The following is a 54,824-nucleotide window of genomic DNA, read 5'->3' as shown; positions in this document are numbered from 1 at the left end:
CGCGGCGGCGCTGCTGGAGGCGTACGGCGTGGAGGACGTGCCCATGGACGAGCTCGACCTGACGCCGGGGCTCATCGAGCGGGCGCGCGCGGAAAGGGGCGATGCCCCGCTGTCCTAGCCTAAGGGAAAACGGGATAGACTGACCGACCGTCCGGCTGAGTCTGGGAAGAGGCGCCGGGCGGCGGGCGGAGCATGGCCACCGGACCCATCGAAATTGCTCGGCGACGACGCGGCGGCGCTGCTGGAGGCGTACGGCGTGGAGGACGTGCCCATGGACGAGCTCGACCTGACGCCGGGGCTCATCGAGCGGGCGCGCGCGGAAAGGGGCGATGCCCCGCTGTCCTAGCCTAAGGGAAAACGGGATAGACTGACCGACCGTCCGGCTGAGTCTGGGAAGAGGCGCCGGGCGGTGGGCGGAGCATGGCCACCGGACCCATCGAAACACATCTCCACCGTTCCTTCAACTGGGAAAACGGCGCCCCCGGGCCCCGGGAGGGGCAGCGGTGGCGTTCGGCTAGGTGCGGGAACGGCCTATTTGCTCAATGTGTTCGGCTGAGATCGGAAATCAACCCGCGTGTCACAGCGGAGCTGATTCAGTTGAGATTGCCTGAACATTCCGCCCCTCTTTACGCCCTCGGGTATACTCAAAAGCTACTGATTCGATTTGATACCCAGCAACAGCAGAGGGGATAGTATATGTGCGGTTTTGTCGGTTTTGTCGGTGGGACGGATAACCAATCCGAGGTGCTCACCAAGATGATGGACCGCATCGTCCATCGTGGTCCCGACATGGGCGGCCAGTTTATCGACGGCCGCGTTGCCCTCGGCTTCCGCCGCTTGTCGATCCTCGACCTGACCGAGGCCGGCGCTCAGCCCATGGCCAATGAGGACGGTAGCGTCGTCATTGTCTTCAACGGCGAGATCTACAACTTCCAAGAACTCCGTTCCGAGCTCGAGGCCAAGGGCTATAAGTTCCACTGTGGAGCCGACACCGAGAGCCTCCTGCACGGCTACGAGGAGTGGGGCGAGGCCGTACTCGATCGCCTGCGCGGCATGTACGCCTTCGTCATCTGGGACAAGAAGAAGAACAAGCTTTTTGGCGCCCGCGACATCTTTGGCATCAAGCCGCTCTACTACTATCCCATGGCCGATGCGGGCGACGGCGCGCCGGGCGTGCTCTTTGGCTCCGAAATCAAGAGCTTCCTGGACTACCCGCACTTCCACAAGGCGGTCAACAAAAAGGCCCTGCGTCCGTACATGACGCTGCAGTATTCGGCAACCGAGGAGACCTTCTTCGAGGGTGTCTACAAGCTGCCGCCGGCGCACTACTTTACCGTCGATATCCCGACCGGCAAGATGAACATCGAGCGCTACTGGGATTGCGATTACTCTGCCGTCGAGAAGCCGTTCGAGGAGTACGTCGACGAGCTGGATGAGGTCGTGCACGAGAGCGTCGAGGCCCATCGCATCGCCGACGTCAAGGTCGCGTCGTTCCTCTCCGGTGGCGTCGACTCCAGCTATATTGCCGCTTGCCTCATGCCCGACAAGACCTTCTCGGTGGGCTTTGACTACAAGAACTTTAACGAGACCAACTATGCCAAGGAGCTTTCCGATAAGCTCGGCGTCGAGAATGTCCGCAAGATGATTACCGCTGACGAGTTCTTCGGTGCGCTCGAGGACATCCAGTATCACATGGACGAGCCGCAGTCCAACCTGTCTTCCGTGCCGCTGTGGTTCTTGGCCGAGATGGCCCGCAAGGACGTCACCGTCGTGCTTTCGGGCGAAGGCGCCGACGAGCTCTTTGGCGGCTACGCCTACTACGAGGACACGGTCCCGGTCCGCAAGTACAAAAAGATGGTGCCGCTGCCCATCCGTCGCGCGCTCGGTAACCTGGCGTTGCATATGCCGTACTTCAAGGGACATAACTTCCTGGTCAAGGGTGCCGAGATCCCCGAGAAGTCGTTCCTGGGACAGGCTCTGGTATGGCCGGAGCGCGAGGTCGACAGCGTGCTCAAGCCCGAGTACAACACCGGCGATGGCGCCTTCGAGCTTGCCGCTCCCATCTATGCGCGCGTGAAGGGTCAGCCCGAGCTGGTCAAGAAGCAGTACCTGGACATGAACATGTGGCTTCCGGGCGACATTCTGCTCAAGGCCGACAAGATGTGCATGGCGCACTCGCTGGAGCTGCGCGTGCCCTTCCTGGACCGCAAAGTCATGGAGTTCGCCGAGCACATTCCCGACCGCTACCGCATCAACGAGAACGGCAACAAACAGGTACTCCGCCACGCTGCCAACAAGTCGCTGCCCGATGAGTGGGCCACCCGTCCCAAGGTGGGCTTCCCGGTGCCGATTGTCTACTGGCTGCGCGAGCAAAAGTGGTACGACTATGTCAAGGAGTACTTCACCGCGCCGTGGGCAAGCGAGTTCTTCGATACCGACGAGCTCATGCACCTGCTCGATCTGCACTTTGCGGGCAAGGGCGATTTCCAGCGCAAGATCTATACGCCGCTCGTGTTCCTGGTGTGGTACAAGCGCTTCTTTATCGACGAGGACCAGCCCGCTGTTCAGGCTGCCTAGCCTCGGCTTACGAACGCCTGCGCGTAACGGCTCCTCCGGGAGCCGTTTTTGCGTGGGTGCGTTTCAGTTACTATAAAAACCGTCCCTGCCAAATGGCTGAGAAAGGTGAAAGATGCACCATTCGGATTCCGCGACCGTGACCACGGTCGATACGCTTGCCAAGCTTCTCGATGTGTGCGGTAAGCTGCGCGCATCAGAGCAGGTTGACGAGCGTGCCGTGACCGGCTGCTCGTTTGATTCGCGCGCGGTCTCGGCAGGTGACGTGTTCTTTTGCAAAGGTGCTGCCTTTAAGCCCGCGTTTTTGAGCATGGCGCTCGATGCGGGCGCCGTCGCATTTGTGTGCGAGGAGTCGCTGGTCGAGTCTCTGGAGCCGCTGGCGCAGGAGAGCGGTGCTGCGATGCTGGTTGTTGATAGCGTTCGCACGGCCATGGCCCTGTTGCCGCCGGAGGTCTACGACCGTCCCGACCACGATGTCAAGATCGTGGGCATCACCGGTACCAAGGGAAAGACCACGGCCGCTTTTATGCTTCAGTCCATCATCAAGGCAGCGGGCGAGTCCTGCGGCATGATCGGCTCGGTGAGTACCGACGATGGCATCGAGTGCTACGAGAGCACCAATACTACGCCCGAGGCCCCCGAGGTCTGGCGCCATATCGCCAACTGCCGCACGTCAGGTCGCCAGTCCATGGTCATGGAGGTCTCGAGCCAGGCGCTCAAGTACCAACGCGTCGAGAATCTGCCGTTTGACGTGGCGTGCTTCCTCAACATCGGCCGTGACCACATCTCGCCGATCGAACACCCCACGTTTGAGGATTATTTTGAGAGCAAACTCAGGATCTTTGACCAGGCGAAGACCGCCGTGGTGAATCTGGGCACCGAAGAGGTTGACCGTGTGTTGGAGGCAGCGTCGACGGCCGAGCGCTTGGTGACCGTTGGCGTCGAGCATCCCGAGGCAAGCCTGTGGGCGAGCGATGTGCGCATGGTCGGCTTTAACATCGAGTTTAACCTGCATGGCCTGTGTGCCGACGAGTCCGAGGCGGGGGAGAAGGTCCTGCTGTGCATCGCGGGCGACTTTAACGTGGAAAACGCGCTGGTCGCTATCGCCGCTGCGCGCGAGATCGGCATCGGTATCGAGGCTATCAAGAAGGGCCTCTCCAAACTGCGTGTACCGGGCCGTATGGAGGTCGTGGAGTCGAAGGACGGCCGCGTGATCTGCGTCGTTGACTATGCGCACAACCAGCTTTCGTTCCGTTCGCTTTTCTCGTCGGTCAAGCGCGCGTTTCCCGCTAGCCCAGTCATTGCAGTGTTTGGCGCTGCCGGCGGCAAGGCGCAGGAGCGCCGCGAGCAGCTTCCGCGCGAGGCCGCACCATATTCCGACCTGATGATCTTTGCCAACGAGGACCCGGCTCACGAGGACCCGATGAAGGTCTGTCGCGAGCTTGCCGAGCATGTTCCCGACGATACGCCGAACAAGATCATCCTCGACCGCGAAGCCGCTGTGCATGCGGCGTTCAAGGCGGCGCGCGAGGAGTACGTCAACCCCGATGCTCCCACCATTGTCTTGCTGCTGGCAAAGGGTGACGAGGAGCTCATGCACGTGGGCGACGAGTTCGTGCCCATCGAGAGCGACCTTTCGCTGGCCAATCGCCTGATCGATGTTACCCAGTTTGACTAATGAACCATGATGGCGGCGGCGCCCTGAGTGCGCTGTCGCCATAAGCGTGTTCCCTCAATCAAAACATGCCGTCCAAGTCCAAACCCTTCTACGTAAACGGAGTAACCATGTCCCACAACACCCTGCCGACCGTTGCCGAGCTTTCGGGCGAGATGCGCGAGCGCTTGGCCAAGGTCAAGTACGTCTTTACCGACCTGGATGCCACGATGCTCGCGCCCGGCTCGTGCGTGCTGCGCGACAACGACGGTAACCCCTCGACCAAACTCGTCGAGGCCGTCGTGGCACTTGCCCGCGCTGGCATTCAGGTGGTTCCCACCTCGGGCCGCAACCGTACCATGATCCACGAGGACGCGCGCGTGCTCGGCCTCAACTCCTACATTGGTGAGATGGGCGGCCTGGTCATGTACGACCTCAAAGCCAACGATTGGGAGTATCTGACCGGCGACATGCCCTACGACCCATCTTGCGGTCTCACGCCGCACCAGGTGATCGAGCAGACTGGCGTGTGCGAGAAGATCCTCGCCCGCTGGCCGCACAAGATCGAGTATCACAACGACATGTCGACCGGCTACAAGTACCGCGAGGTTACCGTCGGCATGCGCGGCGACATCCCCGATGACGAGGCGCAGGCCATTCTCGACGAGGCCGGCTGTGGCCTGGTGTGGGCCTGTAACGGTCACCTGACGCATCTGTCCAAGCCGACGACGCTCGAGCTCGATCGCGTCGAGGACGGTCGCGCATTCAACATCAACCCCGCGGGCCTCAACAAAGGCGTCGCCATTGCGCGCTTCTGCGAGCACCTGGGGATCGAGCGCGAGGAGACGCTCGCGCTCGGCGATTCCGAGTCCGACTTCTACATGGCCGATCACGTGGGCACGTTCTGCCTGGTCGAGAATGGCCTGACGAGCGCCGGCGCGCCCGAGTTCCTGGCTGCTTGCGAGAACGCTTTCGTTACGCGTGGCAAAATTGTCGACGGTTGGGCGGCGACGGCAGAGCTGCTGGTCGCGGCGCGTTCGTAGCGCGCCGCCGCCGCACTTGGACATGTCTTTTCGAGAGAGGCTGGTGAGGTAATGTCCGATATCGAGAATCCGGCAGGCGACACGCGCCCGATTGGCGTGTTCGATTCTGGTTTGGGCGGTCTGACGGTTGCGCGCGCCATCGCGACGGCGCTGCCGCACGAGTCCGTCTACTACTTTGGCGACACCAAGCGCTGCCCCTACGGCACGCGTACCGAGGATGAGGTGCGCTCGTTTGCGTTGCAGGCGGGCCGTTGGCTGTCGAAGCACGACGTCAAGATTATGGTCATCGCCTGCAACACGGCGACAGCTGCGGCCTTGCGTCTGGCCCAGCAGGTGCTCGACGTTCCCGTGATCGGCGTGATCGCGCCGGGTGCCCGTGCGGCAATCAACAGCACCCGTTCGCGTCGCGTGGGCGTGCTCGCCACCAACCTCACCATTCGCTCGGGCGCCTACACGCGCGCCATTCAGGATCTAGATGCCGGCGTCGACGTATACGGCTGCCCCGCCTCGAGCTTTGTCGAGGTTGTCGAACACGAGCTCGCCTCGGGTGCGCATCTGCAAGAGCAGTGGCTTGAGAACGAGGACATCTTCGATACGCCTGCCGTGCGTGCGCTGGTGGGTGCCACGGTTGAGCCACTGCGCGACCACGGTATCGATACCGTGGTGCTCGGCTGTACGCATTTTCCGCTGTTGGTGGGACCTATCCGCCATGCGCTGGGGCCTGGGGTACGCGTCGTAAGTTCCGCCGAGGAGACCACGCGCGAGCTGACCGATATCCTCATGCGCCGCGAGCAGCTGGCGGGCGACGCCGCTGAGCCGCAGCATCGTTTTGCCACGACGGCCGATAACATTGCCGAGTTTGCGGTGGCGGGCAGCTTTATCTTTGGTCAGCCGCTCAAGAGCATTGAACATATCGATATCGACGAACTGAAATAGATATAAGGTCACCGACCAAAGACCCACCTTCACCTTTTGCCGAAAGGATCTTTCTATGGAGTACATGCAGGTCAACCGCGCCAACGGCCGCGCCGCCAACGAGTTGCGTCCCGTTAAGCTCACCCGTGGCGTCATGAAGCACGCCCACGGTTCGTGCCTGGCCGAGTTCGGCGATACGCGCGTGCTGTGCGCTGCCACCATCGAGGAGGGCGTGCCGGGCTGGCGCAAGGGCGCCAAGGCCGGTTGGGTAACGGCGGAGTACGCCATGCTGCCGGCGTCGACCGGCAAGCGCTGCAAGCGCGAGCACGCCAACCGCAAGGGCCGCTCCATGGAGATTGAGCGCCTCATTGGCCGCAGCCTGCGTACCGTCGTCAACATGAAGGCGCTCGGCGAGTACACCGTCACCGTCGACTGCGACGTGATCCAGGCCGATGGCGGTACGCGTACGGCGAGCATTACCGGCGCCTGGGTGGCGCTGCACGACGCCCTCGCCATGTGGGTCGAGGCGGGCAAAATCGAGCGCATCCCGCTTACCGGCCAGGTGGCCGCCATCTCCATGGGCGTTGTCGACGGCAATACGCTGCTTGACCTCGATTATTCCGAGGACAGCCATGCCGAAGTCGACATGAACCTCGTCGCCACCGACACCGGTGAGATGATCGAGCTCCAGGGCACCGGCGAGCAGGCGCCCTTTGACCGTAAGCGCCTCAACGCCCTGCTCGACCTGGGCGACAAAGGCATCGCCGAGCTCATCGAGCTTCAGCGCCAAGCCATCGCCTAACCTGCCAAAAAGGGATGTTAATTTTGGTAGGTTTTATCTGGGAAAACGTCGAAGTATAAGGTTTCTGTCGCCAGGGAGGGGAGAGGGCTCGAGGCCAGTTTCCCTTGGGCGGCATTGCTATAGAGACAAGGAGGCCAGTCATGGCACTAGAGAAGATCGACATCGACACCCTCGACCCGGCGGCGACCATTGTCGTGGCAACGGGCAACGCCCATAAGCTCACCGAGATCGAGGCCATTTTAGGCAAGGTCATGCCCGAGGTTCGCTTTGTGGCGCTCGGCCAGCTGGGCGATTTTGAGGACCCCGAGGAAAACGGCACGACGTTTTTGGAGAACGCCATCATCAAGGCGCAGGCTGCCGTCGAAGAGACGGGGCTCATGGCCATCGCCGACGATTCGGGCCTGGTCGTCGACGCGCTGGACGGTGAGCCCGGTGTGTATAGCGCGCGCTACGCGGGCGTTCACGGCGACGATGCCGCCAACAATGCCAAGCTGCTCGTGAATCTGGAAGGCGTGGCAGACGAGGACCGCACCGCGCGCTTTATGAGCGTCGTTGCGCTCATCGATACGGACGGCCTGGTCACCTATGGCGAGGGCGCCTGTGAGGGCGTTATCGCGCACGAGGGCCGCGGCGATCACGGCTTTGGCTACGACCCGCTGTTCCTGCCGGTCGATACGCCGGGCAAGACTATGGCCGAGCTCACGGCGGACGAGAAGAACGCCATCAGCCATCGATTCCATGCGCTCGAGCACCTATCCGCCAAACTGACGGGCGAAGAGTAGGCCGTGCGTGCGGTGGTTCAGCGCGTGCTCAACGCCGGCGTGACGGTCGACGGCGAGTACGTGGGCAAAATTGGGCGTGGCTATCTGGTGCTGTTGGGCGTGGGCCACGGCGACACGCGCGCCGAGGCTGATAAGCTGTGGGGCAAGCTCCGCGGCTTGCGCATTAACGAGGACGAGAACGGCAAGACCAACCTGGCACTTGCCGATGTCGACGGCGAGGTTCTCGTAGTGTCGCAGTTCACGCTGTTCGCCGATTGCCGTCACGGCCGCCGCCCATCGTTTACCGATGCCGGCGCCCCCGATGTTGCCAACGAGCTCTACGAGTACTTCTTGACGCTCGTTCGCAAAGATGTCGAACACGTGGCGCACGGCATCTTTGGCGCCGATATGAAAGTCGACTTGGTCAACGACGGTCCGTTCACCATCGTCCTCGATACCGACAATCTGTAAGTAGCCAAATTAGCTACTTGCGTATGGCGGCAGCAGGGTGCTATAGTATTAGAGTTTTGTCTATGTTAGGGGTATTATCCCCTTTTTGAATTGCACCTTCTGGAGGCCCTGTTCATGGAAGAGATGGAAGTCAATCACGTCGACGACATCCACGAGAAGCTGACCGATATGGTGGGCGATCGCGTCAAGGTGAAGGCCAACATGGGCCGCACCCGCGTCGTCGAGCGCATGGGCACCATCAAGAGCGTCCACCCCGCCGTCTTTATCGTCGAGGTCGACGAGCGCCGCGGGCGCAAGTCGCGTCAGTCCTACCAGTATATCGATGTCCTCACCGGTCAGGTCGAGCTGTTCGACCCCGAGAGCGGTGAGCACATTTTTACCCCGCTCGGCAATCAGCTCGAGGAGCACTAACGGTGACCGATCGGTCCCTGACTCTTTCCGCGCCGGCAAAGATTAACCTCTACCTGGGGGTTCATACCGAGCGCGATGACCGCGGCTACCACAGGGTCGATTCCCTGATGGCAGCCGTCGGTCTTTCCGATTCCGTGACGGTCGCGCCGGCGCAGGCGCTGACCGTCCAGACGGTTCCGGCATCAGATTTTCCCATGCAAAAGAATACGGCGTATCGGGCTGCGGTTGCTATGGCCGAGCATTATGGTCGCGAGGCAAACATCTGCGTGACGATTGAGAAGCGCATTCCATTGTGCGCCGGCTTGGGCGGCCCCTCGACGGATGCGGCCGCGGTCATTGTCGCCTTGGCGGAGCTCTGGGGAATTGATCGCACCGACCCCGCGCTCGACGACATTGCGCGGGGTATTGGTGCTGACGTCCCGTTCTTTTTGCACGCGAGCCTTGCGTTCTACGTAGGTGGGGGAGACGTGCTGGCAACTGAGTATCCCGCGCTGCCCGCAACGCCCGTCGTGTTGGTCAAGCCGCGCGAGGCAAGCGTTTCGACAATTGAAGCCTATCGACGTTTTGACGAGGCTCCGGTGCCTGCAGACAAGCCCGGCGCGATGGCTTCTGCCTTGCATGCTGGTGATGCCGAGACGGCATATGCGCTCATCCATAACAACCTGGGTGTCATTTCCGCACAGATGGAGCCGCAGATACAAACGGTTCTCGATTGGCTGCGTAAACAGGACGGCACCGTTGCTGTAGATGTGTGCGGATCGGGTGCCTGCTCATTTGCCATTTGCGACACCGCCGCCACGGCCGAAAGGCTTGCCGACGCTGCCCAGCAAAACGGCTGGTGGTCCTGCGCGACGGAGCTCATTCCCAACACGGTTCGCATCGAAGTGCCAAAGAAGTAAAAATTTCTCTAGCACACGACGGAAATCTTTGTTACTATAGTCGAGCTAACGGGTTGTGGCTCAGTTTGGTAGAGCACTGCGTTCGGGACGCAGGGGTCGCTGGTTCAAATCCAGTCAACCCGACCAGAGCATGAGGAGGGACCGCTTCTTGCGGTCCCTTTTTTTAGCTATTGTTGTGATACCGCGATACCCGCGGTATACTCATTCGAGCTTGTCTCGCTGTATTGTGGAGGTCTACATGTTTGGACTGAGGGCTCCTGAGCTCATCATTATTCTCGTCGTTGTCCTGATTATCTTCGGGCCCAAGAACCTGCCGAAGCTCGGCAAGTCTCTCGGCTCTACCGTCAAGAATATCCGCGAGGGTATGGAGGGCGACGATAAGGCCGAGACCAAGCAGGCCGAGGAGGTCGTGGTCGAGCAGTCCGAGGAGGACAAGGAGATCGCTGAGCTCGAGGCCAAGCTCGCTGCTGCCAAGAAGAAGCAGGCAGAGGACAGCGACGCGGACGCAGAGTAGTCCCATCCCTTTGGGGTGAGCACCTGACCGGCTTGCCCGCAGGCTAGCCGGTCTTTTTCGTTTTGTTGACAGTTGATTGTTTGATCAGAGTTGGGGAGATATCCGTATGGACGCAAGCCAGATCGTACTGACCGCTGAGGGCCGCCAGAAGCTCGTCGAGGAGCTCGCTTGGCGTGAGGGCGATTACGCCAAGGAGATCGTCGAGGACATCAAGGAAGCCCGCGCGTTCGGCGACCTTTCGGAGAACTCCGAGTACGATGCCGCCAAGGACAAGCAGGCCCAGAACGCCGCTCGTATTGCCGAGATCCAGGCCATCCTCGCCAACGCTCAGGTTGCTGCCACCACGGGCGATCTGACCGTCTCCATCGGTTCTACCGTTTCTCTGATTGATCCCAACGGTGAGGTCATGGAAGTCACGCTCGTCGGTACCACCGAGACCAACTCGCTCGAGCACAAGATTTCCAACGAGTCTCCGGTCGGTCACGCCATCATCGGTCACGGCGAGGGCGACTCCGTCGAGGTCGTTACGCCTTCCGGCAAGACTCGCGTCTACACCATCGCCAAGATTGCACGCTAGACCACGGTCCCGCGTAAAGGTATGTTTTCGCTCCCTGGGACCGAATCCTGGGGAGCGTTTTAGTTTGAGGAGCTAACTTATGGCAGAGAACCAGAACGCCGCAGATCAGGCATCGACGCTCAACGACGAGCGCGCCACACGCCTGGCCAAGCGCGCCGCCCTGTTCGAGGCGGGCCAGAACCCCTATCCCGAGCACTCTGAGCTTGAGGACTACGTTGCCGATATCGAGGCTAAGTACGCCGAGCTTGCCGATGGCGAGGACACCGAGGACGTCGTGAAGATCGCCGGCCGCGTGGTCGCCAAGCGCGGTCAGGGCAAGATCATGTTCATCGTCGTGCGCGATGCGACTGCCGAGATTCAGCTGTTCTGCCGCATCAACGACATGGACGAGGCTGCCTGGAATACGCTCAAGTCCCTCGACCTGGGCGACATCTTGGGCGTGACAGGCGTGGTTGTGCGCACCCAGCGCGGCCAGCTTTCCGTTGCCCCTAAGAGCGCGACCCTGCTTTCCAAGGCCGTTCGTCCGCTGCCCGAGAAGTTCCACGGTCTTTCCGACAAGGAGACCCGCTATCGCCAGCGCTATGTCGACCTGATCGCCAACGACGACGTTCGCGAGACCTTCCGTAAGCGTTCGCAGATTCTCTCCACCTTCCGTCGCTTTATGGAGTCCGACGGCTACATGGAGGTCGAGACCCCCATCCTGCAGACCATCCAGGGTGGTGCCACGGCCAAGCCGTTCATTACCCACTTCAACGCGCTCGATCAGGAGTGCTACCTGCGTATTGCCACCGAGCTGCACCTCAAGCGCTGCATCGTCGGTGGTTTTGAGCGCGTGTTCGAGATCGGCCGCATCTTCCGTAACGAGGGCATGGACCTTACCCACAACCCCGAGTTCACCACGATGGAGGCCTACCGTGCCTTCTCCGACCTCGAGGGCATGAAGGCGCTCGCCCAGGGTGTCATTAAGGCGGCTAACAAGGCCATCGGCAACCCCGAGGTCATCGAGTACCAGGGCCAGACCATCGACCTTTCTGGTGAGTGGGCCAGCCGTCCCATGACCGACGTCGTCTCCGACGTGCTCGGCAAGCAGGTCACCATCGACACGCCGGTCGAGGAGCTCGCTGCCGCAGCACGCGAGAAGGGCCTGGAGATCAAGCCCGAGTGGACTGCTGGCAAGATCATCGCCGAGATTTACGATGAGCTGGGCGAGGACACCATCGTCAACCCCACGTTCGTGTGCGATTACCCCATCGAGGTCAGCCCGCTTGCCAAGCGCTTTGAGGACGATCCGCGCCTGACGCACCGCTTTGAGCTGGTTATCGCCGGTCACGAGTACGCCAACGCGTTCTCCGAGCTCAACGACCCGGTCGACCAGGCCGAGCGCTTTGCCGCCCAGATGGCCGAGAAGGCTGGCGGCGACGACGAGGCCATGGAGTACGACGAGGACTACGTGCGCGCCCTCGAGTACGGTATGCCTCCCGCGGGCGGCATCGGCATCGGTATCGACCGCGTGGTCATGCTGCTCACCAACCAGGCTTCCATCCGCGACGTGCTACTGTTCCCGCACATGAAGCCCGAGAAGGGTTTCCAGTCCGGTGCCGCTGCCGCCAAGGCTGCCGAGGCCGGCAACGCCGCGAGCCCGTTCGTCAAGCCGCTCAAGCCCACGGTTGATTACTCCAAGATCGCCGTCGAGCCGCTGTTTGAGGAGTTCGTCGACTTCGATACCTTCTCCAAGAGCGATTTCCGCGCTGTGAAGGTCAAGGCGTGCGAGGCCGTCAAGAAGTCCAAGAAGCTGCTGAACTTTACGCTCGACGACGGCACTGGCACCGACCGCACCATCCTCTCCGGCATTCACGGTTATTATGAGCCCGAGGACCTGGTCGGCAAGACTCTGCTCGCCATCACCAACCTGCCTCCGCGCAAGATGATGGGTATTCCCAGCTGCGGCATGCTCATCAGCGCTATCCACGAGGAGGAGGGCGAGGAGCGTCTCAATCTGATCCAGCTCGACGCTTCCATCCCCGCCGGCGCAAAGATGTACTAACTAGTTACGCGGTTCTACGAACCGCGTAACGGCTCGACGCTGCGCGGGCCGCATTTGGACAATCTGACGCTCAACTTCAAGGGCGCGACCAGAAGGTCAGCGCCCTTTCGTTTCACGTCACCTTGTCTCAAATGCGACCCGCTCGCTGACTAATGCTCAACCTATGGTGTCATCTCGCCCCAAAAGGACCTTGCTCGCTCTGGCGGGCTTTCGCTGTCCGTCCTCTACCTGCGGCGTTGCCCTGGTTGGCACTTAGGGACGTTCCTCTTGTGCCGGCACTTGGGGACGGTCCTAGCCGCCTAGGGTCTACCGGTGCATTGGGGGTTTACGCCTTCCATGCATGACAGTCGTCTCTTTTATGTTTCCTTTAGCCGTCGCTGCCTAGGATGGGGGTTAGTCGGTAGGAAGGGAGCGTCTGTATGGACGACGCGAGCGATCGTGCAATCGAAGAGGATATGCTCAATCAGTTCAACTATTTTGATGATGAGGACGAGGAATTGATCGATCGTCGCGAGCCGGCGGCGCTCGATGCTTTCGACCTTGTTGATGAAGGGCCCGACGAGGACGAGGTCGAATCAGCAGAGCCCCCACAGTCTTCGCGCCTGGACTCGCTGCTTTCGAGAGTCCCTATGCACCACGGCGCTCGTGCCGGCGCACTCCATATGAAAACTGACTGGCACCAGATCGTGACGGCAGGCGATGAACTTGCCGTCGATGCGCCGCTCACCGATAAGTCATCCATTATCTGCCGCACCGGCATGCTCATGCTGGCAAGCGGAACAGGTGCCTGGCGCGTGCGCGATACCATGAATCGTGTTGCTGCCGTACTCGGCGTCACGATTCACGTCGACCTGAGTCTTCTGTCGTTTGAGTGCACCTGCATCGAAGATGGCCACTGCTTTAACGAGGTCGTCAGCCTACCCACAACGGGGGTCAATACTCATCGCATTTGGATGATGGAGAGCTTCCTAAAGGAAATCGAGATTTACGGACGCCGGTTTACCGTGCACGAGTACCACGAGATGCTCAAGACCGTTGAGAGCTCAAAGCCCGATTACTCTCCCTGGCAACAGGGCCTTGCGGCAGCCTGTGCTTGCGGCGCCTTCGTCTTTTTGCTCGGCGGCGGTCCTATCGAGATGGCCTGCGCATTCGTAGGCGCCGGTGTCGGCAACTTTGCTCGCTCCCATATTCTCAAGCAGGGTCTTGGCCAGTTTAGCGCGCTGACGATCGGCGTTGCGCTCGCTTGCGTTTCGTATCTGCTGGCATTGCTCGGCCTTGGCCAGGTCATTCCAGGGGCAATGTCGCACCAAGAAGGCTATATCGGCGCCATGCTCTTTGTGATTCCCGGTTTTCCCCTCATTACGGCAGGCCTCGACATCGCTAAGCTCGACATGCGAAGCGGCATCGAGCGTCTTTCGTATGCTGTGTCAATTATCGTGATGGCGACCCTCGTAGGTTGGATGGTTGCCGAGTGTGTGGGACTGGCGCCGGATGACTTTGCCCCGCTTGGTCTCTCACCGTTGGCTCTTACGCTCTTGCGCATGCTGATGAGCTTTATCGGCGTATTTGGCTTCTCGGTTATGTTCAACAGTCCGGTAAAGATGGCGGCGGCGGCAGGGCTCATCGGCGCCGTGTCTAATACCTTGCGCCTTACGCTCGTCGATGCGCCGACGCTGCTTCCCTTCTTGGGCCTGAGCGCGGGCATGCCTCCCGAGGCAGCAGCGTTTATCGGCGCGCTGGTATCGGGACTGCTCGCGAGCTTAGCCGAAATCAAGCTCACCTACCCACGTATCGCCCTCACGGTGCCATCGATTGTCATTATGGTGCCGGGCTTGTATCTGTATCGCTCGATGTATTACATGTGCACCTTCGACACGGTCAATATGCTCGGCTGGTTTGTGCGTGCAGTGCTCATCGTGGCGTTTTTGCCTGTTGGCCTGGGTGTGGCGCGCACCCTCACCGACCCTCGCTGGCGCCACACCAGCTAATTAGTCGTTGAGGACGTCCCAACGGATCAACTGTGCCTCGCATCTCCATAAACTCAACGCTTACGAAGCGCGTGCCGTTCGTGTTAGGGTAGTTCCACCACATAAGTAGTCGCAGACGCACGTATCACGGGCGGGCGAGATGAAGTTCCAACAGCTCCATCTCGCCCGCCCGTTTTTGTTGCGTGGTGCCGCGGCACAACACAGAAAGGACCATGCCCTTTATGCCTATCAACAAACGAGAGAGCCTGCTGTTCACCTTTATCATGTGCTTTTGCATGGTGCTCTGGATGAGTATCTACAACGTCGCCCTACAGCATGGGGCCATCAACGGCGAGGTTGTTGCCGCCGCGTGGCTCGGCTTCCCCGTTGCCTACGTTTTTGCCATGTGCTGCGACTGGTTTGTTGCCAGCCCCCTTGCCAAGGGTTTCGCCTTTAAATTCCTGGTCAAGCCGGGCAAGAGCTCGTCGCTTGCCATGACGCTCGCCGTCAGCTCCTGCATGGTCGTTCCCATGGTCGTCATCATGTCGCTCTACGGCGCTTGCGAAGGCCTGTTCCATATGCCCGGCGGCCCGCTTGCCAATTTGCAGGCGCTGCCGATGATGTGGCTCGTCAACATTCCGCGCAACTTTATCATGGCCCTGCCCTGGAACCTGCTGGTGGCTGGTCCGGTTGCCCGCTTTGCCTTCCGCCGCGCTTTCCCCATGGGAACCGTCTTTGAAGAGCAGCATATGGAGCTCGTGCATATGCCGGGCGCTCCCGTTGCCGAGGAGGTTGCCAACATTTCCGAGCGCATGGACTCCGAGCCTGCCTGCTAGGCAACGCTTAAAACCAGACCCCCAAACAGACCGGAGCGATTCCTTTTTTGTAGACGTTGTCGTATGGCTGCACGTGGAAAAGGCCCCAACGGTTAACATATACTCCATATGGGTAAAGAGACCAAAGCGCTGCCGCGGGGCGGCGCTTTGCGTTTGAAAAACTAGCTCGTCTAAGAGGAACTAGCATGTTAGACCGTTTTACCGATCGCGCGCGCAAGGTCATGTCCATGGCCAAGCAGGAGGCGCTCGATCTTCATTCAAATAAGGTGGGTACCGAGCATCTGCTGCTCGCGCTCGCCAAGGAGGACGAGGGCATTGCCGCCGAGGCGCTGCGCTCGCTCGATATCGCCTACGACGACATCATGGACACACTCAAAGAGGTCCAGACTACCGTTCCCGAGCCCAGCGAGGAGACCGAGGCCGCTAAGCTCGCCTTTACGCCGCTCGTCATCAGCGTGATGGAGCGCTCTTTCCGCGTGGCACGCGAGAACAACCAGACCTATGTGTCGACCGAGCACCTGCTCATCGGTATCGTCGAAGAGGGCAACGGCATGGCCATGGACATCCTCATGCGCCTGGGTGTGTCGTCCGCTTCCATAAAAAAAGCCATCGAGAAGCTTACCGCCAAGGATCAGGACAAGAAGCGTCCGCTCGCCGGCGCCGGTGCCGGGCGTCCCGGTGCGGGCCTGCCGTTCTTTAGCGGTTCGGACGCCTCGCAGCAAAAGGGGGGCGGCACCGATACACTCAAGCAGTTCGCCACCAACCTTACGCAGAAAGCACGCGATGGCGAGCTCGACCCCGTGATCGGTCGCGAAAAGGAAGTCCAGCGCATGATGGAGATCCTTTCGCGCCGCACCAAGAACAACCCGCTTATCTTGGGTGACCCCGGTGTGGGCAAGACGGCCATCGTCGAGGGCCTGGCGCAGCAGATCGCTGCCGGCAACGTGCCTGAGAACCTCATGAACCAGAATATTTGGACGCTCGACCTGCCGGGTCTTGTCGCGGGCGCCAAGTATCGCGGTGAGTTCGAGGAGCGCCTCAAGAACGTGATCCAGGAGGCAACCGAAGCCGACGACGTCATCCTGTTTATCGACGAGATGCACACCATCATCGGTGCCGGTTCTGCCGAGGGATCCATCGATGCAAGCTCCATGCTCAAGCCCGTGCTCGCGCGCGGTGCTTTTCAGATCATCGGTGCCACCACGGCCGAGGAGTTCCGTAAGTACCTCACCAAGGATCCGGCCTTTGAGCGTCGCTTCCAGACCATCGATGTCGAGGAGCCGAGCGTCGAGGACACGGTCAAGATCCTGACCGCGCTCAAGCCGCGCTACGAGGAGCACCACCATGTGCGTTACACACAGGGTGCTATCGAGGCCGCCGCGAACCTCTCCAACCGCTACATTCAGGACCGCTTCCTGCCCGATAAGGCCATCGACCTCATCGACGAGGCCGGTGCCCGCGCCCGCATTGCCGCCAACCGCGCGCCCGAGCCGGTGCGCGAGGCCGAACATCGCATCGAGGAGCTCAAGGCTGCCGCACAGGAGGCCACCGAGAGCGACGACATGAACAAGGCCGCCGAGATCACCGAGCAGCAGAAAGCCGCCGAGATTGAGCTCGCCGAGGCCAAGGCTGCCTGGACGGCCGAGCTCGACGCCAGTCCGCTCACCATCGATATCTCCCAGATTGCCGACATCGTGTCCGTGACCTCGGGCGTGCCGGTGTCTTCGCTCACCGAGAGCGAGAGCCGTCGCCTGCTGCAGGCCGAAAGCGTGCTCAAGACCCGCATTATCGGCCAGGACGAGGCCGTCGAGGCCGTTGCCAAGGCCGTGCGCCGCAGCCGCTCGCCGCTCAAGGACCCTCGCCGCCCCGGCGGCAGCTTTATCTTCCTGGGCCCCACCGGCACGGGCAAGACCGAGCTTGCCAAGACGCTCGCCGAGTATCTCTTTGGCAGCAAGGACGCGCTCATCAGCTTCGACATGTCGGAGTTTGGCAGCGAGTTCGAGGTCTCCAAGCTTATCGGTAGCCCTCCGGGTTACGTGGGTCACGACGAGGGCGGCCAGCTCACCAAGGCTGTTCGCCGTCATCCGTACTCGGTCGTGCTGTTCGACGAGATCGAGAAGGCGCACCCTGATATCTTCAACATCCTGCTACAGGTGCTGGAGGAGGGCCGCCTGACCGATAGCCAGGGCAAGACGGTCGATTTCCGCAACACCGTGATTATCATGACGTCCAACGTGGGCGCCCGCGAGATCGCGCAGGATGCGAGCGTGGGCTTTGGCACCACCGGCAAGCAGGGTCTCACGTCGAGCGAGATCCGCGGCCGTGCGATGGGCGAGCTCAAGCGCCTGTTCCGCCCCGAGCTGCTCAACCGTATCGATGACATCGTGGTGTTCCAGAAGCTTTCGGGCGAGAACCTGACCAAGATCGCTCACCTGCTGGTGGACGACCTGCGCCAGCGCCTGATTGCCAACGGCATGAACATCAAGCTCACCGATGCGGCCTACGACAAGATTGTGGCCGAGGGCACCGACCTCACCAACGGTGCGCGTCCGCTGCGCCGCGCCATCCAAAAGCTCATTGAGGATCCGTTGTCCGAGGAGCTGCTGGCCGGCGAGTGGGGCAGTGGCGATACCGTCCTGTGCGATGTGGCCGACGGCAAGTTTGTCTTTAGCCATGGTACGGGCGAGATCCCGGCACCGCGTCCGGCGGGCACGCTCGGTGGTGATACCGCCCCGGCGGCACCGCACACTGGCAACGCCGCGCCCGTGAGCGGCGGCGTGACCTCGGGCCCCGGCGGTATGATGCAAGCCGGCTCTGGTGCGCTGTAGGGATTGAATATAACCTTGCATGATGGGGGGGCGTTTCCGATGGAGGTGCGCCCCTTTTCTTGTAGAGAAGAGTTTCCGGTAACGATAAAATAATTGAAAAAGTTCTGCTGGATGGCAAAAGGAGTTACTATGGCGAATAGCGCTCAAAGAATTGAGATGTCGTTCGATAACATGAGAAAAATCGGAATGGTTCTTTGTGCCGTGCTGGTACTTATAGCCATCGCTACCATCGCCGTCTTTGGTTCGGCATTTGTTGTTGCATGCCAAAGTATTTTGAACGGCGCAGTGGTAATCGAGGGGGTCGTTGAGCTTGGTAAGGGCGGCAGCATCGCGCTCCCAAACTTGGCGCTATGGGCGGTTTTGCTCCTTGCAGGGGAGTTCACATTGTTAAGCATCAGCTTCGATGTCGCCCGTCGTCAATCGCCTTTTACTATTCGACATGCACGGATGATTACCGTTATTGCTTGCCTATTTGCAATCAATGCCGTGATGGGCTCTCTACAGATTGGCAGCGATTTAAAAATAATGATGGGTAATTGTATGTTGAGCTGTCGTATGAATTCCGCTCTCCTTCAGATTGGTGACTCGGGCATCACTTTGGATGTGGGATCCATCATTGCAATGATGGTTGCTTTCGCTTTGTCGATCTTCTGGCGCTATGGGGCGCTTTTGCAGTCCCAGTCCGATGATTTGGTCTAGGTGATTGACCATGGATTATCTCATTATTGAGGTTGAGACACTTTTGCTCAAGACCGGGAAAACAAATGCCGATCTAATAAGAGCGACTGGGCATACGCCAGCTAACATTTCTAAAATCCGTAATGCAAAAATTAAGGCCATACGCTTGAAGACATTGCTCGATATCTGTGTTGAGTTGGATTGTCAGCCGGGAGATTTGATCCGTCGCGTGAGTGAAATAGAACTTGAGGAACTTACCATCGCGCGCGCGCGGAATAAGATTTTGCAAAGACGCAATCCCGACCCTTCCGAGATATTGCCCACAGAGGTTTACGTAGTAGATCTTTCTAAGGAATAACAAAACAGAATAAGAAGACAAACACGTATGCATGCAAGGCTCCTACCGCAAACGATCGGTAGGAGCCTTAATTTATTTGAAAATAGTTCTTGAAATCATAAGGTTATCGATATACGATAACGGAGTATTAAAACAGACGATAAATCGAAAGGAGGTAATTATGAACTGGGTAATCGATCCGTGTAGCAACGTGCAGGGTGGCGGTGGTGGCTGCCGCAATTACCACCCGTGTTCGCGCTGTAGCTGTTTTGGCGTATATGTTCATTTCTAGCAACGTGAACGTTAATGCTGGTTAAGACAGCAGAGGGTAAGCAGCGTGGTCGATAACTGCCATCCGTCGACCGCGCTGCCTTTTTAATGAGGTTCATGAGACATGGGTAATGCGATTTCAATCAAGGATCTATCAAAGCGCTACGGCAAAAACTGGGCGTTGTCTGATGTTTCATTTGATATAGATGAGGGCGAAGTGTGCGCTCTCGTTGGGGAGAACGGCGCGGGGAAGAGTACGTTGATTGATATTCTTCTTGGCTTGCTTAAAGCAACGAAAGGCTCAATCAGTTTTTTCGGCGAGTCTGGGAGAACAGGTCTGGCAAGAGCACGCAGAAATATCGGATTCGTCCCCGACGGCTGTGGGGCATTCTTGAACTTAACCGGTCGAGAAAACTTGATCTCACGCTGTATCGAGTGGGGGCTGCCGAAAAGTGAAGTTAATCGAGTGCTCGCTGCCGTTGGCCTAGAAAATGCGGCGGATGCATCGGTAAAACAATACTCGCTCGGCATGAAGCGTCGCCTGGATATCGGAACGGCTCTTCTGGGCAACCCGCAACTACTCATCATGGATGAACCCATAAACGGGCTCGATCCAGTGGGTGTGATTGAGGTGCGTGATCTCCTGCTGTCGTTGAAGGACAAACGGGATAAAACGGTGCTCATTTCAAGCCATAACCTAGATGAATTGGAGAAAGTTGCGACATCTTTTGCTTTTCTCCATCGAGGCAGACTTCTCGTTAAGGAAGAAAACTCCTACAAAGACCGAAGTCTGGAAAAGCGGTTTTTGGATTTGATCGGGGAGGCAGATAATGCAACTTCTGCGACTGATTAGATGCGAAGCCCGTCGGTTGCTCAGAAATCCAGCCTTTTTCGTGTTGTTGATCTGGGGAATTTGGATTGTTAAAGATGTCTGTAATCCAAATATGTATGGGACTTATGGAACATCTGATTTAGGGGGAGTCGGCAAACAGATTGGTTTCTTTGCAAACATCCTCGACAAGACTGACCCAGCTGGTTCGGCGGTTCGGACGGCACTATTCATGACCTACGAGTGGTTTTTCGTTCTAGCCGGATGCATTGTTATTTCCTGCGCCATGGATTATCAAAGCAGGTCTTCTGAAGTGACGTATGCAAAAGGGACGGGTGTAGCAAAGGCCGTTGTCGCAAAGTGGCTTGTTCTGACGATTGCAACTTCAACAGCGTTCAACCTGTTTTCGGGATTCACTCTCTTCAAATCTCCGCTTGGCTGCTATGTGGATGGGCGGGTGTTTCTTGATAGATACCTGCCCGTGTTGCTTTTGATTGATGCTATTTTGGCTGCATTAGTAGCTCAGTCGATGGCAGTTTTCTATTTACTTAGAAATGCACCGCTTAGCATTATGTTGGTGTTGGTCGGGACGCTGCTCGCCTCCGATGAATATACGCTGGTGGTCTTTTCCAATCACGCATCGACGCAAATTCCCTGGTGGCTCTCAGTCGGACCATACTTACGCCATCTTGGAAATCTGTGCTTTCAAGGCCTAGCCATTAATCAGATCATTCTTTTCTCTGTTATTTGCACCGTTGTTTCGTTGCAGCTCGGGGTCATGGGAATCAAAGCGAGGAGGGGGTAGAAATGCGCTGCGAAGATATGATTAAGGCTGAAGCCTATCGAGTTATGAAGAGCAAAGCGCCTCTTCTGCTGATTGCGGCAGGTTTCGTGCTCGCATTGCTTTATTCTGTGTCTTATGAACCATGGAGAGCCTACGGAACGAGCGATTGGCTTGGCGACGGTGTTATGGGCTTCTTTCCAAACCCACAATATGGTTTTGTGGGAATTCCCGGAGACCTCGTTAAAGATGGAGCTCGCTACCTTTCCGCTGTGGCACCGCTTGCCCATTCTCTGTTCTTTCCTATTGTTGCTGTTCTCGTCATCGGCTATGCGTTTCGAACTCCGATAACGGGATCTCAATGGCTTGTTTCCTATGCAAGGGGAATGAAAACAGTACAGTTGTTGGTTGCAAGGACTCTTGTCTCGATTGTCACGCTTGTCGGTGGTTTTGTTCTCTTTTCGATACTCGTTGGTGCGGTCCAAAGCGCGAGTGGCATAGGAATGACGATGGATATGATCGGAGAGTTTCTTCTTCGACTGTCTCTTGCTGCCTTGATTTGCACAACGTTATGCCTGCTGCTCGTCCTGGCCATCTCACTCTTTGGAAATGGCGCGTTTGTTCTATCGTTCATCATCCTGCTGCTTTATTTGGGGTACGGGAATCCAAATATGCCACTGCACTTGACATGGTTGGCGACCCTTGCGTCCCCGCGACCAATTCAATTCATCGTGCCGGGGACGTTGCTATTTGTAGCGCTGGCAACAGTCGTTCCCATTGTCATCCTCGGACTTTGTTGGGCTATCAAGGGTGCTATCAGAAAACGGAGCATATAAATGAAAGAGTCTGAATTTAACGTTATTGAAGAGAATGATGTGAACGGTATCACTATCTACAATACCCAATCTGGTGGCGTTCTCGACCTTGACGCTGCGCACACGAATGAGCTGAATTTATATCGCAAGGGTGCCGCCGCCTTGGATGGTGATTTCGAAGAGACCCTTAAGTTGGGTGGCATGTTGGTAGATGACGATGTTGACGAGCGGCGAACGTTGATGCTTGAGAGCTTGTCGGCAAGGTTTGCAAATGACTATTTAGGACTGACGATTGCTCCAACGCTGGCATGCAATTTTAGGTGTCCCTACTGCTATGAAAAGGGCTGCTCGCACCCCACTATGTCAGAAGAGACAATGACGGATATCGCAGAATTCGTGCGTTCCGGCTATCCCGGGATCAACGATCTTCACGTTGACTGGTATGGAGGCGAACCCCTACTCTGTGTGGACATGATCGAGCGACTGACAAAAGAACTGAGAGGGGCGATTAGGCCAGGCGCTACTTATTCTGCCGGAATGGTAACGAACGGATATCTCCTGACGCGAGAAATTGCTCAGAAGCTTGCTGATTGTCAGATCGGTTCGGTTCAAATCACTATTGATGGCTCAAAGAGGGATCATGATACGCGGAGGGTCCCGGCCGACGGTCGTCCGACATATGATGCCATTATCGACAATATAATCTCATGTGCCGATGTTCTTCAGATTACCATTCGCGTGAATGTCGATGAGTCCAATAGCAAAGAGGTCGATGCGTTGATTGACGAGCTTGACGCTAAAGGGCTTCGCGGTAAAGTCGCGATTTATCTTGCTGCGGTCGACAATGTTAACGATACTTGCTCAAATGACATTCATTGTTTTTCTCAGCGTGGATTCTCTCAAGTTGAAACGTTCTTTATGGATAAAGCTAGCGAGCGCGGATTCAACGTTATTCCGTTTACGCCGTATGAACCAGGCGTCTGCTGTGCGGTTTCCCTTAATTCGTTTGTCATCGATCCGCTTGGTAGACTTTTTAAATGTTGGGATGAGGTTGGCAAGGGCGAGTGCGCCGTTGGAAATGTTCGAGAAGGTGTGAAAGCTAATTCGAACTATTTGAAATGGATGGAGTATTTACCAAACGACCCAGTATGTGGCGAGTGTGTAATGTTTCCGGCTTGTATGGGCGGATGTCCCCACGCCGCGATGGAGGGCCAGAGAAAATGCGCGAGCGTTAAATTCAATGCCAGGCAGAGAATGCGGTTGGCTTGTAATTATCAGTATTCGCATGAGGCAAATCACGATGTTTAGATTTTGGAAGATATATCTCCTCCATAAGCCAAGGCTTTATGTCTATCTGCTTCTCGATGTCTTGTCTCAGCTGTGCAGCCTTGCTGAACCATATCTGTTGGGACTGACTGTAAATGTGCTGGCGGCAAAAAATGTCCTCGGTATTAGTTTGCGGACGCTAGTCTTATGTATTTTCGCGATTGGCGTGGTCGCCATTGTGGGGTCGGTGTTGGCCTATTGGACTTCCCTAATCTATGTCGACCTTCAAGCGCATGCGGGATATCAACTTAACGCTGACACACTTGAACACGTCAAGCGTTTGCCCCGGAAGTTTTTCATCGGATTTGATGCGGGCTATTATAATCAGCAAATCAATCACGATTCAAACGACCTCATAATATTCGGAATAACATCGGCGTCAAATATCATTGGCGGTGTTGCAACGATTATCTGTTCCTTGATTATGTTGATGAATATAAACATTGCGATGGCGATTGCCTGTCTAGCCTGCATCGTTACGGGGGCAGTAGTTTATCGATTGTTTAGCGGGCTGCTGTTCAATCGAGGCTTTGAGTTTCAGGAAAAGACCGCTGCTTTCTATGGGACTCTCCAGAGCCAGCTGGAGAGCGTCTCCTTTCTTCGTCGCCATTCATTATTTGATTTCTATTCCTTGAGGCTGCAGAAGGCTTTCGATGGTCTTTATCCAGCTATATTGGCTAACCAAAAAGCCGGATCACGGTTCGAACTTGCGAATCAGTTGATTTTTTCCTTTGCGCAGTTCTGTTTGCTCGCGATTGGAGGCTGTGAGATTGTCGCAGGTAAAATGCCGGTTGGTTTTCTGCTGACGGCATTGAGCTATTATTCGAGCGCCAATTCTGCTCTGGTGAACTTGCTTTCTTGGGGCAAAAGCTACCAGGCGAGCAAGGTGAGCGCCCAACGCCTTAAGCGCCTTTGGGCAATGGATGAAGAGGCGAACGGTTCTGTCCGCATTGGTTCTCCTGTTTCACTTGTGTGCAAGGGCCTGTCGATTTGTCGCCCTGATACCGATCGAATCATAGATTATCCAGAGCTCATCTCGCTTAATCGAGGAGTCTTATACGGCGTGTCGGGCGCAAACGGAAGCGGGAAAAGCACGCTTCTCGATGGCATAGCTGGTCTATATCCCGATGATTGCGTTGGGACTATTGCTTATGACGAGGTTGATTTGAGCCAGATTGATTCTATAAATCTACGCTCGTATGTCGTTGGTATTGCCGAGCAAGAACCTGATATCGTTAACGGAACACTCAGAGAGAATCTGACGCTACTCGCGGGCGATAATTGTCCAATTCTTGAAGTCGGGCGACTTGTAGACCAGTTTGGTCTGACCAAACTGGTCTCAACACTTCCCAATGGTCTTGATGGGGTGCTGGACGAGCAAAACCATAATATATCGGGTGGTGAGAAGCAGAAGATTGCGATTATTCGTGTATTGCTTAAGGACTCACCCGTCATGTTATTCGATGAACCGACGTCGGCGCTTGACGGAGCGAGTAGGTCAGCGTTCATTGATATTCTGCAACAGAAGAAAGAGGATCATATAGTGGTTGTTGTTTCGCATGATCCCGAGTTGCTTGAGGCTTGCGACGAAGTGATTGAGCTGTAGACGCCGGAAGGTTAGCCCATTTGAGTCTTAATTTCTGCCATGGTGGAAAGCTGTTCGAGGTTGGTGCTTACCGGGAAAATGTAAGCCACTACACCTCCCGGTAAGGCATTGCTGCGCTCTTATGGATGCTATACTAAGTCCAGGATGATGTATAGCAACCTGAAGGATGAGGCATGGAAGCCGAATTGCTCGATAAAAAATCTATTCAGATGAACGTGCGCATAGATCGCCAGCTCAAAGAAGCCGGAGATGCCGTTCTGGCGCATATTGGCATGACGCCGTCACAAGCCGTTCGGACACTTTGGGAGTATCTGGTCGTTAACGGACGCATGCCCTCGAAGGGAGACGCGGCGGCTCCGGTTTCTGACGGAGTGGAGCCCCAGCGCATGGAGTCAAGGGCCGCGCAAGGCAGCCATATCGTTCGCGATTCGTGCCTCAAATACGGCATCCCCATCCCTGAGTTCTCGGGAGACTATGACGACCTCTATGAGGAGGCCATGGCGGAGCGCTATCCCGAGTGGGTGGAACTATGAGCACAGAAGGCGTCCTCAAGCTGTTAATCGATACCAACGTATGGATGGATTATTTTTCTGGCAGGTCCGACCGTACGGCAAATGTCGTCCATCTGATCGAGATTGCCGACGCCTCGGAGCGGATTGCCCTGTTTGCCTCGTCGCTTTCGGTCAAAGACGTTTCATATCTTGTCTCGGCGGCAATCAAGCAGGAGTGCCGAAGAAAGACTGGCTCACTGAGCGATAACGCCATTGCGGCGGCGGACGAAACGGCCTGGGCATGCGTTCGGCAGATGCGCGAGCTCGCCCTCATCGCGCCGGTCGGTGCAGACGAGGTCTTTGATTCGTTTGTGTTCAAGTATCATCACAACGACTTTGAGGACGACCTGATGCTGGGCGTCGCCAATCGCATTGATGCCGATTACGTTGTGACGGAGGACAAGAATCTTATTAAACATACCAATGGTGTATGCATTAATGTTCAACAGGCGTTGAGGTTGGTTGAAGGGTCCAACGCCCCTTCGGCACGGCCCGTCTAGCCTGCTTTATCTTAATAAAGTGGCGTTTCCCCGCCGTTAGCCGATGATGCGAGGGCGCTCGGCGTTTTCGACTGGTTTATGCACGCAAAGTCTGGGAATATACAAGGCGCATGTCTTACTGTCTAACCAGTTGCGCCAAGGAGGCACCATGGATTACAAGATCACCGGCTACGAGCCCGCCCAGCTGTTCCATTTCTTTGAGGAGGTCAGCGCGATCCCCCGTGGGTCTGGCAACGAGAAGGGCATCAGCGATTTCCTGGTTGCGTTTGCCAAGGAGCGCGGCCTCGATGTGTACCAGGACGAGGTCTACAACGTCATCATTCGCAAGCCCGCTTCTGCCGGCGCCGAGAATGCCCCGACTGTGATGCTGCAGGGCCACATCGATATGGTGTGCGACAAGTTGGGCTCTGTTGAGCACGACTTTACGACCGACGGTATCGACCTGGTCGTGAAGGACGGCGTCCTCACCGCTAACGGCACCACCCTGGGCGCCGACAACGGTATTGCTGTCGCTCTGATGCTTACTGTGCTCAACGACGATTCGATTGCTCACCCCGCCCTCGAGTGCGTATTCACCACCGATGAGGAGACTGGCCTGGTCGGCGCCGAGACGCTCGACAAGTCCCAGATTAGCGCCCGCACCATGATTAACCTTGACTCCGAGGAAGAGGGCGTTGCCACCGTCAGCTGCGCTGGCGGCGTCGTTGTTACCTACACCTGCCCCATCGTGCGCGAGCACAAGACCGGCAGCACCCTCACGCTCGACATCTCCGGCCTACTGGGTGGTCATTCCGGCAACGATATCAACCTGGAGCGCGGCAACGGCAACCTCATCATGGCCCGCATCATCGACCGCCTGATGGTCGCCGGCGAGCCCGCCATCGTTAGCTTTAACGGCGGCACTAAGGACAACGCCATCAACCGTGAGTGCAAGGCCGAGCTGGTTTACGCCGACCACGCTGCCGCCGAGGCCGCGGCCCAGATCGCAAAGGACATCATCGCCGACGTCACTGCCGAGCTCGAGGTCTTCGACCCCGGCTTTACCTGCACCGTCGAGATTGCCGACGACGCCGAGGTCGAGGCCATGGATCAGAAGTCCGCGCTTGCCCTCATCCGCGCCCTGCGTCTTGCCCCTAACGGCGTGATTCGCCGCAACGTCGCCACTGACGGCTCCGTCGAGGTTTCCTCCAACATCGGCGTGGTCGCCACTTCCGACGACCAGGTCAAGATCATGCTGTCCCCGCGCTCCTCGATCACCTCGCTGCAGAACGAGTTCAAGGACCGCCTGCAGACGCTGGCCGATGTCTTGGGCTTCGACGCCAAGTTCGAGTTCGAGTATCCCGGCTGGAGCTATGCCGAGCATTCGCCGGTCCGCGACGTTTTTGTCGAGAGCTATCGCGAGCTCTTTGGCTCCGAGCTGCGCATCGAGTCCATTCACGCTGGCCTTGAGTGCGGCCTGTTTGCTGAGGCCCTGCACGGCCTGGACGCCATCGCCGTGGGCCCGACGCTCTCCGATGTCCACACCCCGGACGAGAGCATGGAACTCGCTTCTGCCGAGCGCTTCTACGAGCTGCTCATCGACGTCCTCAAGCGCCTTGCCGCGTAAGGGTCGCGCTAGCAGCAGTTCGAGCCACGTGCTAGCGGATTGCAAATGACATTACGAGAGGGGGCATCCGAACTTTTGCGACGGGTGCCCCCCTCTTCTTTTAAGAAATGTGGATTGATTGGCGCCTAGCCCATATCCGCCTTGATGAGGTCGAGGGTGCGCTGGCAGTTTTCGCGGACGGGGCCGAGCATGTGCTCGCGCAGGTCCGCCATGCCGGGCAGGTCGGCGTATTCGTCCATGATCTCTTCCATGCAAATGGGCACCTCGTAGGCGAGGTCCATCATGGTCGCAAAGCAAAACTTCTCGGATAGCCCGGCATCGGTGAGCGCCGCCTCCAGCGCGGGGTCGCCCATACCGTGGTATCGGCGGATAGCGCCTGGACCGATGCGCCCCACTCGATTTTCGCCGCCAACGCTCATGGCAAGGCGCGCCCGGCGGCGCATGCGCTCATACGCCAAACCCGACGCGACATCGTACATGGGTGCGAGTGCCGCGTTTGTGCCTTTGCCTAGGATGAGCGAGTAGTTTTTAGCGTGTGCGTCAGGCGCTCCGATAATGGCGTTATAGAACAACATATAGGTAAAAAGCACAAGATTCATGTGGTGGGGGACTGTGTTAATCAGTCGTTCTTGGATGTCTCGTGTAGTCGGTCCTCCGTCGGCGGTGTATTTCTGGCTTGGCAATACACCGAGCGCCTGGCAAAAGTCCTCCTGATGCAGCCTTTCGATGCTTCCGCTGTTATTGACCATTCTGTCGTATCGTTCAACGACGAGTGCGGCTTCGTCTTCAAATGTGCAATAGGAGACGTTGGCAGTTGGAATGCCAACACGCCGAGCCGTTTTCATGCAGACGAATTCGTTTAAGGCCTGATGTTTGAACCCGACGACACCATTTTTGAAGATATGGGTAGTGGGGGATGACCCTAGACATTCGTACCATTGGCCATCATGCCAAGCTAGTGCAAATTTGCCTTGGTTGCCGCCCAGGGACCAGCTTTCGTTGGAGCCCATCCATGTCTCTCTTTCGTCATCGCGAATTGCTTTAAGCTTGTGAGCGATTTGAGAATTGGTAAGCGGGCGGTATGCGGAGACCCTGCCACGGACGGCGTCTAATTGATCGGCTCGACAAAACTGAACGGCCCCCGCGCAGTCAAGACCGATATGGCACAAGAGGGCGACGGGGTTGTTAGATGCAACATCATGCTCGGTGGCAATGGCGCGACGCTGCTCTTGACTGTCGGGCAAAAGGCCAAATAGGAACGGGCGGACGATGTTATGGCCATACGTGCGATTGGAAAGCGGCATTGTTAGCGATAGCGGTGCCCCGCGATAGGTTGGGGCGTATACAAAGCTGCAGAGTCCATGCTCGTCTTGCCGGAGAGTGCCTGCGATTTCGCCACAAATGAGGGTCGCAAGCTCCATTTCTGCCATTTATTTCACAACCTTACAGCCAAAGGAGAGGTCTGAAGTGTCGGTAAGGCCTTGCTCGGCTGCGATTTGGGCCAGCAAGGCACCATAGGAAGATGGCGCTCCTTGTCGAGCGGGTCGTCTGCCTACGCTTGGCTTTGGCAGGGCATTCGAGTTCGCGATAGGGAGGTCCGCTATCGTCGTTGGATGTTCGGAGGGCGATGCGATGGAGTCGTTATCGCTTTGCGCAAAGAGGCCTATGCCGAGTGCGTTAAAGACAGTCAGCAGCTTGTCGAGTCGAATGCCAGTGGCGTCGCCCAGCTCGAGCGATGCGAGCAGGCGCTCCGAAACACCGGCTTTTTTGGCGAGGGCGGCACGGGTGAGACCCTGAGCCTCGCGTGCCTGGCGCACATAGATGCCAGCTTGACGCGGTGTGGTGATGGGAAGGGTATCCACAGCGATCTCCTAACGTGCAGACTTTTGCATATCAGTATGACATGCAAAAGTCCGCACGAAAAGGCCTCATGCAAAACTCTGTATGAGGCCTTGTACTGGCGTTGAGTTTTGAGCGATTGTGTTTGGCGTTACAGCGCCAAAATTCCCAGGTGCTCAAGCAGGATCTCGAGCCCGATGAGGATAAGCACGACGCCGCCCACGATGGTGGCGGGTTTTTCGTAGCGCGCGCCAAAGGTGTGGCCGATCACTACGCCGGCGACGGAGAAGATAAAGGTCGTGATGCCGATGAGCGATACAGCGGGCATGATGTCGACCGAGAGCGCGGCAAATGAGATGCCAACGGCTAGGGCGTCGATTGAGGTGGCGATGGCGAGGATCATGTACTCGCCCAGGTCAATCTTTTCGGCATCCTTGCCGTCGCCTTCATCCTCGTCCTCGGTAAAGGCCTCCCACAGCATTTTGCCGCCAATGAAGGCGAGCAGGATAAAGGCGATCCAGTGGTCGATGGGGCCGATGATGCCCATAAACTGGCTGCCAAGCGCCCATCCGATCACGGGCATGCCGGCCTGGAAGCCGCCAAAGAACAGGCCGAGCACTACGGCGACCTTAAGGTTGATCTTCTTCATGCCAAGGCCCTTGCAGATGGATACGGCAAAGGCGTCCATCGAAAGGCCAACGGCGAGCAGCACGAGCTCTGCGAGTCCCATAGTCTGGCTCCCTCTCTGCGGGCGGGCCCGCGTGTACCTCTTGGGGGAGCAACAAAAAGACTATCCTTGGCACATGGTTGAGTGGGTAGTCAAAAGAGCCCGTCCCAAATTAGCTATCTTAGCGGTGTTCGCTCATTCTGTAAGCATCGGATTTCGCGAGCGCCGCGGGGGCAAACCGTGAGAAACTATTTAGCGTTTATGGAGCGTATACGATGGGAGCGATGCCTTGGATAAGAACGAGCTGCAAAAGCGTATGGAACAGGCCATCCGCCTGACGGCACCTGGTCAGCCGATCCGCACTGCCCTCGACATGATCATCGCCGGTCACCTGGGCGCCCTTATCTGCGTTGGCGACACCGAAAACGTGCTCACTGCCGGTAACGACGGCTTCCCGCTCAACATTTCGTTCACCTCGAACCGTCTGTTCGAGCTCTCCAAGATGGACGGCGCCATCGTCATCGACGGCGACCTCACCCAGATCCTGCGCGCCAACTTCCATCTCAATCCCGATCCCTCGCTTGCCACGAGCGAGACGGGCATGCGTCATCGCACCGCCGCTCGCATGTCGGTGCTCACCGATGCCATCGTGATCTCGGTTTCGGCTCGTCGTGCCGTCGTCAACGTGTACGTCCACGGTAAGAGCTACGAGATTCAGCCTGTCACCACCATCATGAGCTCGGTCAACCAGCTCGTCGCCACGCTTCAGACCACCCGTCAGTCGCTCGACCGCTCCCTGCTGCGTCTGACGGCCCTCGAGCTCGATGACTACGTTACGCTCGCCGACATCACCGGCATTTTCTCGAGTTTCGAGATCATGCAGCAGGCAAAGACCGAGCTTAAGGATTGCATTGTCAAGCTGGGCAACCAGGGCAAGCTCGTGCAGATGCAGCTCGAGCAGCTCGCCGGCTCCAGCATGGATACCGAATACGACCTGATGATCCGCGACTACGCAAGTGATTCCTCTGAGGCCAACGCCGAGAAGATTCGCGCCAACCTGAGCCGTATGACACCTAAGGACCTGTCCGACCCACAGCATGTGGCGGCGGTTCTGGGTTACGACGACCTGGACGAGGACTCCGTCATGACGCCACTGGGCCTGCGCACGCTTTCGCGCGTGTCCGTCGTGCGCGACGGCGTGGCCGAGAAGATCGTCGACGAGTACGGCTCGTTGCAGGAGCTCATGGACGACATCAGCGAGGATCCGGAGCGCCTGGGCGACTTTGGCGTCAACAACCCTGCCATTCTTGCGGATTCCCTGTACCGCATGAAGGGCACCAAACAGGGGAACGCATAATGGCGCCCGTATGCGCCGTGGTCGTTGCCGGTGGCAGCGGCCAGCGCTTTGGTAACCCCGGTGGCAAGCAGCTCGTCAATGTAGCGGGTCGTCCGCTTATGAGCTGGTCCATCCGCGCGTTCGATCGGAGCGACAAGGTCGGCCACATCGTGGTGGTGTGTCCTGCTGAGCGTCGTGCCGAGATGCGCCGCCTGGCCATCGACCCGTTTGACTATGACACGCCCATCAGCTTTGCCGACGCCGGCGATACCCGTCAGGATTCCACCCGTGCCGGCGTGCATGCGGTTCCGGCGGGTTTCGAATATGTCGCCATTCACGACGGCGCTCGTCCGCTCATTACTACCGAGGCGATCGATCACGCTATCGACGTGCTCGTGAGCGACCGCGCCCTCGACGGTGTCGTGTGCGGTCAGCCCGCGATCGACACGCTCAAAATCGTCGATGGCGATAATATCGTCGAGACGCCGCCGCGCGAACTCTATTGGGCCGCACAGACGCCGCAGATCTTTAGCGTCGACGCCATGAAGCGCGCTCACGCCGCTGCTATCGCCGAGGGCTTTATCGGTACCGACGATTCATCGCTGGTCGAGCGCATGGGCGGGCGCGTCCGCTGCGTCCAGAGCCCGCGCGATAACCTTAAGGTGACGGTGCCCGAGGACCTGCGTCCTGTAACCGCTATTCTGCTTGGCCGCATGGCCGAGGGAGAGGACCTTCCCCATGTTCAGTAACCTGCGCATTGGCCACGGCTACGACGTCCACCGTTTGGTGGAGGGGCGTCGATGTATCATCGGCGGGGTCGACATTCCCTACGAGCGCGGCCTGCTGGGTCACTCGGATGCCGATGTGCTCGCGCACGCGTTGGCCGACGCCATTCTGGGCGCCTGCCGCGGGGGAGACATCGGCAAGCTGTTCCCCGACACCGACCCCGCCTACGAGGGTGCCGACTCGATGGTGCTGCTTGCTCGCGTGATGGACTATGCGCGCGAGCTGGGCTTTGAGTTTGTCGATGCCGACTGCACCATTGCCTGTCAACAACCTAAGATCACCCCGCACCGCGATGCCATGCGCGCCAACCTTGCCCATGCCCTGGGCGTTGACGTCGAAAACGTGGGCGTCGCCGCCACTACGACCGAAAAGCTCGGTTGGGAAGGCCAGGGCGAGGGAATCGGCGCCTGGGCCGTCTGCCTGCTACAGAAAACCGTTAAGGAGTAACGAATGCGTATCTACAACAGCGCTACCCATAAAAAGGAAGAGTTCCAGCCCATCGAGTCCGGCAAGGTCCGCATGTACGTGTGCGGCCCCACGGTCTACGACAACATCCACATCGGCAATGCCCGCACGTTCATCAGCTTTGACGTGATTCGTCGCTGGCTTATCGCGAGCGGCTACGAGGTCACGTTCGCCCAGAACCTCACCGATGTCGACGACAAGATCATCAAGCGCGCCAACGAGCAGGGCCGCACTGCCGCCGAGGTCGCGACGGAGTTCTCCGACAAGTTCATCGGCGTCATGCGTGCCGCCAATGTGCTCGATCCCGATGTGCGCCCCCGCGCCACCAAGGAGATCGGCCCCATGATCGCCATGATCAAGACGCTTATCGAGCAGGGCCACGCTTACGCAGCCGATAACGGCGATGTGTACTTTGCCGTGCGCAGCGATCCCAACTACGGCCAGGTCTCGGGCCGCAACATCGACGACCTTATGGTGGGCGCGCGCATCGAGGAGAACGAGGACAAGAACGACCCGCTCGACTTTGCCCTGTGGAAGGCCGCCAAGCCCGGCGAGCCCAGCTGGCCGAGCCCCTGGGGCGAGGGCCGTCCCGGTTGGCACACCGAGTGCGCCGCCATGGTGCATCGCTACCTGGGCACCCCGATCGACATCCACGGCGGCGGCTCCGACCTTGCCTTCCCGCATCACGAGAACGAGTGCGCCCAGGCCACCTGCGCCTGGCACCAGGGTTTCTCCAACACCTGGATGCACACGGGCATGCTGCTGGTAGACGGCGAGAAGATGTCCAAGTCGCTCGGCAACTTCTTTACGCTGGCCGAGGTCCTCGAGCAGCACTCCGCTGCCGCCCTGCGCCTGCTGATGCTGCAGACGAGCTATCGCTCGCCGCTCGACTTTTCTTGGGAGCGCTTGGAGGGTGCCGAGAACTCGCTCACGCGTATCGCCGGTACGGTCGAGAACCTGCGCTGGGCCGCGAACCATGCGACGGCCGATGCCGATGAGGCAGCATCCGAGGCGTTTGCCGCCAAGGCCGCCGAGACCCGTGCCACCTTTAAGGAGTGCATGGACGACGACTTTAACACCGCTGGTGCCATGGGTGCCGTCTTTGGCTTTGTGACCGAGTGCAACCAGTACCTGGAGCAGGCGGGCGACGCTGCCGACAAGGCCGCTGCCCTGGCCGCCGCCGATATGCTGGTCGAGCTGCTCGATACGTTTGGTGTTGAGCTTCCCGAGCCCAAGGTCGAGCTGCCGCTGGGTCTGCTGGGCGTTGCCGCCGGTCTGGTTGCCTATACGGGCGACGACGTGGACGAGGCTGCTGCCAAGATTCTCGAGGCCCGCGCCGAGGCCCGTGCCGCCAAGAACTGGGATCTGGCCGACGCCATCCGCGGCCAGCTCAAGGACCTGGGCCTGACGATCGAGGATACTGCCGCCGGCACCCGTATCAAATCTCTCTAATCCCCGCGGGTTTCCCAAGCACCCGACCTTGCCGTTCAAACCGTCGCTCGCGTACTCAAGTACGCGTCGCTCCTCTTTCACGGCAATCTCGGGCACTTGGAAAACCCGTACCGACCGCTTGAGCTATTCGTCTTAAGCGGTCGCTTCTTTTGTCTTGCTTGAATAATTTTTTAAAGGAGGCCGTTTTATGGCCGACAATCGCAAGCGTGCGCCTCGTGGCGGCAAGCAGACTGCTTCTGGCTCGCGTCCGATTCGCCGCAACGACCGCGCTGCCGCTCCCAAGGGCCAGCGCGATCGCGCCCAGGCCGCACGTCCGCAACGCGATCGTAACCGCGACGCTATCCAGGTTCCCAAGGGCGAGTTTATCGAAGGTCGTCGTGCTGCCGCCGAGGCGCTACGCACTGGTTTTCCCATCAAGTGCGCGCTCATTGCCGAGGGCGGGGAGCGCGATGCGGCCTTGTCGCGCCTGGTCGACGACCTCAACGCCGCGGGTGTCCGCATTAAGTATGTGCCGCGCGCGCAGCTCGATGCGCTGTCGAGCCATGGCGCCCACCAGGGCATTGCGCTCGAGGTTGGCAACTTCCCCTATGCCGATGTCGCCGATATTCTCGACCGCGCAGGTGAGGGCCCGGCACTTGTCGTAGTGCTCGACCATGTGACTGACGACGGCAACTTTGGTGCCATCGTGCGTTCCGCCGAGGTTGTGGGCGCGGCCGGCGTCATCATTGCCAACAAGCGCGCCGCCGGCGTGACCGTGGGCAGCTACAAGACTTCAGCCGGCGCCGTCATGCATCTGCCTATCGCGCAGGTGCCCAACATCGCCCGTGCGCTCGACGATCTTAAGACCGCTGGCTTTTGGGTGGGCGGTGCCTCCGAGCACGCCGAAGGCAGTTGCTGGGATGCTCCCTTCGAGGGCCGCGTGGCGCTCGTCATGGGCTCCGAGGGCGACGGCATCTCGCGCCTGGTGCTCGAGAAATGCGACTTTTTGACCAAGCTTCCCCAGCGCGGCATGACCGAGAGCCTCAATGTTGCCCAGGCGACCACGGCGCTGTGCTTTGAGTGGCTGCGCCGCAACGCCGGCGAGCTCATGGGGGAGGAGTAGCGCATGTCCAAGAAGAACCGCGCCAAGTCCAAGGCCAAGCGCTTTGGCGAGGGCTCGGCCAAGCCGATTGTTTCGGCCGCGACCTACGGCGTGGGCGGCAATGCGTTTGCGCAGGCTATCGCCGACCCAGTCTCGACGGTGCACTCCAGCAAACCCGAGCTGCTGGTGGTCGACGGTTACAACGTGATCCACTGCACGCCGCGCTACGAAAAGCTCGTGTACGACCATTCTGACGATCCGTATTCCAGCGACGTTCACGATATGGCGCGCACCGCCCTCATCAACGACGTTGCCGCGTTTGCCCAGGGCCGCTACGAGGCCGTAATCGTGTTTGACGGCGCGGGCAATATCTCCAGCGAGCGCCCCAACCTGCCGGCCCGCGGCGTGCGCATCGAGTTCTCGCCGACGGGCGTATCGGCCGATACCGTAGTGCAAAAGCTCTGCATCGAAGCGCGTGAGGAAGGTCGCGCGTGCTCCGTGGTATCGAGCGACGGCACGATCCAGGCCGTCGTCATGGGCAAGGGCGTTACGCGCATCTCGAGCCGCATGCTGGTGGACGAGATCAAACAGATCGATAACGATGTTCACGAGGCAGAGGAAGCTCCGCAGATCAAGATGACTCTGGGCAGCCGCCTGAGCCCCGAGGCCCTGGCCAAGCTCAAGGCCCTGCGCGGACGGTAAGGGATTATCCATAGAGACCTGTTTCCCAATTGGCCGGCCCGTTGATTTGTAATCAATGGACTGTGGGTTGCCGTCGCCAAAACGAATAGTTTTTGGTTTTGGCGAACGGATAAAACTGTTCGTTCTGGCGAATAGTTTTGAGATGTGGTCGGGTGAAGGGCCTGTTGCGCCTCGTCCGCAATTCCTTTATTCTTAACTGGCTTCGCGCGAAAGCGCCAAGTGTGCCAGTGTGGCGCAACGGTAGCGCAACTGATTTGTAATCAGTGGGTTGCAGGTTCGATTCCTGTCACTGGCTCCATGAGAGTTTCGGGCTCTGTTTCTATATGGGACAGGGCCCGTTTCTATTTATGTTGACATGTCAGCGGGTTTGACTTCCACCAGGCTTCAGGTTTGTCTTGATCTGTAACACGGGCGGGCTGAAAACCCTCCTTATAGTTACAGATCGAGACATTGCCAAGGGACGGCCGATAACATCTCGATCTGTAACACGAAGAAGCTGAAAACCGTTCTTACTGTTACAGAATGAGACGTAAGCGGAGGTCTCTGCGTAATATCTCGACCTGTAACAGATAGGGGAGAAAATGTTCTCTATATGTTACAGATCGAGACAAAAGCCGTGTCGAGCTCGGCTGCCCCCCTGAGCGTGGATTATCGAACGTACGAGCGTGGAAAATCTCCCGCTTAGTGAATGATCGTGGATAATCTGCCACTTTGGCCTTGGGGGCACGCCAATAGTGGGAGATTGTCCACGCTCGATTTCAAACGGAAGAAAATCCACGCTCGAATCTGCCGCGGAAGCCCGATCTCGACCTATATATAGGTGCAAATAGGCTGTTATCGAAGTTCGATCCTGAAGGTGTACTCCACTACACCAAAGTGTTACCTTGGGAAACGTCACCGCTGTATCCAAAACCACCGTCCTTCACATCCAAACTCAACAAAACCGCAGGTCACGGCTATATAGATACGCCCGGAACCGTGTATCTAGAGGTTTTCGTTGACAGCCCCCAAGGTTGCATCGTATTATCTTTTTCGTTCGCGGGGGCGGCGGTCCAAAAGACCAAAGGACCTGCGGATACTTGAACGATTGGGAGTTTGCCCGAGTGGTTAATGGGGACGGGCTGTAAACCCGTTGGCTCTGCCTACATAGGTTCGAATCCTATAGCTCCCACCCGTCAAGTGCCTGTATAGCTCAGTCGGTAGAGCACTTCGTTGGTAACGAAGAGGTCACCAGTTCAAGTCTGGTTGCAGGCTCCATCCGGCGGTGTAGCTCAGTTGGTTAGAGCACACGGTTCATACCCGTGGCGTCACTGGTTCGAATCCAGTCACCGCTACCATAGGTAACACGGTGGCTTCTCAATAGTATGTTGAGAGGCCACTATGGTATAAAGGCAAAGTCCCGTCCGGGGACGACCTGTTAAGAGGAGGGCTTTATGGCCAAAGAGAAGTTTGAGCGCACTAAGCCGCATGTTAACATCGGCACCATTGGTCACGTCGACCACGGCAAGACCACGCTGACCGCTGCCATCACCAAGGTTCTCTCCGAGACCGAGGGCTGCAAGGCTGACTTCACTGCGTTCGAGAACATCGACAAGGCTCCCGAGGAGCGCGAGCGCGGCATTACGATCTCCGTCTCCCACGTCGAGTACGAGACTGCTGCCCGTCACTACGCTCACGTTGACTGCCCGGGCCACGCTGACTACGTCAAGAACATGATCTCCGGTGCTGCTCAGATGGACGGTGCTATCCTGGTCATCGCCGCTACCGACGGCCCCATGGCTCAGACCCGCGAGCACATCCTGCTCGCCCGTCAGGTTGGCGTTCCCTACATCGTCGTCTTCCTGAACAAGTGCGACATGGTCGACGATGACGAGCTCATCGACCTCGTCGAGATGGAGACCCGTGAGCTCCTCTCCGAGTACGATTTCCCCGGCGACGACATCCCCGTCATCCGTGGTTCCGCTCTGGGCGCTCTCGAGGGCGACGCCAAGTGGATGGACGCTATCCGCGAGCTCATGAAGGCCGTCGACGAGTACATCCCGACGCCTGCTCGTAACAACGACCTCCCGTTCCTGATGGCCGTTGAGGACGTTATGACCATCTCCGGCCGTGGTACCGTAGCTACCGGCCGTGTCGAGCGCGGTGAGCTCAAGCTCAACGAGCCCGTCGAGATCGTCGGCATCAAGGATACCCAGAACACCGTCGTTACCGGTATCGAGATGTTCCGTAAGTCCATGGACTTCTGCGAGGCTGGCGACAACGTCGGTCTGCTGCTCCGCGGCATCAAGCGCGAGGACATCGAGCGCGGCCAGGTTCTCTGCAAGCCCGGTTCGGTTACCCCGCACACCAAGTTCACCGGCGAGATCTACGTTCTGACCAAGGAGGAGGGCGGCCGTCACACCCCGTTCTTCGATGGTTATCGTCCTCAGTTCTACTTCCGTACCACCGACGTTACCGGTACGGTCAAGCTCCCCGAGGGCACCGAGATGGCTATGCCTGGTGACCACATCACCATCGAGGGCGACCTCATCCACCCGATCGCCATGGAGGAGGGCCTGCGCTTCGCTATCCGCGAGGGTGGCCACACCGTCGGTTCGGGCATCGTCTCCACGATCATTGAGTAAATTAGCTCTTTGATTTAGCTGACTTAGAGAACCCGGCACTTTTAGGGTGCCGGGTTCTTTTCTACGCGGGGCTTGTTCCCTGCCGATTGCGCTTCGCTCGCCCTTAAGCCGAGCGTGGGGGATCGATTAGATTTCGCTGGCTTCATTGATGTGTTCCAAATATGAATGGATCCACCGAGAACCAATTGATTCGAGGTTTTCATTGACAGCACTTACATAGAGCTGATAAAGTACCATCTCGTGCCCGTACGGGGCGGAAATGAAAGGTTCAGGATAAATGCGTACTCTAGTTACTCTTGCGTGCACTGAGTGCAAGCGCCGCAACTATACGACCACCAAGAACAAGTCGAACATGCCTGATCGTATGGAGATCAAGAAGTATTGCCCCTGGTGCCGTCACCACACGTTGCACAAAGAGACTCGCTAGTCTCTAGTCATATACGCCAGTAGTTCAATTGGTAGAGCATCGGTCTCCAAAACCGAGTGTTGAGGGTTCGAGTCCTTCCTGGCGTGCCAGTCATTATTCCGTAAGCTCCCAATTGGGGGCTTACGGTTTACTCATGTATAAGCGCATTGCGCGGAGGTAACCCAAATGGCCAACAAGAAGAACAAGAAGAAGGCACAGCAGCAGGCGCCTGCCAATAACGCTGCCGCCAACTCCAAGGTTGAGGCCAAGAAGGCCGTTGCCAAGAAGAACGAGAAGGCTGCGAAGTCCAAGAAGAACGAGAAGCCTGGTTTCTTCGCCCGCACCAAGAAGTATTTCGCTTCGGTCAAGTCCGAGATGAAGCGTGTCACGTGGCCCGATAAGAAGGAGCTCGTGAACTACTCTGTCGTCGTTTGCGCTTCTCTGATCGTCGTCGGCGTCGTCATCGCTCTGCTCGATGCTGGCTTTGGCGAGGCTCTTGCTCTGTTCTCTGGATTGAGGGGCTAAACCATGTCTAAGCGTTGGTACGTCGTTCACACTTACTCTGGATACGAGAACCGCGTTAAGTCCGATCTCGAGCATCGCATCGAGACCATGGGCATGCAGGACCGTATCTTTGATATCGAGATTCCTATGGAGCGCGTCACCGAGATTAAAGAGGGTGGCAAGCGCGAGACCAAGGATTCTAAGATCTTCCCGGGTTATGTCCTGGTCCGCATGGAGATGGATGACGATGCTTGGACGTGCGTTCGTAACACGCCTGGCGTCACCGGTTTCCTGGGCGGCAACGGCAAGCCCGCTCCGCTTTCCCGCGACGAGTACAACAAGATGACTCGTCGTCCCGGTAAGGGCGATTCGCCCAAGCGCACCTCGGTCGATATTCAGGTCGGCACGTCCGTCCGCGTCACCGATGGCCCGCTTACCGACTTTGATGGCAAGGTCTCCGAGGTTAACACCGAGGCTGGCAAGCTCAAGGTCACGCTGATGATCTTTGGCCGCGAGACGCCGGTCGAGCTCGACTTTAACCAGGTCGCTGTCATCGCTTAAGTTTTCGTCCGTTCGCGCGAGCGTGCTTCTTCTGTGACTGCTCATCTCAGGAGTGCTTCTAACACGTGCGTGCTTACGATATAGCAAGTACTTCACACTCGTGATTCGAAAGGAATGACCATGGCTGAGAAGAAGGTTGCCAACGTCATTAAGCTCCAGATTCCTGCTGGTGCAGCTAACCCCGCTCCTCCCGTCGGCCCCGCCCTGGGCGCTGCTGGCGTGAACATCATGCAGTTCTGCCAGGCCTTTAACGCCGAGACGCAGGACAAGAAGGGCGACATCATCCCCGTTGAGATCACTGTCTACGAGGATAAGTCCTTCTCCTTCATCACCAAGACCCCGCCGGCGGCTCACCTCATCAAGAAGGAGCTGAACCTCAAGTCTGGTTCCGCTAAGCCCCAGGCCGACAAGGTTGGTCAGCTCTCCCAGGAGCAGCTCACCAAGATCGCCGAGATCAAGATGCCGGACCTCAATGCCAACGACATTGACGCCGCCAAGAAGATCATCGCCGGTACCGCCCGTTCCATGGGCGTCACCATCGCTGAGTAGCGATTTCTTATGGTAACGACGGGTGCTCCGACCGGGGCGCCCGTTAAATGTGTGCAATAGGGCACACGATACGATGTGGGAGGGCTCACGCCCGTTTAACCACAGGAGGTAATGCACATGGCTAAGCATGGTAAGAGCTATAACGCCGCTGCCGAAAAGATCGACCGCGCCACGCTCTACACCCCCCTTCAGGCTGCCAAGCTCATCAAGGAGCTCGACACCGCCAAGTTCGACGAGACCGTCGAGGCCCACTTCCGTCTGGGCATTGATACTCGTAAGGCTGACCAGAACATCCGTGGCTCCATCTCCCTGCCCCACGGCACCGGCAAGACCGTTCGTGTTGCCGTCTTCGCCGAGGGCGAGAAGGCCCGTGAGGCCGAGGCTGCCGGCGCCGACATCATCGGTTCCGACGAGCTCGTCGCCCAGATCCAGAAGGGCGAGATCAACTTCGACGCTGCTATCGCTACGCCGAACATGATGGCCAAGGTTGGCCGCATCGGTAAGATCCTTGGTCCCCGTGGCCTCATGCCGAACCCCAAGCTCGGCACCGTGACCATGGACGTCGCCAAGATGGTCTCCGAGCTCAAGGCTGGCCGCGTTGAGTACCGCGCCGACCGCTACGGCATCTGCCACGTGCCCCTGGGCAAGAAGTCCTTCACCGAGCAGCAGCTCGTCGAGAACTACGCTGCCCTGTACACCGAGATCCTGCGCGTCAAGCCCTCTTCTGCTAAGGGCAAGTACGTCAAGTCCATCTCCGTGTCTTCCACCATGGGCCCTGGCGTCAAGGTCGATCCCGCTATCCAGCGCGACTTCCTGGCTGAGTAACTAACAGTTACTGCCTGAGCAAAGCAAGCATTGCTAAAGAGACCCGGTTCTGCCTCGTGCAGGACCGGGTCTCTTGCTTTTGAGTCAACGAAACCACCACGAAGGGGACAGGCACCCTTGTGGTGGTTTTACTTGTGTTGTACTTTAGCGCGATGTAGTACTACCCGAGGCCGAAGGGAGCCCAACATGTTTAGGAACACGCAACAGCTCCTAGGCCTAGCGCTACTAGATTGGATAGCGCGCTAGGGTTGTAATCTCGCTATAACGATTTGTTGTACCCGGGTGCGCTATCGTCTGCCGCTTTCAGGCGTGATGAGCGACACGGGTATTTTTCTATCTCTAGGCCTTCTCTCTCTCCTGAAAGCCATCTGTCATAAAACGGTCAATCAGGAGGAACATATAAGCCGCAAAATCACAATCTTTGACGCCACCCTGTGCGACGGTGAGCAGTCGCCGGGCGCCAGCATGAATACCGAGGAAAAGCTCTTCATCGCCCGCCAGCTGGTGCGCATGAACGTGGACGTTATCGAGGCGGGCTTTCCCATCTCGAGTCCTGGTGACTTTCGCTCCGTACAGGAGATTGGCAAGATTGCGGGCGACCGATGCACGGTATGCGGCCTGACGCGCGCTGTCGACAGGGATATCGAAGTGGCTGCAGAGGCGCTCAAAACGGCCCAGAGGCCCCGTATCCATACAGGGCTGGGTGTGAGCACCAGTCACCTGCGCGACAAGCTCCATATGACTGAGGAAAGGGCAATTGAGTGAGCGATCCATGCCGTCAAACATGCTCGCAAGTTCGTTGACGATGTTGAGTTTTATGCCGAGGATGCCGGCCGCTCCGATCAGGAGTTTCTGGTGCGCATTATCGAGGCGGCCGTAAAGGCCGGTGCCACGGTCGTGAACATCCCCGATACGATGGGCTACAACATGCCGTGGGACTTTGGCGCCCGCATCCGTGACCTGCGCGGGCGCTGCGGGTGCGGCCGGTCAGCGTGCGGTCGACGTGATGGAGTATCGCGAGTACGAGATTGAGCGCATTGCGCGCCAGGCATTTGAGGCGGCGCGCAAACGTCGCGGCAAGGTGACGAGCGTTGATAAGCGCAACGTGCTGGAGACGAGCCGCATGTGGCGCGAGATCGTGCATCGCGTGCAAGACGAGGAGTACTCCGACGTGGAGCTTGAGGACCTGCTCGTCGACAACGCCGCCATGCAGCTCATCAGTCGACCGGCAGACTTTGACGTCGTGGTGACGGAGAACATGTTCGGCGACATCCTGTCCGATGAGGCGGCTCAGATTACCGGATCGCTCGGTATGCTTGCCTCTGCCTCGCTGGATGATGGCGTATCGCTGTTTGGGCCGAGCGCTGGCAGCGCTCCTGACATCGCGGGGCTCGGCGTGGCCAATCCGCTGGCTCAAATCTTGTCGGTGGCGATGCTGCTGACCTACGCGCTCGACATGGGCGAGCAAGCCGCGTGGATCGAGAGCGCCGTGGCGCGCGTGCTCGACGAGGGCTGGCGCACCCGTGACATCGCCGATGTCAACACCCCGGCAGATAAGATCCTCGGCACCACGACGATGGGCGACAAGGTCGTCGCCGCGCTGTAGGCGATGCCGATTCAAGCTGTCAAATATCTCAATCTGTAACATCTAAGGGGCAAAATCGTTCCTACCTGTTACAGATTGAGATTTTCGGCCGAGCATCCGTGGTCTGTCTCGATCTGTAACAGCTAACCGATTATTTGGGCCCTACCTGTTACAGATTGAGACAAACCGTTGGGACAGGTCGGACGAGTCAGCAAAACCACCACAAAGGTGCCGGTCCCCTTCGTGGTGGTTTTTAGCGCAACGAGGTGTTCCCAGCCGACCATACGGGCGGCCTTGCGCTCACGCTGCTCGATGACAGCGCATCTTTAGACGCGAAGTGCGGAACCGGGTGCATATACGAGCCGCGTAGCGTTACGAATTCATGGGAATGACCGTATCGCCAATTTGTACGCTTGCAATCTTGTCTGTGTCACAAACTTGCGAGAACGGCCAGGTCTTGTGGACATCAGTGGTGCCGTTATCCAGTTTATTTGCGAAATAGCCGCTGTGGCTGGTTGCGTCCTCAACATGACCGTCTTTGAACGTCACGATGAGGGGTATGTTGCCAACGGCATCCATGGACTCCTCCATGTTTTGAGACATCTTGCCGCTGTTGTTGTCGTGTTCGATGGAACGATCTATGTTGTAGCGGACTGAAACGCCAACGCAGGATACGGTGGCCTCTTGAATCGTCGCCTTGGTGCCGTTAAAGTTGACCGATTTGGGCGCGGGAATCGTAACGGATGTATCTTCGTAATTCAGCTGGAACTTAAGATCCCATGGGCCCGTAAGTATTTTCTTATACTCGGGAAGCTCTTTGCCAGCACGTGGCACAACGAGAGAGTTGATATGCGTGCGGACGGTCCTGCCCATAAGGCCGGGTGATTCAACGCTGAACTGTGCAAAGTATTGAATGCTGGAGTCATTGGGGTTCTTGTCAATGAGCCATGATTGGCCTTGGCCGCCATGCTCGCCATCAACGTATACGTTTCCATCGACACTTCCGGCGATAGTTCCGTTCTCGCCCGGCTCGGAAAGCTTTTTCAGGGCAGCGGGATCGTCGAACGTAAGCGTATAGGCGATGGTAACCATATCCTTGTCGCCCATGATGGCGTCGGCGGTCACGGTGACTCCGTTGTTGGAGCAGCTAGCACCGACGGGCCGGCCAATACGGTCGATGATCTCGGTTTGAGAAGCAGGTCCGTCAAAGATGTCGGAAAGCATGTCAGAAGGAAGCGGCAGGACGCCTGTTGCCATAGCCGTGCCAGCGCCTCCAATGACGATAGCGAGGACTGCCGTTACAGCGGCAATGCGAGCGACTGTTCTTACGGGATGGCGGGCGATGCGCGGCTTGCGTCGCGTGCCATTAAAGTTGCTTTGAGCGGTCGCCGCATCGCTTGAGGCGACGGACTGAGCAATCGAGTTTGCCATGTGCTGCTTCGCATTATCGGTAAACGAAATGTGCTCCAGGGCGTGGCGATAGTCATTCGAATTCGTAGTCATTGTGGTCTCCTTTCAAGGAAAGCCGAAGTGACGCACGTCCGCGGCTAAGGTGCTGGGCGGTTGCAGCTGGCGTCGCGTGAACGGCGTCTGCGATTTCCCTGATGCTCATGCCTGCGTAGTAGTGCAAAAAGATGGCGATGCGCTGTGCTTGAGGCAGGGCCGTGACAGCGGAAAGAATGGCGCAGTCGCGTTGCGCGAATTCTTGCTCGGTATGTGTTACGGGTGCGCAGAAATCGGGGAGCGAATCGAGGTCGACAACCGGGTGATTCGCGTGCGTACGGCCGATATCGCGACATGCGTTCAGTGCGACTCGGATCACCCAAGCACGTTCGTGTTCGAGCGAGTCGAACGGTTGAGTGCGTTGGAGAATCTTGATCAGCGTGTCCTGGCAGATGTCTTGAGCGTCGTCAGCGGATCCAAGGGCCGAATAGCACAATCGAAGGATGAGGTCGGAATACGTGTCGACCAAGCGCTTTGCTTCCCGCTCGATCTGATCGGCATCGCATCGGAGCGTGCTATTGCGGTTACGGCGTGCAGGCATAGTGTCACCTCCAATTGGTCGTGGTGGATATAGGGAAGGCGTCTCGCGAGGTCCCTCTACATACAACACGGTCGAGACTGCATAAGTTGACAAAAAAAGACGGCACGCGAGCGCCGTCCTTACAAAACAATGAGTGTTCTCGTTAATTACACAAGCACCGTGATGGACAGGTCGGACGAGTCAGCAAAACCACCATAAAGGTGCCTATCCCCTTCGTGGTGGTTGTTGGCAGTTACCAGGGGGTTCTGGCGGTTGAAGACTCGATTGCTTCGTGGCGTTTGAGCTCGCGGCGCATGGTTTGCGAGTTGAGCCAAGCGGCCTTCCAACCGCGCGTGGGGTAGCGCGCCTCGTCAATTTCGATCTTGGTATAGCCGCAGGCGTTGACAATCTTCGTTCCGCATGGGTGTTGGCGCTCGCGTTGAAAGTTGGGGCCGTAGCTTTGGTGCACATGCCCGTGAATCATATAGTCGGGACCCCAAGACTCAAGAGCCGCATTAAAGCACTCGAATCCTCGATGCGGCAGGTCGTCCAGGTCGCCCATGCCTGCGACGGGTGCATGGGTAAGTAGAATATCGCATCCGTCTACCAGTGCGATTTTTCGCGATAGCTTGCGCATGCGTTTTGCCATCTCGCGCTCGGTATACATGTTCGCGCCGTCGCGGTAGCGCATGGAACCGCCCAGACCCGCAATGCGAATACCTCGGTACACATATACGCTGTCCTCAACACAAATGCACCCGCCCGGTGCATGGCGCGCGTAGCGGTCGTCGTGGTTGCCACGAACGTACACAAGCGGTTTGTTGATGACAGTGACCAAAAACTCAAGATAGTCCGGATCCAGGTCGCCTGCGGATAGAATCAGGTCAACGTCCTCAAAGCGCTCCTTGCGAAAACATTCCCACAGGCAGCGCTCCTCTACATCGGCAATGGCTAGGATATTCATAGGGCACGGACCTCCGGCTCGTTATCGAGCTGCGGAATCGAGCCTATAACGTTGTCGGCCAGCCAGTCCATCTCGACGATTTGCGTGCTCGGCAGCGGGGGAAAGCCCTCGATCTGCACCACGCCGTCTTGGCTATGAAGCTCGCCGCCAAATGGATTGATGGAGCCCTCGACGATGCCATTGCGGAGGAGCTGAACAAGCTTGCGCGTCTGATAGGGTAGGCCCGGAGCGTAGCGAATATCGATGACGCCGGAGCTCATACCGTACCAGTAGTTGACGGCGCGCACCTGCTGGTCATCGGCGGTCTCGTCCCATGTGCCGTGCAGTAGGCTGCGTACGATGAGTTCGTAGTAACGGCCCCAGTTCCATACCGGCATAGCAATACCGGTAACTTCCTTGCCGTTTACCAGACGGTGAAGCCCGTAGGCGGTGGGGTCCTCGAGAGACTTGGACATATCGGCGCCGGTCATGACGCTCACGCCTTCGCGGCACATGGCCTCGGCAAGGCCTCCGGCGGGCACATCGCCCCAGGTCAGGATAACTTGCGCGCGGGGGTCGAGTAGCGAGGCGCCAATCGCAAAGGCGTTGATTTCACTGAGCGCGCCCGAGGCGAAGACCGACGCGTGGTAACCGATGCGGTGGTTGTCCGCCATGCTGGCGGCAAGGGCGCCCAGGAGGAACTTGGCCTCGTACATCTTGCCAAAGTACGAACGCACGCTTTGGTGGGGAAGGCCGATAGAGCAGTTGAGGAATCGCACCTGGGGATACTCAACGGCAGCCCTGAGCGTGTATTCCATCAGGCGGTGCGAGGTCGAGAAGATGACGTTAGCTCCATGTTTGACAGCCGTTTCCACGGCGGCGTAGAACACGTCCGGATCGTGGCAGTCCTCGAACGCCTCGGTGCGCACGATACCGCCAAAGTGCTCATCGAGATACTGACGCCCTTGGTCGTGCAGACTGTCCCAGCTCGACGTTGCGCAGGGGAATTCATGGATAAAGGCGATGCGCAGGGGGTTGGCCGCCGAATAGACGGTCTTGCCCATAAAGAAGTTGAGCACGCCGGAGGTGGACTTAGCGGGCGACTCTTCCTCATCGACACTCGGTGCTTCGACAAGATCGACCTTGTCTTCGTTATTTTTGCCGGCAATGACCAGCTCGCGCCAAATCTTACACAGGCGGTTTACGACGATATCCGTCGGCGTATCCAGTAGACGGTCTTGGTTGTACACGTTGAGGTAGACGAGCATGGCGTCGGCGGGCGTAATGTCCAGATGGTCGCCGCCGGCGCGCAGGTAGGCGCGTTTAAAGAGTAGGAAGGTATGGCGCAGGTAGTCGACCTTTTTCTGTGGCCACTTTTCGACAAGGTCCTGGCCGAGCATCTTGGCGAGCGTCTCATAGCTTCCCTCGCGCGAGAACTCGATCTCGTATAGGGGGCAGACGCGCCAAAACGCGCAGAACTCGCCGTACAGGCGACTTTCGACGGAATCCCATTTTCCGGGGTAGAGGCGGGTGACCTTGGCCGAAACCGTCGGGGCGTCCAGGAATTTGAGGACGCTGACGCGCTTGTTGCCCTCCTGGACGTAGAACCGATGCATGAACTCGGTGACGATGATGGGGTCGCGATAGCCCTCGGTCACCTGGATGTCGTAGAGGTTGGACCACTTGCGGGCGAACTCGGTGTTAAACGGCAGCAGGGGCATAAAGTTGCACGAAAAGGCAGACTGACGGCCCTTGGTAACCGTGCCGACGACCATTTCGAGCGGAATATCTCTCAGGCCGACATTCTCTCGCTGGCCTAAGGGGAGCTGGGAAACCAAGCTATCGAGGTCCGTGAGATACGGATGCTCGCTTTGACTAATGGCGCGTCGACGTCCTTGCTCGCCGCGCTTGCGTGCTTGACGATAGGCCTCTTCCATAGTTTTGCTCCCTTAGTCGTTTAAACAACTATATGAACCATGGTACCATCGTCTCGGTCGCTCGAAAAGGGGCAGCTCGTAAAGGGCGGCTGGGCCATTGAGAAATAAACCGCTCATTTGCCCAGATAAAACCAGCCTAAATAAACCTGTCCTTATTTGGTGGGTTGGGCAATGATGGGGGCGATGGCGCGGATGCAGGCGTCGGCTGCCGTAAAGGTGGTGCTGTCGTCACTGACGATAAAGATGATCTTACCCTTAATGCCAAAGTCGCCGATCTCGCTAAAGAGCACGTAGGGTTCCTTGTCAAAGCCCGAGATGGGTGAAACGGCGACCTTGGTGGCACAGGCGAGCTCGTCTGCCAGCGCATCGAGCGAGTCCCACTTTGACGTGTCCTTCACCGCGACGGGAACGACAACGCGTCCAAAGGGCATGAGGTGCACGAGTGTGTTCTTGGAGATGTTGGAGTTGGGGACGATGATGGTCTGTCCGCAGGCGTCCTCGATGGTCGTGTGGCGCCAAGTGATGTCCTGGACCACGCCCGACACGCCGCCGACCTCGATATTGTCGCCGGGCTTGATGATGCCCATAAAGGTCACTTGCATGCCGCCGATGAGGTTTGACAGCGTGTCCTGAAAGCCGAGCGAGATGGCGATGCCGCCGACGCCAAGAGCGGCGACGAGGGCGTTTGCGTTAATGCCAAAGCAGTTGTCGAGGATAAAGCTGCCGCCGATCGTCCATATGACGGCGCGCGCGATGTTGATGAAGATGCTGGATGAAGGGAGTGGGTTATCGTCGCGGTTAAGCAGGTGGCGCAGGGTCTTGGACGCGACCTTGGCGGCAACGGCGGTGCCGATGGCCAAGATACCTGCCCAGATGATGTTGTGGACCCATCGTTGTGCAAAGAAATGAAGAATCGGCTCAAACAATTCCATGTAGGGAAACCTCCTAATGATCGTCCAACCATGATACCCACCAAAAAGCCCGTCCGATCACATCGGACGGGCCGATAACTTGAGATGGGGTGGCCGCGGTGGCGTAAGCTGGGCCGCCGGCGAGCACGCCGGCAAGGAGTGCGGCGGTCAAGCAAGACGGGGAAGGAGTCTTCTCATGGCAGTTTCCTTAGTTCTTAACCAGTGGTTCCTGCTGACGCTGGATTATCGACATGATATGCGAAAACCGTCGCAAAGGTATCTGTTCCTTTGCGGCGGTTTTGACGTTTGCGCAGATAAAACCTGCCAAAATAAACCTGTCCCTTATTGGCAGGTTTTAGCTCAGCAGCATGCGGTCGTTGGCGAGCTCGCCGCCCGAGACCTCCTCGAACTTCTGCAGCAGGTCGGCGACGGTGAGCGACTTCTTCTCGTCGCCCGCCACGTCGTAGATAACGTGGCCCTCGTGCATCATGATCAGGCGATTGCCCAGACGGATGGCGTCATTCATGTTGTGCGTGACCATGAGCGTGGTCAGGTGGTTCTCGTCGACAATCTCCTCGGTCAGATTGAGCACCTTCGATGCCGTCTTGGGGTCGAGGGCCGCCGTGTGCTCGTCGAGCAGCAGCAGGCGCGGCTTGGTGAGCGTGGCCATCAGCAGGGTGAGTGCTTGGCGCTGACCGCCCGAGAGCAGGCCGACCTTGGCGTTGAGGCGCGTGTCCAGGCCGAGGTCCAAGCGCTTGAGCAGCTTAACGTACTCGTCCTTCTCGGCCTTGGTGACGCCCCACGAAAGACCGCGGCGCTGGCCGCGGCGCTTGGCGAGGGCCAGGTTCTCGGCAATTTGCATGTCGGCTGCGGTGCCGCGCATGGGGTCCTGGAACACACGGCCCAGGTACTTGGCGCGCTGCGACTCACTCAGACGCGAGATGTCGGTGCTGTCGAGCTCGATAACGCCCGAATCGAGCGGATATACGCCGGCGATCATGTTGAGCAGCGTGGACTTGCCAGCGCCGTTGCCGCCAATCACGGTTACAAAGTCGCCATCATTCAGGGTAAGGTCGACGCCGGTGAGTGCGCGCTTCTCGGTGACGGTGCCTTTGTTAAAGGTCTTTTTGACGTGCGAGAGCTTAAGCATCTGCCTCATCTCCCCTCGTGTAGGAGCTGCGGAGCTTATAACGCTCCCAAACCACGGGCACGCACAGGGCCACGGCAACGATTACGGCGGAGAGCAGCTTCATGTCGTTGGCGTCCATGCCCAGCTGCAACACGATGGCGCGAATGAGGAAGTACACCACAGAGCCAAAGACGGCGGAGGCCAGGCGGACGCTAAACTGCGTCAGACCGCCGGGCAGCAGGCGGCCGAGCACCTCGCCGATAACAATGGCGGCAAGACCGATAACGATGGCGCCGGTGCCCATGCCAATGTCAGCGTACTTCTGGCTCTGGCAGATGAGCGCACCCGAAAGGCCGATAAGGGCGTTGGAGAGCACGAGGGCAATCATCTTGGTGGAGTTGGTGTTGACGCCCAGGGCGCGGATCATGTACTCGTTGTTGCCGGTGGCACGCAGCGCCGAGCCGATCTCGGTGCCAAAGAACCAGTACAGGATGGCGACGATGGCCACGGCCAGCACAATGCCCAGGATGATGGCAACGGTGGACTGCGGCAGGCCCGTCATGTGGCTGACGGATGAGAAGATGGTGCCCTTGGCAAGGATGGGCGTGTTGGATTTGCCCATGATGCGCAGGTTGATGGACCACAGACTGATCTGCGTAAGGATTCCGGCGAGGATTGCAGGAATCTCAAAAACGGTGGTCAAGATGCCCGTGACCGCGCCCGCGATGGCGCCGGCGCACATGCCGGCCAGCACGGCGAGCAGCGGGTCGACGTTGTTATTGACGATGAGCACGGCGCAAACACAGCCGCCGAGGGCAAAGCTGCCGTCGCAGGTCATATCGGGGATGTCGAGCAGGCGGAACGTGATAAACACGCCGAGCACCATGATGCCCCAGAGGACGCCCTGCGAAACGGCGCCCTGCAATGCAATGAGCATGCTTCATACCTCCTAGGATAGGGTGGACACGTGATTTTCCATAATAGCGGTACCAATGCATAAAAGAGCGGTGGACAGACGTTTTGTTTTACCTGAAACAAGCAGGGCGAACGCCGGTCTTTAGCGTTCGCCCCAATGACTCAGATATTGAATAACGCAGTAGTGGCGCGCGTGCGGGCCCTAGACGCGTTACCGCGCATGGCGCTACGCGTCCAGAGCGGAAAGGTCGATACCCAGAGCCTCGGCCATCTCGTCGTTTTTGACGACGACCAGGTCCTTGCTCGAGAGTTGCTCAATCGGCATATCCTCGGGCTTGGCCTCGCCCTTCAAGATCTTGACGGCCATCTCGCCTGCAGCGTAGCCCAGGTCCTCATAGTTGATGGAGAGGGTGAACAGACCGCCGGCCTTGCACATGCCCTCCTCGCCAGTCACAAAGGGGAGCTTGTTCTCCTTGCAGATCTGGCCGACTTGCGAGGCGCCCGCGGCGATGGTGTTGTCGGTGGGGGAGTAGAGCGCGTCGACCTTGCCCACGGCAGACTCGACGACGGACTGAATCTCGTTGGAGCTCGAGACGGTGAAGTCAGTGTACTCGAGGCCCAGCTTGTCGAGTTCCTTCTTGGCGGCCTTGATCTGGACGTCGGAGTTGGACTCGGCGGTGCAGTAGAGCAGGCCGACCTTCTTAACGTCGGGCAGGACCTTCTGCATCATCTCGAGCTGCTCGGCGACCGGGGTGAGGTCGGAAGCGCCCGTGACGTTGGTGCCGGGCTTGTCGTTGTCCTGGACCAGGCCGGAAGCGGCGTAGTCGGTGATGGCGCAGCCAACGATGGGGATATCAGCGGTGGCGCCGGCGGCAGCCTGCGCGGCGGGCGTAGCGATGGCGTAGATCAGGTTGACGCCGTCGCCTACGAACTTGTCGGCAATGGACTTACACGTGGACTGGTCGTTCTGGGCGTTCTTCTGGTCGATCTTGACCTTGAGGCCGCTCTTCTTGATGGCCTTGACGAAGCCGTCGTTGGCGGCATCGAGCGCGGAGTGCTCGGTGAGCTGCAGAACGCCGATGGTGTAGTCGGAACCGGCGGCAGCGGAGCCGGAACCAGAGTTGCCGCCGCATCCGGCGAGCGGAGCGAGCGCGAGCAGGCCAGCGGAGACAAGAAGGCTCCTGCGGCTGATGGTGATGCCCTTCATATCATTACCCCCAGTGTAAAAATGGCTGGAAACACTGCACTAGGAAAAAGTGCAAGTGGGACTATAGTAACGCCGATGTCCATTTTTACAATAACCTGGCGGGTTTTTTAATACTGAACCGGATGGGCGGTGCTGAGAAACGACGGACGGTAACGGGGCTTACGCTGCGGCTTACGCTGCGGGCGCGGGGCTGTCTTCTTCGTCTAGCGCGGCAAAGAGTTTCTTGCCGTCGAGCAAACGCGTGCTGACGTTTCTCATGCGGCTGACCTCAACGGTGCGCAGGGTATCGTCGGCGCCTCGGGTGTTGTAGACCGTTCCCAGCAGATACGAGACGCCATCGCGCTGCCTGATGGCAAAGGGCCGGACCGTCATCCGCACCACCTCGGTTTCGCCTCGGGTCAGGACGTTTGAGATATCAAAGCTGACAGTTGTTCCATGGTCGATGGCCTGTTCGACGAGCTCGCACGTGTCGATACGCTTGGCGTGCGGACGCGCTGTCTTGATGGGCACGTCGTTGGCGGCCGGTGTCGGTTCGGGCATATCGAGATAGCCGCGAACATCGGCGCTCGCCATGGCGACCAGGTGCTGCGCCATGCTTTTTCGAATGGCTATGGGCGTCGATCGGTTGCGCATGACCATGCCATGGAGCCGTATGATCTCCTCGTCAGCAAGCGGGCGGGTGAGGAGCCGATAGCCCACGCCGCGTTTATAGTCGATTTCGTATCCGGCGTGACGAAGTGCGGATATCGAGGTATAGATGCTGCGGCGTGCCGCTGAGATGGGCATGCGGGCGGGGTCGTCGGGATGGGCGAGGAGCTCGACCAGCTCGTCGGAAAGCAGCGCCTTGTCCTCGCCGGTGTTCTCGCTCAAAAGCTGCAGGATGCGTACGGCGCGATAGGCTGCCATCGAGGCGGAGCCCCTGGTCGTGGTCTCGTAGTTTTCAACAACGGCTTCGGTCATAGTGCCCACGTCCTTTCTTTTTGGTGATGGCAGATCAGAGCCTAGGGCGCGGAACCTGGCCAAGGACACGTGGCGCCTTGGACGGTCGATGGTTGCCGGCAAACGGCGGGTCGAGTTTTCAACAACCCTGCCTAACTGACCAAAACCTTGCCAAAAGCTTGACGGCTGCTGTTGAAAAAAGCGCCTCTCGGCCGATGTCGAGAGGCGCTTGTGCGATGAGCGTTGCGCGTGGCGACGCGAGCTAGTGCCCGACGATTAGAAGTCGGCGTTGCCCACGGTGCGCGGGTGCGGCAGGACGTCGCGGATGTTGCCCACGCCGGTGAGGTACATCACCAAGCGCTCGAAGCCCAGACCGTAGCCGGCGTGCTTGCAGGAACCGTAGCGGCGCAGGTCAAGGTAGTACTTGTACTGCTCGGGATTCATACCCAGGTCCTTGATGCGGGCCTCGAGCAGATCCAGGCGCTCCTCGCGCTGGGATCCGCCGATAATCTCGCCGATACCGGGAACCAGACAGTCGGCGGCGGCGACGGTCTTGCCGTCCTCGTTCATGCGCATGTAGAAAGCCTTGATCTCGGCCGGGTAGTCGGTTACGAAGGTCGGGCGCTTAAAGTGCTCCTCGGTCAGGAAACGCTCGTGCTCGGTTTGCAGGTCGATGCCCCAGCTCACGGGATAGTCAAACTTGTGACCGGCGGCGACGGCCTGCTCCAGGATTTCGACGGCCTCGGTATAGGTGACGCGGGCAAAGTCGGAGTTGGCGACATGGTCTAGGCGCTCGAGCAGACCCTTGTCCACAAACTTGTTGAGCATATTGAGCTCGTCGGGGCAGGTGGCCATGACGTCCTTAAGGACGTACTTGAGCATGGCCTCAGCGTTGTCCATGTAGTCGTTGAGGTCGGCGAAGGCCATTTCGGGCTCAATCATCCAAAACTCGGCGGCATGGCGCGTGGTGTTGGAGTTTTCGGCGCGGAAGGTGGGGCCAAAGGTGTACACGTCGCCAAAGGCCATGGCAAAGTTTTCGGCATTGAGCTGGCCGGAAACGGTGAGGCTCGCATGCTTGCCAAAGAAGTCCTGACTCCAGTCGACCTCGCCGGCCTCGGTGAGGGGCGGGTTTTGGGGGTCGAGCGTGGTCACGCGGAACATCTCGCCGGCGCCCTCGCAGTCACTCGTGGTGATGATGGGGGTGTTGACGTAGACAAAGCCCTGCTCCTGGAAGAAGCGGTGGATGGCGGCAGCCGCGACAGAGCGGATGCGGAACACGGCGCGGAACAGGTTGGTGCGCGGGCGCAGGTGCTGCTGGGTGCGCAGGAACTCGACGGTTGCGCGCTTCTTCTGCAGCGGGTAATCCGGGGCACTCGTGCCCTCGACCTCGATGGAGGCGGCAGAAAGCTCGAAGGGCTGGGGCGCATCGGGGGTCAGCTTGACGGTGCCGGTGCAGATGAGGGCGGCCGAGACGTTTTGATGGGCGATCTCGTCGTAGTTGTCGAGCGCCTCGCGGTTCATGACGACCTGCAGGTCGCGGAAGCAGCTGCCGTCGTTGAGTGTAACGAAGCCAAAGTTCTTCATGTCGCGGACGGACTTGACCCAGCCGGCAACGGTGGCGGTCTGGCCACCGAGCGACTCGGCATCGGCATAGAGCTGCGCGATTTTGGTGCGGTTCACGTATCCTCCCATAACGGTTGAATGATAGTTATCCATACAGTTCGATATTCTAGCAGCTCGGCTCATTTGGGCTATACAGATAAGGCATTGGCGGGATGGTTTTTCAAACGAACCTTGATTGGCAACTTTATCCGAACACCTCCCACATTCACCCGCACATGTG

Annotated in this window: 52 protein-coding genes, 6 tRNA genes and 1 pseudogene; 46 read left to right on the top strand and 13 right to left on the bottom strand. The window is 58.3% G+C overall.

Annotation, left to right across the window (positions count from 1 at the left end):
- The first annotated feature begins 214 nt into the window (after window positions 1–214).
- From DW211_RS10385 to DW211_RS07640, 27 genes are all read left to right on the top strand, one after another.
- A complete protein-coding gene (locus tag DW211_RS10385) occupies window positions 215–346 on the top strand; it encodes a hypothetical protein (RefSeq protein WP_255413562.1) in 132 nt (43 codons plus the stop codon).
- A gap of 350 nt (window positions 347–696) precedes the next feature.
- The gene (gene asnB, locus DW211_RS07765; protein WP_118260148.1) at window positions 697–2,577 is read left to right on the top strand and encodes an asparagine synthase (glutamine-hydrolyzing); all 1,881 of its coding nucleotides are present in this window, start codon (window positions 697–699) and stop codon (window positions 2,575–2,577) included.
- Between the two features lie 112 nt (window positions 2,578–2,689).
- On the top strand, window positions 2,690–4,252 hold the full coding sequence (locus tag DW211_RS07760) for a Mur ligase family protein (RefSeq protein ID WP_118260146.1): 1,563 nt from the start codon (window positions 2,690–2,692) through the stop codon (window positions 4,250–4,252).
- Window positions 4,253–4,359: 107 nt separating this feature from the next.
- Window positions 4,360–5,271 carry an HAD family hydrolase gene (locus DW211_RS07755; protein WP_099432110.1) on the top strand — a complete coding sequence of 304 codons (912 nt, stop codon included), beginning with the start codon at window positions 4,360–4,362 and terminating at the stop codon, window positions 5,269–5,271.
- A gap of 51 nt (window positions 5,272–5,322) precedes the next feature.
- Window positions 5,323–6,207 (top strand): glutamate racemase, encoded by an 885-nt coding sequence (gene murI, locus DW211_RS07750; RefSeq protein ID WP_118260144.1) that lies wholly within the window; start codon window positions 5,323–5,325, stop codon window positions 6,205–6,207.
- A 55-nt stretch (window positions 6,208–6,262) separates the two neighbouring features.
- Entirely contained in the window at window positions 6,263–6,988 is a 726-nt protein-coding gene (rph, locus tag DW211_RS07745; protein WP_118260142.1) for a ribonuclease PH, read from the top strand.
- Between the two features lie 140 nt (window positions 6,989–7,128).
- Window positions 7,129–7,770 carry an RdgB/HAM1 family non-canonical purine NTP pyrophosphatase gene (rdgB, locus tag DW211_RS07740; protein WP_022094898.1) on the top strand — a complete coding sequence of 214 codons (642 nt, stop codon included), beginning with the start codon at window positions 7,129–7,131 and terminating at the stop codon, window positions 7,768–7,770.
- Window positions 7,771–7,773: 3 nt separating this feature from the next.
- Window positions 7,774–8,220 carry a D-aminoacyl-tRNA deacylase gene (gene dtd, locus DW211_RS07735; protein WP_117563802.1) on the top strand — a complete coding sequence of 149 codons (447 nt, stop codon included), beginning with the start codon at window positions 7,774–7,776 and terminating at the stop codon, window positions 8,218–8,220.
- Window positions 8,221–8,334: 114 nt separating this feature from the next.
- The gene (locus DW211_RS07730; RefSeq protein ID WP_006234957.1) at window positions 8,335–8,631 is read left to right on the top strand and encodes a Veg family protein; all 297 of its coding nucleotides are present in this window, start codon (window positions 8,335–8,337) and stop codon (window positions 8,629–8,631) included.
- A gap of 2 nt (window positions 8,632–8,633) precedes the next feature.
- Window positions 8,634–9,530 (top strand): 4-(cytidine 5'-diphospho)-2-C-methyl-D-erythritol kinase, encoded by an 897-nt coding sequence (ispE, locus tag DW211_RS07725; protein ID WP_233540974.1) that lies wholly within the window; start codon window positions 8,634–8,636, stop codon window positions 9,528–9,530.
- A 49-nt stretch (window positions 9,531–9,579) separates the two neighbouring features.
- A tRNA-Pro gene (locus tag DW211_RS07720) sits at window positions 9,580–9,656 on the top strand.
- A gap of 112 nt (window positions 9,657–9,768) precedes the next feature.
- The gene (tatA, locus tag DW211_RS07715; protein WP_022094895.1) at window positions 9,769–10,044 is read left to right on the top strand and encodes a twin-arginine translocase TatA/TatE family subunit; all 276 of its coding nucleotides are present in this window, start codon (window positions 9,769–9,771) and stop codon (window positions 10,042–10,044) included.
- 106 nt (window positions 10,045–10,150) lie between these two features.
- Complete coding sequence (gene greA, locus DW211_RS07710) at window positions 10,151–10,621, top strand: transcription elongation factor GreA (RefSeq protein ID WP_006234960.1); 471 nt, start codon at window positions 10,151–10,153, stop codon at window positions 10,619–10,621.
- 79 nt (window positions 10,622–10,700) lie between these two features.
- Window positions 10,701–12,665 carry a lysine--tRNA ligase gene (gene lysS, locus DW211_RS07705; RefSeq protein ID WP_118260140.1) on the top strand — a complete coding sequence of 655 codons (1,965 nt, stop codon included), beginning with the start codon at window positions 10,701–10,703 and terminating at the stop codon, window positions 12,663–12,665.
- Between the two features lie 419 nt (window positions 12,666–13,084).
- The gene (locus tag DW211_RS07700) at window positions 13,085–14,653 is read left to right on the top strand and encodes a threonine/serine exporter ThrE family protein (RefSeq protein ID WP_199576733.1); all 1,569 of its coding nucleotides are present in this window, start codon (window positions 13,085–13,087) and stop codon (window positions 14,651–14,653) included.
- A 221-nt stretch (window positions 14,654–14,874) separates the two neighbouring features.
- Entirely contained in the window at window positions 14,875–15,468 is a 594-nt protein-coding gene (locus DW211_RS07695) for a DUF2798 domain-containing protein (RefSeq protein WP_118260152.1), read from the top strand.
- 185 nt (window positions 15,469–15,653) lie between these two features.
- Window positions 15,654–18,296 (top strand): ATP-dependent Clp protease ATP-binding subunit, encoded by a 2,643-nt coding sequence (locus DW211_RS07690; protein WP_118260138.1) that lies wholly within the window; start codon window positions 15,654–15,656, stop codon window positions 18,294–18,296.
- Between the two features lie 129 nt (window positions 18,297–18,425).
- On the top strand, window positions 18,426–18,995 hold the full coding sequence (locus tag DW211_RS07685; RefSeq protein WP_118260136.1) for a hypothetical protein: 570 nt from the start codon (window positions 18,426–18,428) through the stop codon (window positions 18,993–18,995).
- Window positions 18,996–19,005: 10 nt separating this feature from the next.
- On the top strand, window positions 19,006–19,332 hold the full coding sequence (locus tag DW211_RS07680; protein ID WP_117629262.1) for a helix-turn-helix transcriptional regulator: 327 nt from the start codon (window positions 19,006–19,008) through the stop codon (window positions 19,330–19,332).
- Between the two features lie 373 nt (window positions 19,333–19,705).
- Window positions 19,706–20,434 carry an ABC transporter ATP-binding protein gene (locus DW211_RS07675; protein ID WP_118260134.1) on the top strand — a complete coding sequence of 243 codons (729 nt, stop codon included), beginning with the start codon at window positions 19,706–19,708 and terminating at the stop codon, window positions 20,432–20,434.
- On the top strand, window positions 20,412–21,215 hold the full coding sequence (locus DW211_RS07670; protein WP_147326442.1) for a hypothetical protein: 804 nt from the start codon (window positions 20,412–20,414) through the stop codon (window positions 21,213–21,215). Before DW211_RS07675 ends, DW211_RS07670 begins: the two co-directional genes overlap by 23 nt.
- 2 nt (window positions 21,216–21,217) lie before the next feature.
- Window positions 21,218–22,027 carry a hypothetical protein gene (locus tag DW211_RS07665; RefSeq protein WP_118260132.1) on the top strand — a complete coding sequence of 270 codons (810 nt, stop codon included), beginning with the start codon at window positions 21,218–21,220 and terminating at the stop codon, window positions 22,025–22,027.
- Complete coding sequence (locus tag DW211_RS07660) at window positions 22,028–23,314, top strand: radical SAM protein (protein ID WP_118260131.1); 1,287 nt, start codon at window positions 22,028–22,030, stop codon at window positions 23,312–23,314.
- Window positions 23,307–24,938, top strand: a complete 1,632-nt coding sequence (locus DW211_RS07655; RefSeq protein WP_158568509.1) for an ABC transporter ATP-binding protein — start codon at window positions 23,307–23,309, stop codon at window positions 24,936–24,938. The genes DW211_RS07660 and DW211_RS07655 overlap by 8 nt, the downstream gene beginning before the upstream one ends.
- Before the next feature lie 173 nt (window positions 24,939–25,111).
- On the top strand, window positions 25,112–25,471 hold the full coding sequence (locus tag DW211_RS07650; RefSeq protein ID WP_118260127.1) for a type II toxin-antitoxin system RelB/DinJ family antitoxin: 360 nt from the start codon (window positions 25,112–25,114) through the stop codon (window positions 25,469–25,471).
- Window positions 25,468–25,989, top strand: coding sequence for a PIN domain-containing protein (locus DW211_RS07645; protein ID WP_117655056.1), 522 nt, complete (start codon window positions 25,468–25,470; stop codon window positions 25,987–25,989). Before DW211_RS07650 ends, DW211_RS07645 begins: the two co-directional genes overlap by 4 nt.
- Window positions 25,990–26,137: 148 nt before the next feature.
- Window positions 26,138–27,595, top strand: coding sequence for an aminoacyl-histidine dipeptidase (locus DW211_RS07640; protein WP_117563799.1), 1,458 nt, complete (start codon window positions 26,138–26,140; stop codon window positions 27,593–27,595).
- 125 nt (window positions 27,596–27,720) lie between these two features.
- On the opposite strand, the gene DW211_RS07635 is transcribed toward DW211_RS07640, so the two are convergent.
- The 3 genes from DW211_RS07635 to DW211_RS07625 all read right to left on the bottom strand — a co-directional run bounded on the left by DW211_RS07635 (window position 27,721) and on the right by DW211_RS07625 (window position 30,164).
- Complete coding sequence (locus DW211_RS07635; RefSeq protein ID WP_118260125.1) at window positions 27,721–29,025, bottom strand: type II toxin-antitoxin system HipA family toxin; 1,305 nt, start codon at window positions 29,023–29,025, stop codon at window positions 27,721–27,723.
- Entirely contained in the window at window positions 29,026–29,457 is a 432-nt protein-coding gene (locus DW211_RS07630) for a helix-turn-helix domain-containing protein (RefSeq protein ID WP_118935385.1), read from the bottom strand.
- A gap of 128 nt (window positions 29,458–29,585) precedes the next feature.
- The gene (locus DW211_RS07625; RefSeq protein WP_118260123.1) at window positions 29,586–30,164 is read right to left on the bottom strand and encodes a manganese efflux pump MntP family protein; all 579 of its coding nucleotides are present in this window, start codon (window positions 30,162–30,164) and stop codon (window positions 29,586–29,588) included.
- A gap of 253 nt (window positions 30,165–30,417) precedes the next feature.
- Between DW211_RS07625 and disA the strand changes: the two genes are divergently transcribed.
- From disA to DW211_RS07530, 19 genes and pseudogenes are all read left to right on the top strand, one after another.
- Window positions 30,418–31,458, top strand: a complete 1,041-nt coding sequence (gene disA, locus DW211_RS07620; RefSeq protein ID WP_369832395.1) for a DNA integrity scanning diadenylate cyclase DisA — start codon at window positions 30,418–30,420, stop codon at window positions 31,456–31,458.
- Window positions 31,458–32,186: a 2-C-methyl-D-erythritol 4-phosphate cytidylyltransferase gene (gene ispD / locus DW211_RS07615; protein ID WP_035137545.1), complete on the top strand. Its 729-nt coding sequence runs from the start codon at window positions 31,458–31,460 to the stop codon at window positions 32,184–32,186. The genes disA and ispD overlap by 1 nt, the downstream gene beginning before the upstream one ends.
- Window positions 32,176–32,670 carry a 2-C-methyl-D-erythritol 2,4-cyclodiphosphate synthase gene (gene ispF / locus DW211_RS07610; RefSeq protein WP_006234975.1) on the top strand — a complete coding sequence of 165 codons (495 nt, stop codon included), beginning with the start codon at window positions 32,176–32,178 and terminating at the stop codon, window positions 32,668–32,670. Before ispD ends, ispF begins: the two co-directional genes overlap by 11 nt.
- 3 nt (window positions 32,671–32,673) lie before the next feature.
- Window positions 32,674–34,140: a cysteine--tRNA ligase gene (gene cysS / locus DW211_RS07605; RefSeq protein WP_118260119.1), complete on the top strand. Its 1,467-nt coding sequence runs from the start codon at window positions 32,674–32,676 to the stop codon at window positions 34,138–34,140.
- A 187-nt stretch (window positions 34,141–34,327) separates the two neighbouring features.
- Window positions 34,328–35,242 carry a 23S rRNA (guanosine(2251)-2'-O)-methyltransferase RlmB gene (gene rlmB, locus DW211_RS07600; RefSeq protein WP_118260117.1) on the top strand — a complete coding sequence of 305 codons (915 nt, stop codon included), beginning with the start codon at window positions 34,328–34,330 and terminating at the stop codon, window positions 35,240–35,242.
- A gap of 3 nt (window positions 35,243–35,245) precedes the next feature.
- Complete coding sequence (locus tag DW211_RS07595; protein WP_118260115.1) at window positions 35,246–35,923, top strand: NYN domain-containing protein; 678 nt, start codon at window positions 35,246–35,248, stop codon at window positions 35,921–35,923.
- A 223-nt stretch (window positions 35,924–36,146) separates the two neighbouring features.
- A tRNA-Thr gene (locus DW211_RS07590) sits at window positions 36,147–36,221 on the top strand.
- A 791-nt stretch (window positions 36,222–37,012) separates the two neighbouring features.
- A tRNA-Tyr gene (locus DW211_RS07585) sits at window positions 37,013–37,094 on the top strand.
- Window positions 37,095–37,104: 10 nt separating this feature from the next.
- A tRNA-Thr gene (locus tag DW211_RS07580) sits at window positions 37,105–37,180 on the top strand.
- Between the two features lie 3 nt (window positions 37,181–37,183).
- Window positions 37,184–37,260: transfer RNA gene (locus tag DW211_RS07575), tRNA-Met, on the top strand.
- A gap of 96 nt (window positions 37,261–37,356) precedes the next feature.
- A complete protein-coding gene (tuf, locus tag DW211_RS07570; protein ID WP_035137538.1) occupies window positions 37,357–38,547 on the top strand; it encodes an elongation factor Tu in 1,191 nt (396 codons plus the stop codon).
- 277 nt (window positions 38,548–38,824) lie between these two features.
- The gene (rpmG, locus tag DW211_RS07565; RefSeq protein ID WP_117655047.1) at window positions 38,825–38,974 is read left to right on the top strand and encodes a 50S ribosomal protein L33; all 150 of its coding nucleotides are present in this window, start codon (window positions 38,825–38,827) and stop codon (window positions 38,972–38,974) included.
- Between the two features lie 13 nt (window positions 38,975–38,987).
- Window positions 38,988–39,063 (top strand) — tRNA-Trp (locus tag DW211_RS07560).
- Window positions 39,064–39,139: 76 nt separating this feature from the next.
- Entirely contained in the window at window positions 39,140–39,478 is a 339-nt protein-coding gene (secE, locus tag DW211_RS07555) for a preprotein translocase subunit SecE (protein WP_006234983.1), read from the top strand.
- 3 nt (window positions 39,479–39,481) lie between these two features.
- The gene (nusG, locus tag DW211_RS07550; RefSeq protein WP_006234984.1) at window positions 39,482–40,018 is read left to right on the top strand and encodes a transcription termination/antitermination protein NusG; all 537 of its coding nucleotides are present in this window, start codon (window positions 39,482–39,484) and stop codon (window positions 40,016–40,018) included.
- 120 nt (window positions 40,019–40,138) lie between these two features.
- Window positions 40,139–40,567, top strand: coding sequence for a 50S ribosomal protein L11 (gene rplK / locus DW211_RS07545; protein ID WP_055285217.1), 429 nt, complete (start codon window positions 40,139–40,141; stop codon window positions 40,565–40,567).
- A 117-nt stretch (window positions 40,568–40,684) separates the two neighbouring features.
- Window positions 40,685–41,392, top strand: coding sequence for a 50S ribosomal protein L1 (gene rplA / locus DW211_RS07540; RefSeq protein WP_117736544.1), 708 nt, complete (start codon window positions 40,685–40,687; stop codon window positions 41,390–41,392).
- Window positions 41,393–41,704: 312 nt separating this feature from the next.
- Window positions 41,705–42,424, top strand: a pseudogene (locus DW211_RS07535) (hypothetical protein).
- Window positions 42,333–42,998, top strand: coding sequence for an isocitrate/isopropylmalate family dehydrogenase (locus DW211_RS07530; RefSeq protein WP_226790685.1), 666 nt, complete (start codon window positions 42,333–42,335; stop codon window positions 42,996–42,998). The pseudogene DW211_RS07535 and the gene DW211_RS07530 overlap by 92 nt, the downstream one beginning before the upstream one ends.
- A gap of 351 nt (window positions 42,999–43,349) precedes the next feature.
- Here the strand turns inward: DW211_RS07530 and DW211_RS07525 are convergent, their stop codons facing one another.
- The 10 genes from DW211_RS07525 to asnS all read right to left on the bottom strand — a co-directional run bounded on the left by DW211_RS07525 (window position 43,350) and on the right by asnS (window position 54,661).
- A complete protein-coding gene (locus DW211_RS07525; RefSeq protein ID WP_117635373.1) occupies window positions 43,350–44,480 on the bottom strand; it encodes a DUF4179 domain-containing protein in 1,131 nt (376 codons plus the stop codon).
- The gene (locus DW211_RS07520) at window positions 44,461–45,021 is read right to left on the bottom strand and encodes an RNA polymerase sigma factor (protein WP_117583099.1); all 561 of its coding nucleotides are present in this window, start codon (window positions 45,019–45,021) and stop codon (window positions 44,461–44,463) included. The genes DW211_RS07525 and DW211_RS07520 overlap by 20 nt, the downstream gene beginning before the upstream one ends.
- 232 nt (window positions 45,022–45,253) lie before the next feature.
- Window positions 45,254–45,964, bottom strand: coding sequence for a metallophosphoesterase (locus DW211_RS07515; protein ID WP_117639531.1), 711 nt, complete (start codon window positions 45,962–45,964; stop codon window positions 45,254–45,256).
- Window positions 45,961–47,880: a BMP family ABC transporter substrate-binding protein gene (locus DW211_RS07510; protein WP_118260113.1), complete on the bottom strand. Its 1,920-nt coding sequence runs from the start codon at window positions 47,878–47,880 to the stop codon at window positions 45,961–45,963. The genes DW211_RS07515 and DW211_RS07510 overlap by 4 nt, the downstream gene beginning before the upstream one ends.
- Window positions 47,881–48,032: 152 nt before the next feature.
- Window positions 48,033–48,812 (bottom strand): mechanosensitive ion channel family protein, encoded by a 780-nt coding sequence (locus DW211_RS07505; protein ID WP_118260111.1) that lies wholly within the window; start codon window positions 48,810–48,812, stop codon window positions 48,033–48,035.
- 334 nt (window positions 48,813–49,146) lie between these two features.
- Window positions 49,147–49,941 (bottom strand): ABC transporter ATP-binding protein, encoded by a 795-nt coding sequence (locus DW211_RS07500; protein ID WP_117786137.1) that lies wholly within the window; start codon window positions 49,939–49,941, stop codon window positions 49,147–49,149.
- Window positions 49,934–50,857 carry an ABC transporter permease gene (locus tag DW211_RS07495; protein ID WP_117646065.1) on the bottom strand — a complete coding sequence of 308 codons (924 nt, stop codon included), beginning with the start codon at window positions 50,855–50,857 and terminating at the stop codon, window positions 49,934–49,936. Before DW211_RS07495 ends, DW211_RS07500 begins: the two co-directional genes overlap by 8 nt.
- A gap of 204 nt (window positions 50,858–51,061) precedes the next feature.
- Window positions 51,062–52,042 (bottom strand): ABC transporter substrate-binding protein, encoded by a 981-nt coding sequence (locus DW211_RS07490; protein WP_118260109.1) that lies wholly within the window; start codon window positions 52,040–52,042, stop codon window positions 51,062–51,064.
- Window positions 52,043–52,213: 171 nt separating this feature from the next.
- A complete protein-coding gene (locus DW211_RS07485; protein ID WP_117843636.1) occupies window positions 52,214–53,002 on the bottom strand; it encodes a hypothetical protein in 789 nt (262 codons plus the stop codon).
- Window positions 53,003–53,257: 255 nt separating this feature from the next.
- Entirely contained in the window at window positions 53,258–54,661 is a 1,404-nt protein-coding gene (asnS, locus tag DW211_RS07480) for an asparagine--tRNA ligase (RefSeq protein WP_117843635.1), read from the bottom strand.
- Window positions 54,662–54,824: the final 163 nt, after the last annotated feature.

Origin of the sequence: Collinsella sp. AM18-10 (assembly GCF_003471585.1) — a bacterium.
Lineage (GTDB): Bacteria > Actinomycetota > Coriobacteriia > Coriobacteriales > Coriobacteriaceae > Collinsella.
This window is presented reverse-complemented; position numbering and strand designations above follow the sequence as displayed.

Bases quoted from the DNA above. Each gene is read 5' to 3' on its own strand.
- DW211_RS07760 (WP_118260146.1), top strand. From the start codon at position 2,690: ATGCACCATTCGGATTCCGCGACCGTGACCACGGTCGATACGCTTGCC.
- DW211_RS07485 (WP_117843636.1), bottom strand. From the start codon at position 53,002: ATGACCGAAGCCGTTGTTGAAAACTACGAGACCACGACCAGGGGCTCC.
- tatA (WP_022094895.1), top strand. From the start codon at position 9,769: ATGTTTGGACTGAGGGCTCCTGAGCTCATCATTATTCTCGTCGTTGTC.
- DW211_RS07640 (WP_117563799.1), top strand. From the start codon at position 26,138: ATGGATTACAAGATCACCGGCTACGAGCCCGCCCAGCTGTTCCATTTC.
- tuf (WP_035137538.1), top strand. From the start codon at position 37,357: ATGGCCAAAGAGAAGTTTGAGCGCACTAAGCCGCATGTTAACATCGGC.
- ispD (WP_035137545.1), top strand. From the start codon at position 31,458: ATGGCGCCCGTATGCGCCGTGGTCGTTGCCGGTGGCAGCGGCCAGCGC.
- DW211_RS07595 (WP_118260115.1), top strand. From the start codon at position 35,246: ATGTCCAAGAAGAACCGCGCCAAGTCCAAGGCCAAGCGCTTTGGCGAG.
- DW211_RS07490 (WP_118260109.1), bottom strand. From the start codon at position 52,042: ATGAAGGGCATCACCATCAGCCGCAGGAGCCTTCTTGTCTCCGCTGGC.
- DW211_RS07515 (WP_117639531.1), bottom strand. From the start codon at position 45,964: ATGAATATCCTAGCCATTGCCGATGTAGAGGAGCGCTGCCTGTGGGAA.
- DW211_RS07525 (WP_117635373.1), bottom strand. From the start codon at position 44,480: ATGACTACGAATTCGAATGACTATCGCCACGCCCTGGAGCACATTTCG.
- DW211_RS07655 (WP_158568509.1), top strand. From the start codon at position 23,307: ATGTTTAGATTTTGGAAGATATATCTCCTCCATAAGCCAAGGCTTTAT.
- DW211_RS07625 (WP_118260123.1), bottom strand. From the start codon at position 30,164: ATGGGACTCGCAGAGCTCGTGCTGCTCGCCGTTGGCCTTTCGATGGAC.
- cysS (WP_118260119.1), top strand. From the start codon at position 32,674: ATGCGTATCTACAACAGCGCTACCCATAAAAAGGAAGAGTTCCAGCCC.
- DW211_RS07680 (WP_117629262.1), top strand. From the start codon at position 19,006: ATGGATTATCTCATTATTGAGGTTGAGACACTTTTGCTCAAGACCGGG.
- ispF (WP_006234975.1), top strand. From the start codon at position 32,176: ATGTTCAGTAACCTGCGCATTGGCCACGGCTACGACGTCCACCGTTTG.
- DW211_RS07730 (WP_006234957.1), top strand. From the start codon at position 8,335: ATGGAAGAGATGGAAGTCAATCACGTCGACGACATCCACGAGAAGCTG.
- lysS (WP_118260140.1), top strand. From the start codon at position 10,701: ATGGCAGAGAACCAGAACGCCGCAGATCAGGCATCGACGCTCAACGAC.
- DW211_RS07660 (WP_118260131.1), top strand. From the start codon at position 22,028: ATGAAAGAGTCTGAATTTAACGTTATTGAAGAGAATGATGTGAACGGT.
- greA (WP_006234960.1), top strand. From the start codon at position 10,151: ATGGACGCAAGCCAGATCGTACTGACCGCTGAGGGCCGCCAGAAGCTC.
- rph (WP_118260142.1), top strand. From the start codon at position 6,263: ATGGAGTACATGCAGGTCAACCGCGCCAACGGCCGCGCCGCCAACGAG.
- disA (WP_369832395.1), top strand. From the start codon at position 30,418: ATGGAACAGGCCATCCGCCTGACGGCACCTGGTCAGCCGATCCGCACT.
- DW211_RS07510 (WP_118260113.1), bottom strand. From the start codon at position 47,880: ATGGAAGAGGCCTATCGTCAAGCACGCAAGCGCGGCGAGCAAGGACGT.
- DW211_RS07665 (WP_118260132.1), top strand. From the start codon at position 21,218: ATGCGCTGCGAAGATATGATTAAGGCTGAAGCCTATCGAGTTATGAAG.
- asnB (WP_118260148.1), top strand. From the start codon at position 697: ATGTGCGGTTTTGTCGGTTTTGTCGGTGGGACGGATAACCAATCCGAG.
- rplK (WP_055285217.1), top strand. From the start codon at position 40,139: ATGGCTGAGAAGAAGGTTGCCAACGTCATTAAGCTCCAGATTCCTGCT.
- DW211_RS07645 (WP_117655056.1), top strand. From the start codon at position 25,468: ATGAGCACAGAAGGCGTCCTCAAGCTGTTAATCGATACCAACGTATGG.
- DW211_RS07650 (WP_118260127.1), top strand. From the start codon at position 25,112: ATGGAAGCCGAATTGCTCGATAAAAAATCTATTCAGATGAACGTGCGC.
- DW211_RS07675 (WP_118260134.1), top strand. From the start codon at position 19,706: ATGGGTAATGCGATTTCAATCAAGGATCTATCAAAGCGCTACGGCAAA.
- rpmG (WP_117655047.1), top strand. From the start codon at position 38,825: ATGCGTACTCTAGTTACTCTTGCGTGCACTGAGTGCAAGCGCCGCAAC.
- murI (WP_118260144.1), top strand. From the start codon at position 5,323: ATGTCCGATATCGAGAATCCGGCAGGCGACACGCGCCCGATTGGCGTG.
- DW211_RS07695 (WP_118260152.1), top strand. From the start codon at position 14,875: ATGCCTATCAACAAACGAGAGAGCCTGCTGTTCACCTTTATCATGTGC.
- DW211_RS07500 (WP_117786137.1), bottom strand. From the start codon at position 49,941: ATGCTTAAGCTCTCGCACGTCAAAAAGACCTTTAACAAAGGCACCGTC.
- DW211_RS07700 (WP_199576733.1), top strand. From the start codon at position 13,085: ATGGACGACGCGAGCGATCGTGCAATCGAAGAGGATATGCTCAATCAG.
- nusG (WP_006234984.1), top strand. From the start codon at position 39,482: ATGTCTAAGCGTTGGTACGTCGTTCACACTTACTCTGGATACGAGAAC.
- rlmB (WP_118260117.1), top strand. From the start codon at position 34,328: ATGGCCGACAATCGCAAGCGTGCGCCTCGTGGCGGCAAGCAGACTGCT.
- DW211_RS07505 (WP_118260111.1), bottom strand. From the start codon at position 48,812: ATGGAATTGTTTGAGCCGATTCTTCATTTCTTTGCACAACGATGGGTC.
- DW211_RS07690 (WP_118260138.1), top strand. From the start codon at position 15,654: ATGTTAGACCGTTTTACCGATCGCGCGCGCAAGGTCATGTCCATGGCC.
- DW211_RS07755 (WP_099432110.1), top strand. From the start codon at position 4,360: ATGTCCCACAACACCCTGCCGACCGTTGCCGAGCTTTCGGGCGAGATG.
- DW211_RS07685 (WP_118260136.1), top strand. From the start codon at position 18,426: ATGGCGAATAGCGCTCAAAGAATTGAGATGTCGTTCGATAACATGAGA.
- rplA (WP_117736544.1), top strand. From the start codon at position 40,685: ATGGCTAAGCATGGTAAGAGCTATAACGCCGCTGCCGAAAAGATCGAC.
- DW211_RS07635 (WP_118260125.1), bottom strand. From the start codon at position 29,025: ATGGCAGAAATGGAGCTTGCGACCCTCATTTGTGGCGAAATCGCAGGC.
- secE (WP_006234983.1), top strand. From the start codon at position 39,140: ATGGCCAACAAGAAGAACAAGAAGAAGGCACAGCAGCAGGCGCCTGCC.
- DW211_RS07495 (WP_117646065.1), bottom strand. From the start codon at position 50,857: ATGCTCATTGCATTGCAGGGCGCCGTTTCGCAGGGCGTCCTCTGGGGC.
- DW211_RS07670 (WP_147326442.1), top strand. From the start codon at position 20,412: ATGCAACTTCTGCGACTGATTAGATGCGAAGCCCGTCGGTTGCTCAGA.
- rdgB (WP_022094898.1), top strand. From the start codon at position 7,129: ATGGCACTAGAGAAGATCGACATCGACACCCTCGACCCGGCGGCGACC.
- DW211_RS07520 (WP_117583099.1), bottom strand. From the start codon at position 45,021: ATGCCTGCACGCCGTAACCGCAATAGCACGCTCCGATGCGATGCCGAT.